Here is a 55,726-nt window from a genome sequence, read left to right as displayed (position 1 = left end):
GCAGTCACAAGCTTGAGCGTTTCGTCGAGCGAAGCCGGGTCGAACACCGATGCACCGACGAGCGTGCCGTCGATCCGCTTCGTGAGACCGTTGAGTACCTTGCCCGGTCCGCACTCGATAACGTGCGTCACGCCATCGCGCGCGATGGCCTGTACGCATTCGACCCAGCGCACCGCGCCGGCCGCCTGACGCACCAGCGCATCCTTGATCGCAGCCGGTTCGTTGACGATCGCGACGTCGACGTTGTTGATGACCGGAATGGACGGCACCTGCATGTCGACGTTCGCGAGATACGCGCGCAACTGATCCGATGCGGGCTTGAGCAGCGACGAGTGGAACGGTGCCGACACCGGCAACGGCAGTGCGCGCTTTGCGCCCTTCGCCTTCGCGATCTCGCAGGCTTTTTCGACCGCGGCCTTGCTGCCCGCGATCACGACCTGCGCGGGCGCATTGAAATTCACCGCCTCGACGACGCCGGCCGACGACGCTTCGCTGCACACCGCACGCACGGTGTCGTCATCGAGACCGAGGATCGCCGCCATACCGCCTTCGCCGACCGGCACTGCGCTTTGCATCGCCTGCGCGCGAAAGCGCACGAGCGGCACAGCATCGCGGAATGCGAGCGCGCCGGACGCGACGAGCGCCGTATATTCGCCGAGGCTATGGCCCGCGACGATCGACGGCGCCGGGCCACCAGCCTTTTGCCACGCGCGATAGATCGCATAGGCGGCGGTCAGCATCACGGGTTGCGTATTGGTGGTGAGGTTGAGATCCTCGGCCGGGCCTTCGGCGATCAGTTTGCCGAGATCCTGCCCGAGCGCATCGGATGCTTCCTGGACGGTCTCACGCACGACAGCGTGATCGGCAAACGCGTTAAGCATGCCGACCGACTGCGAGCCCTGCCCCGGAAAAACGAACGCAAATTTCATATCGTCCCCAGATGGATTTGATCAGATGACGCGGCGCACCTGTGTTGCATGCGCACGGTCATGTACCGGCTGAGCCGGCGCGTGCCGGCAAGCGGCACTTACATGCGGATGACCGACGCACCCCATGTGAACCCGCCGCCGACGCCTTCGATCATCACGTGATGACCGCGCTTGATGCGGCCGTCGCGCACCGCGACGTCCAGCGCGAGCGGAATGGAAGCCGCCGACGTGTTGCCATGCTCGCCGACGGTGACGACCATCCGTTCCTGCGGCAGACCCAGCTTGCGGCAGGTGCTCTGCATGATACGGATGTTGGCCTGATGCGGAATCAGCCAGTCGATCTGGTCGGACGACAGACCCGCTTTTTCGAGCGCCTCGAGCGCGACCTTTTCGAGCACGTTGACCGCGAGCTTGAACACCGCCTGGCCGTCCATGTGCAGGAACGCGCTGCCAGAAACCACACCGCCGTTCACGTTGCCCGGCGTACACAGGATGTTCGAGTAACGGCCGTCCGCATGCAGCGCGCTAGCCAATACACCGGGTTCATCCGATGCAGACAGGATGACTGCGCCTGCGCCGTCGCCGAACAGCACGCACGTCGTGCGGTCGTTGAAATCGAGAATGCGTGAGAACGTCTCCGCGCCGATGACCAGCGCCGTACGATGCTGTCCGCTGCGGATGAAGCTGTCGGCCGTCGCGACCGCGTACGCGAAACCGGAACAGACGGCCTGCACGTCGAACGCCGCGCCGTTGTTGCGGATACCCAGCTTGTTCTGCAGCAGGCACGCGGTACTAGGAAAGACGAAGTCGGGCGTGGACGTCGCGACGATGATCAGATCGATGGACTGCGGATCGATATCGGCCGCTTCGATCGCGCGCTGTGCGGCGATCAACGCGAGGTCGCTGGTCGTGACGTCAGGTTCGGCGAAATGACGCGCATGAATGCCCGTGCGCGCAACGATCCATTCGTCGCTCGTCTCGACACCCTGCTTCGCGAGACGGTCGGCCAGTTCCTGGTTGGTGACGCGTCCGGGCGGCAGATAGCTGCCGGTGCCCAGCACGCGGGAATATAAGGTTTGAGCCATTATGCCTTCGAGGGTAACGCAGCGTAGGGCTCGGCTGACTGGCCGGCAACCGGGCTTGCGGGGCTTATATCACCCGCGCCGCCGCCTGCGTCGCGCGCGGCCCGTTCAAGAGAACTTGCATTCTCTTCCATGGCTCGCGCGAGGCGTTCCAGCACGCCGTTTTTGACGGCATCATACCCGCGTTTGATAGCCCACTCAAACGCGTAGGCATCGGCCGAACCGTGGCTTTTGATGACGAGTCCGCGCAGGCCGAGCAGCGCTGCGCCGTTGTACTGACGATGGTCGACGCGCTTCTTGAAACGCAGCAACACAGGCAACGCGAGCACGGCCATCAGCTTCGTGAGCCACGAACGGCCGAACTCTTCCTTGATGATGTCGGAGAGCATCTGCGCGAGGCCTTCCGATGTTTTCAGCGCGACATTGCCGACGAAGCCGTCGCAGACGATGACATCGGTGGTGCCTTTGTAGATGTCGTTGCCTTCGACGTTGCCGCGGAAATTCAGCGTGCTCGCGCGCAGCAGTTCGCCCGCGCGCTTGATCGTTTCGTTGCCCTTGATGACTTCTTCGCCGATGTTGAGCAGGCCGATCGTGGGACGCTCCTTGCCTTCGAGCGCCGACACGAGCGCGTGCCCCATCTCCGCGAACTGCAATAGATGCTGCGGCTCGCAATCGACGTTGGCGCCGAGGTCGAGCATCATCGTGTAGCCAGTGGGATTGGGCAGAGCAAACGCGATGGCCGGGCGTTCGATGCTAGGCAGCGTCTTGAGCACATAGCGGGAAACCGCCATCAGCGCGCCGGTGTTGCCGGCGGAAATGCAGGCTTGTGCTTCGTCTTCCTTGACCCGGTTCAGCGCAACGCGCATCGACGAGTCTTTCTTCTTGCGCAGCGCGACTTCGACCGGGTCGTCCATCGCGACGACTTCGGACGCGGGGACAACGGTCAGCGCGGGTTCGTCCAGCGCCTTCGCTTTTTTCAGCTGCGCGCGAATCGCGGTCTCGATACCGACGAGCAGCAGGTGCGCATCGGGATGCGAACGGACGAACTTGACGGCAGCGGGAACGGTCACGGACGGCCCGTGGTCGCCTCCCATGCAATCTATCGTGAGCTTTACGGTCATGGAGAGCGACAAATTTCAGACACAAAAAAGCGGCAGGTGAATGCCGCCTTTTTGCCGAACCGGGAAAATGTCAAGCGAGCTGATCGCCACGCGAAACGCCTTGGGGCGAAACGCAGTCAAGCGATTAGTCGTTCTTCGTCTTGACGACTTTCTTGCCGCGATAGTAGCCATTCGGGCTGACATGGTGGCGCAGATGCACTTCACCGGTGCTCGGCTCAACGGCCAGCGGCGCTGCGTTGAGGAAATCGTGCGAACGGTGCATACCGCGCTTCGACGGCGACTTCTTGTTCTGTTGAACTGCCATGATAACTCCTGAAAATTTTCCGAATTCTAACACAGCCCGATCCGGCTATCGTCACTGGCCGGATGGCCAGCGCGTACCGATCGCGCTCCCTGAAACCTTTACCGCATCAATGCTTCTTGCCGCCGGAACCGTCGCGCTTCAACGACTCGAGCGCGGCAAACGGATTCGGCCGTTCGGGCTCGCCGCCCGCAGCCTCATCCACTTCACCGCTATCGCCTTCGCCCTCTCCACCGTCCACGCCCGACAACAAACTCTCGTGCACTTCGGGGCAGACGTCGTGCATCGGCACGAGCGGCATCGACAGCAGCAATTCTTCTTCGATCAAGTCGAAGAGATCGAACTGGTGCGAACCCACGATCACTTCGACTTCATCCTCGTCCAGCGGAAATTCATCCGCCTCGGCGTCCGTATTGACGATCCGGTACGTCGCATCGACGTTGAACGCCTGCTCGTACGGTCCGAGGCACCGCTGGCAACCGAGCCACGCGGAACCGTGGATCGCGAGCCGCAAATACGGTTGCCGTCCTTCGGTGCCGTCGTCCTGCAGTTCCGGCTGGGTCGCGCCTTCCGCCTGCCACGTGAATGCCGTGTCGCGATCTGGTGCGTCCGCGGGAACTTCGTTTAACATGCGCGGCAGTTGCGAGACGCGTACGACGCCCGCCGCCTGACGACCGCTCCGCGCGAATTCGAACAGATCGAGCTCACGCGGATTGGGAAGACCTGCCGGTTTGCCGGAATGTTGGGTCATGCGCGCTCCTGGCTTTGCTTCGGCAATGATGGACTATTGAGGACTATGCCACACGCCCTTAAAGCCATCCGATCCACCTGCTGCACCGGGCTGCCTGTATATCGCGACCCGTACCCGGGAACGGGCAAAAGCGGGCAACGGAGCATGCCGGTGAAAAGCCCAAGACTATATCTGTTTTGTTGTTTCGAGTCAAACACTTAAGACCGCATCCGTGAAACGCGTTGCAGTCCTCTTTTCAGCCGCTCGATCGAGCGCTCATCCACCGTCCAGTCAAGCGTTTATAGCCATCCCATCGTCATGCCGGATTCCTCTGCCCGCCCGCCCCGCCTGATCCTCGCGTCGAGCTCGCGCTATCGCCGCGAACTGCTCGAACGCCTGCGCATCCCGTTCGACGTCGCCGTTCCTGCCATCGATGAAACGCCGCTCGCCGGCGAATCGCCCGCCGCGACCGCGCTGCGGCTCGCGCAGGCCAAGGCCCGCGCTGTCGCGGCCGGCCTCGCGCCGCTCGAAGCCGCGCTGGTCATCGGCTCGGATCAGGTCGCCACGTTCGACGATCGCCAGATCGGCAAGCCCGGCAATCACGCAAACGCGCTCGCCCAGCTTCAGGCGATGCGCGGCCGCGAAGTGCTGTTCCACAGCGCGCTGTGCCTGTTCGACAGCCGCGACGGCGCTGCACAAACACTCGACGTCGTGACCCGCGTCCGGTTTCGCGATCTGCCGGATGCCGCGCTCGACGCGTATCTGCACGCCGAAACGCCATACGACGTCGCGGGTAGCGCGAAGTCGGAAGGTCTCGGCATCGCGCTGCTCGACGCGATCGACTCCGACGATCCGACCGCTCTCGTCGGCCTGCCGCTGATCGCACTCACGCGCATGCTGCTCGCCGTGGGCTATCCGCTTCTGGGGGCGCAATGAAAGGCACGCTCTATCTGATCCCGAACACGCTCGGCGACGGCGATGCCGACGCACTCGCCGAGGTTCTGCCCGCACCGGTCCGCAGTCGCGCCGCCGCGCTCAGCTACTACATCGGCGAAAACGCGAAGACGACGCGCGCGTTCCTCAAGAAAGTCGGCACCGAGCGGCCGATCCAGGAAATCGAAGTTCGCGAACTCAACGTGAATACGCCCGCCGGCGAGATCGACCGGTTGCTCGCACCGTTGCTCGCCGGAACGGATGCGGGTCTCGTGTCTGAAGCGGGATGCCCGGCCGTCGCAGACCCGGGCGCACTGCTCGTGCGACGCGCGCACGAGCGCGGCGTCAAGGTCGTGCCGCTGGTCGGTCCGAGTTCGATTCTGCTGGCGTTGATGGCATCCGGCCTGAACGGCCAGAGCTTCGCGTTTCACGGCTATCTGCCGGTCGACGCAGGCGAGCGCGCGAAGCGGCTGCGCGATCTCGAACAGCAGTCGCGCAAGGCAAAGCAGACGCAGATTTTCATCGAGACGCCGTATCGCAATCGCGCGCTGCTCGACACGCTGCTGGCAACCTGCGCGCCGTCGACGCTCGTCTGCGTGGCCGTCGACCTGACGCTCGCCACTGAAACGATTGCGAGCCGCAGCGTGAGCGACTGGAAGAAAGCGACCGCGCCGGACCTGCACAAGCGTCCGGCGATCTTCCTGCTGCTCGCGAACTGACCCGCCGCGTGCCGCGCCTGCGCGCTCAGCGCAGGTTCAGCTTGCCGCCGAGCACCATCGCGTGCACGGCGGCACTCCCGACCGCCGCGCCGAACTTGCGCGCGACGCGGTCGGTGATGCTGTCCTTTACCGTGTAGTCGACGATATCCGGCGCCTTGATGATTTCGCGAGCGACGTAATCGGTGTTGCCGAAGCCATCGGCGAGCCCCATCTCGACGCTCTTTTCGCCGGTCCAGAACAGGCCCGAGAACATGTCCGGCGTTTCGTGCAGCCGCTTGCCGCGGCCTTGCCGGACTGCATCGATGAACTGCGCGTGAATCTGGTCGAGCATTTCCTGCGCGTGCGCGTCCATTTTCGGCGTATCCGGCGAGAACGGATCGAAGAAGCCTTTGTTCTCACCCGACGTGTGCAACCGGCGCTGGACGCCGAGCTTGTCCATCAGGCCAGTGAAACCGAAGCCGTCCATCAGCACGCCGATTGACCCGACGATGCTCGCCTTGTCGACGTAAATCTTGTCGGCGGCTGCGGCCACGTAGTAGCCGCCCGACGCGCACATGTCGCCGACCGTCACGTACAGCGGAATCGACGGATATTTCGCGCGCAGCCGGCGAATCTCGCTGTTGATGATGCCCGCCTGCACCGGACTGCCGCCCGGGCTGTTGATCGCAAGCACGACGCCGGCCGTGCCTGCGTCGTCGAAGGCGCTGTCGAGCGCGTTATCGATATCTTCTGCGTTCGCATTCGTACTGGACGAGATTTCGCCGTCGAGCGTGACGAGCGCCGTATGACGGCCGGTGGACGACACCTTGTCGCCGGAAAAATCGAAGACCGCCCATGCGAGTAGCAGCACGACACCGAGCGCGACGAAGCGGAAGAAAATTTTCCAGCGCCGCGCGGCACGCTGCTCGCTGATCGCGGCCAGCGCGATGCGTTCGAGCGCCGCACGCTCCCAGCCCGGCTCGGCGGTAGCGGCAGTAGCGGGCCGACGGCTGGCGTCGGACGGTTCGTTCGAATCGGGAGTGTGTTGGTCGGCCATGCGCGTCGCAGTGAGAGTCGAATTTCAGAGGGGCGCCGGACGCAGATCGCCGTCGGGGAGCCAGAACACCGCGCGGCCTTCCGGCGTATCGCGTTCGTCCACCCGGAGCGCGCGCAGCCGGCCGCCACGGCACGGACCGCCGACACATTTACCCGTGTCCGGCTCGTAAATCGCGCCGTGCGTGGCGCACATCAAGTATAAACCGGACGATTCGAAGAACTGGCCTTCGACCCAGTCGAGTTCCATCGGCACATGCGCACAGCGGTTCAGATAGCCGTACGCGTCGCCGCCGTAGCGCACGAAAAACACGACCGCCTCGCCGCCCGCGTTGATCGCGGTGCGCCGGACGCCCGCGCCGCCATCGACGAGTTCGTCGGCGGCGCAGATCCGCACCGGCTCCGGCGCGGCGTCGCTCATGCGTGCTCCCGCAGCCATCCGGACAGCGACACGACGCTCTGCGCGACAAAGCGCGGCGACAGCGCCTCGAGCGATGCGGCCGGATGCGCGCCATAGGTCACGCCGATCCCGGCCACGCCCGCGTTGATCGCCATCTGCAGATCGTGCGTCGTGTCGCCGATCATCACCGTGCGCGCAGGATCCTGGCCCAGCTCGCGCGTGAGTTCGTGCAGCATCGCCGGATGTGGTTTCGAAAACGTTTCGTCAGCACAACGCGTGCCGTCGAACAGACTCGTCAGGCGCGCCTGGTCGAGCGCGCGATTCAACCCGACGCGGCTCTTGCCAGTCGCGACGCCCAGCAGATAACCCTCGTCGCGCAGATCCCGCAGCATGTCGCGCACGCCGTCGAACAGCTCGGTGGTCTGATCCTTCACCAGGTAGTGAAAACGGTAGCGCTCCGCGAGCCGCGGATAGTCGGACGGATCGAGCGTCGGCGCGGCGATCTGCAGCGCGTCGCGCAGGCCGAGGCCGATCACGTAGCTCGCGGACTCGTCGGAGGGCACCGGCAGACCGAGATCGCGACAGGCGGACTGGATGCTGCGCGTGATGTGGACGGTCGAGTCCATCAAGGTGCCGTCCCAGTCAAAGACGATCAGATCAAATTGCTGTCGGGCCATGCGGATTTCGTCTCGCTTTCATTCAGGGTGGAATCGGGGTGGCGGTTTTCGTCGGACCGGAGGCGGTTAGCGGCGCCCTCCCACCTGCGCTGTCTTTACTGATGCCCGTCGTTGCCGTTACCCGCATCGCGCATTGCGCGCAGTTCATCGACGAAACGCCGGCAGTCGGCGGGCAGCGGCGCATCGAACTGCAGCGTTTCGCCGGTCGCCGGATGCGCGAGCTTGAGCCGGTACGCGTGCAGGAACATCCGCTTCAGGCCCGGATGCGCGCTGGCGCGGGCAAGCGCCTTGTTCAGCGCGAAATCGCCGTATTTCGCGTCGCCGATGATCGGCAGCCCGAGGTGCGCCAGATGCACGCGGATCTGATGGGTCCGGCCAGTCTTCAGTTCCGCCTCGAGCAGCACGTAATCCGGCCAGTGATCGACCAGATTGAACACCGTGTGCGACGGCATGCCGTCCGGCTGCACGCGCACGCGCCGTTCGCCGTCCGGCAGCAGATACTTGTGCAGCGGCTCCTTCACGATCCGACGCCGCCCCCAGTCGCTCGACCATTCGCCGTGGGCGCACGCATAGTACCGCTTGTCCATCCGGTTCTCGCGGATCTGCTCGTGCAGCCCGAGAAGTGCGGTCCGCTTTTTCGCGAGCATCAGCACGCCGGACGTCTCGCGATCGAGCCGGTGCACGAGCTCAAGGAATTTTGCCTGCGGACGCGCCTGCCGCAACTGCTCGATCACCCCGAACGCGACACCGCTGCCGCCATGGACGGCGACACCCGACGGCTTGTCGATAACCAGCAGATGATCGTCCTCGAACAGCACCGGAAAGTGCGCGACCGGCACATTCGCACCCGCGATCGGCTCCACGGACTGGGCGATTCGGATCGGCGGAACCCGCACGACGTCGCCGGATACGAGCCGGTATTGCGCATCTATCCGGCCCTTATTGACCCGCACCTCGCCGCTGCGCAGGATCCGATAAATATGGCTTTTCGGCACCCCTTTACAGATGCGTAGCAGGAAATTGTCGATGCGCTGACCGGCCGAATCCTCGTCGATTTCGACCATCGAGACCTGGTCGGCTGCGACCGGTTTCTGGGAAATTTTGCCTAACTCTTTCATTCTGAATATAATTTGCCCAGCAGTCCGCGGTGGCCGACACATTGACCGGTAGCTGGGCGGGTTGCGCAGGTGCAAGCGATAAAGGCTTATTTTACTTGCGCCGGGGCAGGTTGCTCACCCCGAAATCAAGATGCAACAAGTTGCACGCACGGATCCAAGTGCCAGGCAGGGACGGCGCCCACAGGCGCGTTCGGTCAGGACCGGCTCCGACGGTAACGGAATTTTGGTAAAAAAGAATTTAACTGGCGGGCGTCGTCGGCGGGCAGCGAAAGCTGCCGCGGGACAACGCGGCCAGTGGCGAAAATACGGCGTGCGCCTCGTAGCGTTTCGCGACTGAATGCGAAACAAGGCGTCGTCAAAATGAGGCGAGACACCCCGGTGGGAAGTCGGGCGTTTTGAGCAAGCTTCCCGCGCGCGGCATGGCCGCGGTCTTCGCGGTTCCGGTTTTTTGCGCCCAGTGGCGCGCCGGACACGCAAATGAAGACGCAAACGGCAGGCTGCCCGAGCACTTCGGCGTGTCGTGTCGTTATTTGAAGCCGTATTCGCATGTGCCCTGCGGCACCGTGTCCATTTTCAGCCGGACCGGGCCCCCTCAGGCAATTCTCCCCGCCAACGTTCCTGCTCCAGCGTGCCCGTGACTACACAATAAGGTGCGGCGCGCCGCCGCCCTCACCGTTCCTGCGACTGACAACCGCAGGGCGTGGGCCGGCGCAAGCCGCTCTGGAGCCGTTCAATGAAACGCATGCTGTTTAATGCGACGCAGCAGGAAGAACTGCGCGTCGCCATCGTCGATGGGCAAAAACTCATCGACATCGACATCGAAACCGCCGGCCGCGAACAGCGCAAAGGCAATATCTACAAGGGCGTCATCACCCGCATCGAGCCGTCGCTCGAAGCCTGCTTCGTCAACTACGGCGAAGACCGCCACGGCTTCCTGCCGTTCAAGGAAGTTGCCCGCCAGTACTTCCGCGACGGCGTCGACATGCGCTCCGCGCGCATCCAGGACGCCCTCCGCGAAGGCCAGGAACTGATCGTTCAGGTCGAAAAGGAAGAGCGCGGCAACAAGGGCGCTGCCCTCACCACGTTCATCTCGCTCGCCGGCCGCTACCTCGTGCTGATGCCGAACAATCCGCGCGGCGGCGGTGTGTCGCGCCGGATCGAAGGCGACGACCGCCAGGAACTGCGCGAAACGATGGCGCAGCTCGAACTGCCGGAAGGCATGAGCATCATCGCTCGCACCGCAGGCATCGGCCGCAGCGCCGAAGAACTGCAGTGGGACCTGAACTACCTGATGCAGCTGTGGCGCGCGATCGAAGCCGCGTCGCAAAGCGGCTCGTCCGGTCAGCCGATGCTGATCTATCTGGAATCGAGCCTCGTGATCCGCGCGATCCGCGACTACTTCCAGCCGGACATCGGCGAAATTCTCATCGACACCACCGAAATCCACGACCAGGCGCGCGCCTTCATGGATATCGTGATGCCGGACAATGTCAGCAAGGTGAAGCGGTATCACGACGACGTGCCGCTGTTCTCGCGCTTCCAGATCGAGCACCAGATCGAAACCGCGTATTCGCGTACCGTTCCGCTGCCGTCGGGCGGCGCGATCGTGATCGATCACACCGAAGCGCTCGTCGCGATCGACGTCAACTCGGCACGTGCCACGAAGGGCGCGGACATCGAGGAAACGGCCGCGCGCACGAACCTGGAAGCCGCCGACGAAGTCGCCCGCCAGCTGCGTCTGCGCGATCTGGGCGGCCTGATCGTGATCGACTTCATCGACATGGAATCGGCCAAGAGCCAGCGCGACGTCGAGCAGCGCCTGAAAGACGCGCTCAAGCACGACCGTGCGCGCGTCCAGATGGGCAAGATCTCGCGTTTCGGGCTGATGGAGCTGTCGCGTCAGCGACTGCGTCCGGCGCTGTCCGAAGGCAGCCACGTCACGTGCCCGCGCTGTAACGGCACGGGTCACATCCGCGATACCGAATCGTCCGCGCTGCAGGTGCTGCGGATCATTCAGGAAGAAGCGATGAAGGAAAACACCGCGGCGATCCACTGCCAGGTGCCGGTCGAAGTGACCGCCTTCCTGCTGAACGAGAAGCGCTCGGAAATCAACAAGATCGAATCGCGCTTCAAGGTCAACGTCGTGTTGATCCCGAACAAGCATCTCGACACGCCGCACTACAAGCTCGAGCGTCTGCGTCACGACGACGCGCGCCTCGACGAGCCGCGCGCATCGTGGAAGATGGCCGAGGAAGCGGCGCACGAGCTCGAATCGGAAACCGGCTACAGCAAGCGCACCGAAGAAACGAAGCCGAAGCAGGAAGCCGCGGTCAAGGGCATCACGCCTGAGAAACCCGCGCCGAGCGCACCGGTCAAGCCGGCTGCCGCACCGACGCCGGCGCCCGTCGCCGTGACGCCGGCTGCCGGTGGCTTCATCGGCTGGCTGAAGAACCTGTTCGGCATGCAGCCGGCTGCACCGGCTCCGGCCCCCGCGCCGGCCGAGAAGCCTGCTCGCCCGGCCCGCGAACAGCGCGGCGAGCGCAGTGCCGGCGGCAACGACCGGAACCGCAACCGCCGTGGCGGCAACGCCGGCGCACGCAGCGAGAACGCAGTGGGTGGCCGTCAGGGTCAGCCGTCGCAACGCCGTGACGAACCGCGCGAAGGACGTGAAGGCCGCGAGGCGCGCGAACCGCGTGAGGCTCGTGGCAACCGCGAACCGCGCGAAGGGCGTGATAACCGCGAGGGTCGCGACAACCGCGAAAGCCGTGACAACAACCGCGCCGAACGCGGACAGGATCGTGGCGACCGCGTCGAGGCAGTCGAAGGCGCGGCACGTCCGGAACGCGGCGAACGCCGGGACCGTGGCGAGCGACGCAAGCAGCAGCCCGAAGCCGCCGAGGCACTGAACCAGAACGAAGTAGCAGCACTGGCACCGGTCGAATCGGGTCTCGGCGAGAACGAAGCGCCGCTCGATCAGGAAAACGTCGCACGTGACGGTGAAGAACGCCGCCGTCGTCGCCGTGGCCGCCGTGGTGGTCGTCGTGAGCGCGATGAAGAAAACGTCAACGTGAATCACGCCGCCGACGTCGCCGAAGCAGAAGGCGAAACGGCCGGTACGACGGCCGAAGCGCCGGTACGCACGCAGGAGCACACCGGACGTCACGAGACGCCGGCAGCCGCTCCGTCGGTTGCACCGGTCGAAGTGGTCGTCGCTGCTGTCGCGACAGAAACCGCCGTCGTGACGGAACTGCACGCTGCAGCCGACACGCCGACGCTCGCCGCCGAACAGGCCGCGAAGACGGAAACGCTCGAACCGGTCGCTGTGCCGCAGGTCGCGCACACTGCGTCGGAAGCGGTTGTTGCTCCGGCTGCTGTTGCAGAACCGGCAGAACCGGCGCAGCACGAGCCGGCACCCGCTACGTGGTCGGCAGCTCCGGTCGTCGAGCAGCACGCGCCTGTCGTCGAAGCGTCCCCGCTGGCACCGGCGCCCGCTGCTTCGGAAGCCGCGCCTGCGGTCGCCGTCAGCGAACCTGCTCCGGCCGTGGTTGCTGCTGCCGAAGTATCCGAAGCACCGGTTGTCGCGCAGCCTGCTGTCGAACCGCACGTCGAGCCGGCCCCGCAGGCCGAGCCTCAGCCTGTGCAAGCCGCTGCAGTCGCACCCGCCGTCACCGTTGCTCCGGTACAAGCCCCTGCCCCGCAAGCCGCTCAACCGGTTCCGACGCGCACGGACCTGTCCGCGGAAACGCTGCAGCCGATGCTCGAAAACGCCGGTCTGGTGTGGGTCAACACCGACGCCGACAAGCTGCGTGCCGCGCAGGACGCAGCCGCCCAAGCCGTGAAGCCGGCCCGCGTGCCGCGCGAGCGCAAGGTGCTGCCGCAGGCAGACAGCGCGCCGATGCAGCAGGTCGAAACGGGCCGCTCACAGCATTAAGCAGTAAGCACCCGCTGCAGTAGTCGTCAAAAGCCCGCCTCTCCGGCGGGCTTTTTTCTTGCCCGCGATGCCCCCACATCATCGGGAGGGTCGCCACCGACTGCCCCGGCCGGGCCCTTCCGTTAGAATGAAAGCTGTAACCAGAACGAATCGACCCGAATCGGCCATGTCCCGACGCATCATCCCTGTCACCGACGTCAGCGCACTATCCGCACTGCCTGTCGTCGTCGCCGGCACTACCGCGATCCCGCGCGGCGTGCTGCACGACACGCTTGCGCGGCCGCTGCGCGATCTGCGCATCTCGGTGACGGACCGCTGCAACTTCCGCTGCGTCTACTGCATGCCGCGCGCGGTCTTCGACAAGGACTATGCGTTTCTGCCGCATGCGTCGCTGCTGACCTTCGAGGAAATCGAGCGTCTCGCGCACACGTTCGTCGCGCACGGCGTCGAAAAAATCCGGCTGACCGGCGGCGAGCCGCTGCTGCGGAAAAATCTCGAATTCCTGATCGAGCGGCTCGCGCGGTTGAGCACACCGGACGGACGGCCACTCGACCTCACGCTCACCACCAACGGCTCGCTGCTCGCGCGCAAGGCGCGCAGCCTGAAGGACGCGGGCCTCACCCGCGTCACCGTGAGTCTCGACGCGCTCGACGACGCGCTGTTCCGCCGGATGAACGATGCCGACTTCGCGGTCGCCGATGTGCTCGAAGGCATCGCGGCCGCCGATGCGGTAGGCCTCGCGCCGGTCAAGGTCAACATGGTCGTCAAGCGCGGCACGAACGACGCCGAAATCATCCCGATGGCGCGTCGCTTCCGTCACTCGGGCGCGATATTGCGCTTTATCGAATACATGGACGTCGGCACGTCGAACGGCTGGAACATGACCGAAGTATTGCCGTCGGCCGACGTGATCGCGCGCATCGCCGCGCACTTCCCGCTCGTGCCGCTCGAAGCACACAGCGCCGCCGAGACAGCGCAGCGCTGGGGCTATGCGGATGGCGCCGGCGAGATCGGCGTGATCTCGAGCGTCACGCGTGCGTTCTGCGGCACCTGCACGCGCGCGCGTCTGTCGACGGAAGGCAAGCTGTACATGTGCCTGTTCGCCTCGGCGGGACACGATCTGCGCGCGCTCGTGCGCAGCGGTGCAAGCGATGCCGAAATCGCCGGCGCTATCGCGCACATCTGGCAGCAACGCGACGACCGTTACTCGCAACTGCGCGGCAGCGCGGTCGCGCAAACTGCGCCGTCCGCGGATGCACGCCGCGTCGAAATGTCCTACATCGGCGGCTGACGCCGCGCCGCTCGCATGGCGATCCTCTCCACGCAGATCACCGGCCTTCTCCTCGCGGGCGGGCGCGGCACGCGCATGGGCGGCGTCGACAAAGGTCTGCAGACGCTGCACGGCGAACCGCTTGCTGCTCACGTGCTGAAACGGCTCGCACCGCAAACCGGCGCGCTGCTGATCAGCGCGAATCGTCATGCGGAGCGCTACGCCGAACTGGGCGCGGCTTACCAGGCAAACGTCATTGCTGACAGCACCGCGCTACCCGACTTCCCCGGCCCGCTCGCGGGTCTGCTCGCAGGTCTGCAGGCTGCGACAACCCCGTTCGTGCTCAGCGCACCGTGCGACTCACCCGGGCTACCGGTCGATCTCGCCGAGCGCCTTGCCAACGCGCTCGAAACCCGGCACGCGGACATCGCGACAGCCGCGACGAGCGATGCCCACGGCGACGTCTCGCCGCATCCGGTCTTCGCGCTCGTACGCACGTCGCTCGCCGACGATCTCGCCGCCTTTCTGCAAGCCGGCGAGCGCAAGGTACGCGCGTGGTACGCGCGCCACACGACGGTCGAAGTGATCTTTGCCGACGAGCGCGCGTTCTACAATGTCAACTCTTTACAACAACTCGCCGACCTCGAACGCACGTGAGGCCTTTGTAGCCTCCGCCAGCATCGGCGCTGCCACGCCCTTGCCCCTTGCCTGTCAAGCACCCGCCTCCAGCTGCCACGCTCCCGATTCATGACCACGCCTGACGACTTCTCCCGCTGCGTCGCCCAGTACGACCCGCATGCGTTGCCGGTCCACGCTGCGCAGGCGATCGTGCGTCAGTGGGCGACGCCGCTCGAAGCGGTCGAACGCGTGCCGTTGCACGATGCGCTCGATCGCGTGCTGGCTGAAGACCTCGTTTCGCCGATCGACGTCCCCGCGCACGACAACTGCGCGATGGACGGCTATGCGTTCCACAGCGCAGCGCTCGGCGCGGGTAATACCGAAGTCATCCTGAGCGTCGCGGGCAAGGCACTCGCGGGCCATCCGTTCACGGGCAAGATCGCGGCAAACGCATGCGTGCGCGTGATGACCGGCGCATGGTTACCGGACGGCTGCGATACCGTCGTGCCGCAGGAACTCGTGTCACTCGACGGCGACACCATTCGCTTTCCCGCAGATGCATTGCGCGCCGGTGCAAACTGGCGCCGCGCAGGCGAAGACCTCGCGCGCGGCGGTCTCGCGCTGCATGCGGGCCGAATCGTGCGCGCGTCGGATGTCGGGTTGCTCGCGTCGCTCGGCGTTGTTGAAGTGACTGTGCGGCGTCGCCTGCGCGTCGCGCTCTTTTCGACCGGCGACGAATTGCGCTCGCCGGGCGAACCGCTTGCACCAGGTTGCGTGTACGACAGCAACCGCCACACGCTCGCCGCAATGCTGCGTCGGCTGAATGCGGAGACACTCGATCTCGGTATCGTCCGCGACGAACCCGCCGCACTCGAAGCCGCGTTACGCCATGCCGCCACCAGCGCCGACGTCGTGCTGAGTTCGGGCGGCGTATCGGTCGGCGAAGCGGACTTCACGCGCAAGCTGCTGCAAAGTTTCGGCGACGTCGCGTTCTGGAGTCTCGCGATGCGCCCAGGTCGCCCGCTCGCATTCGGCCGCATCTGGTCCGGCGAGCGACCAGGCGCGGGACGGCCTGCGCTATATTTCGGCCTGCCGGGCAATCCGGTCGCGGTGATGGTGACGTTCTATCTGATCGTGCGCGAAGCGCTGCTCGCGATGTCGTGCGCCACCTCGCAGCCGCCGGTACTGATCGCCGCCGCGAGCCGCGAAGCGATCCGCAAGCGGCCCGGCCGTACCGAATTCCAGCGCGGCATCGCAGAGCGCGATGCGCACGGCCAGTGGCACGTCGCGCCCACCGGTTCGCAGAGTTCAGGCGCGCTCAGTTCGATGAGCGAAGCCAACTGCTTTATCGTGCTCGCACACGAGCAGGCAAATATCGACGCAGGAGACACTGTCGATATCATGCTGTTCGACGGACTCATCTAGGCGGTCGGCCGCCGCCTCACTTTCACGCAATCACCAAGACCAACGGGTTTGACTCACATGAAAAAACAGATCTCGTTCATCGCACCGGGACAGACCGCCAAGGCACTGATTCTGGTCTACCTGACCTTCAGCGTGCCGATCGTGCTGCTCGGCGTGCTGGTCGCGTTCGTGCGCTATGGGTCAGTGGAACTCAGCACGATTTTCAGCGCGCTGCTGCTGAACGCGATTCTCGGCTTCGTGCTGCTGTGGATCGCGTGCCATGCGTACAACTGGGTGGCGTCGCGTTTCGGCGGCATCGAAATCCAGTTGAGCGACGCGCCCGAGGAAGCGTAATGGCAGCGGTGCTGCGCGCAGCAACACCGGCCGACGTCGGCGCGATCTTCGCGTTGATGCGCGAACTCGCCGAGTACGAAAAGCTCACGCATCTGTTCGTCGCGACCGAGGAAGGCGTGCACGATGCACTGTTCGGTCCGCGTCCGTCATCGGAAGCGATAGTTGCCGACGACGCCGGCCGCATCGTCGGCTATACACTGTACTTCCACAATTTTTCGACGTTTCTCGGCCGCCGTGGCCTGTACCTCGAAGACATCTACGTGCAGCCGACGCAACGCGGCAGCGGCCTCGGCACAGAGATCCTGCAGCGGCTCGCGGCGCTCGCCGTCGAACGTCAATGCGGCCGCTTCGAGTGGACCGTGCTCGACTGGAATCAGCCGGCGATCGATTTCTATCAGAAGATGGGCGCGACCGTGCTGCCCGACTGGCGCGTGGTGCGGATGACCGGCGCCGCGCTCGAAGCGCTCGCTGCAGGCGGCGCGAAAGACTGACGGCGCGCGACGCGGCCTTTACCGCAGGCGCCCGCTCATCAAGGCTCGTCTGCGTCAGAACCTGCGAGCAGATCGCCCGCATCTCCCAACACTCCACTCGCCTGCTCACCCGGCAATGCCTCGACGTCGCGTAGCTTCCGGTTCATCACGCGCGCGCGTTGCTCGGCCATATCGATCGAGTTGGCGACCGTTTCCAGTTGCTTCTTGGTCTTCGCCAGCACGTCGCCGAATTTGCCGAACTCCGTTTTCACCGCGCCGAGCACCTGCCACACTTCGCTCGAACGCTTCTCGATCGCGAGCGTACGGAAACCCATCTGCAGACTGTTCAGCAACGCGGTCAGCGTGGTCGGCCCCGCGATCGTCACGCGATACTCGCGTTGCAGCAGATCGGTGAGACCGGGCCGCCGTAGCACCTCGGCGTAGAGCCCTTCGGTCGGCAGATAGAGCAGCGCGAAATCGGTCGTGTGCGGCGGCGATACGTATTTCTCCGCGATCGTGCGCGCCTCCGAACGTACCCGCGCTTCGAGCGCACGCGACGCCTCTTCGACCGCGACCGGATCGGCGCGCTCCTGCGCATCGATCAAGCGCTCGTAGTCCTCGCGCGGAAACTTCGCATCGAGTGGCAGCCATACCGGCTCGCCGCCCCCGTCTGCCGATGAACGCCCCGGCAAACGGATCGCGAATTCGACACGCTCGTTACTCTTCGGCACGGTCGCGACATTCTTCGCGTATTGATCCGGCGTCAGCAGTTGTTCGAGCAGCGCTTCGAGCTGCACTTCGCCCCACGTGCCGCGCGTCTTCACGTTGGTCAGCACTTTCTTCAGATCGCCTACACCGGCCGCAAGCGTCTGCATTTCGCCGAGTCCGCGATGCACCTGTTCGAGCCGGTCGGACACCAGCTTGAACGATTCGCCGAGCCGCTGTTCGAGCGTCGCGTGCAGCTTCTCGTCAACGGTGCGGCGCATCTCTTCGAGCTTTGTCGCGTTGTTCGTCTCGATGTCTTTCAGACGCGCTTCGAGCGTCGCGCGCACTTCGGCGAAACGACGATCGTTTGCTTCGGTCAGTTGCAATAGCTGCTGCGTCAGCGTGTCGCCGAAACGTTTCAGCGCCGCGCCCTGCTCGTCGCGCGCCTGTTGCGCCTGGAGCTGCAGACTCTGCCGCACCGCTTCCAGTTGCTGCGCGTTGGTTTCGGTCAGCCTGACGAGCTGTTGCGCAAAGCCTTCGATCTTGCCGTTCTGCACGGTGGCAATGCCGGTCTGCTGCGTGGAGAGGGTCTGCTGGAACTGCGCGAAGCCGCCGCTCAACTCGGTGCGCGACGTGCGCGCGGTATCGACGATCTCGCTGCGCAGTTCGCGTTCGAGCCGTTCGAATGCGCGCGTCTGCGTATCGGTAGCGGCGACGGTGCGCTCGCCGAGATCGACGAGCAGCGCGTCCTGCTTCGAGCGCCCCGCGCTGCGCAGCGCAAACAGCAACCCGACGACGAGCAGCACCGCCAGCACGGCAAGCACCACGACGGCGGTGATAAGCAACGACGTCATACGCGCGCCTTGCCGAGCACACCCGGATTCACCGGATTCGCCGGACGACCCGCCTGCGGTCCTTCGCCGAGCGCAGCGATCAAGTTGTCGGCGGCGAGATTCGCCATCGCGCGGCGCGTCGCTTCGGTCGCGCTCGCGATATGCGGCGTGAGCACGACGTTCGGCACGGTGAGCAGCGCGGGGTTCAGCTTCGGCTCGCCTTCGTACACGTCGAGCCCCGCTGCAGCGATACGCTTCGCGCGCAATGCGTCGACCAGCGCCGCGTCGTCGACGATGCCGCCGCGCGCGATGTTGGTCAGCGTCGCGGTCGGCTTCATCAGCGCGAGTTCGGCCGCGCCGATCGTGTGATGGCTTTCCTTCGTGTACGGCAGCACGAGCACGACGTGATCGGCCTCGCGCAGCAACGCTTCCTTTGACAGATACTGCGCACCCAATTCGGTCTCGATCTCAGACGCGACACGCGAGCGGTTGTGATACACGACGCGCATGCCGAAGCCGCGCGCGCGACGCGCGAGCGCCTGACCGATGCGCCCCATGCCGACGACGCCAAGCGTCGAACCGTAGATATCGCTACCGAGAAAGCCGTCGTAGGCCCACTTCTGCCATTGACCCGCACGCAGCCAGTGTTCCGATTCGGCGATGCGGCGCGCGGCGGCCATCATCAATGCCCAGCCGAAATCGGCGGTCGATTCGTTCAGCACGTCGGGCGTATTCGTCGCGAGCACGTTCGACGCATTGAACGCAGCAATGTCGAAGTTGTTGTAGCCGACCGCCATGTTCGACACGACGCGCAGACGCGGCGCGGCGGCGAGCGCGGCTACGCCGATCGGATCGCCCGCGGTTAGCGCACCGTCTTTATCGGCGAGCCGGCGCTTCAGTTCGTCTTCGGCGAGCACGTCGCCGTTGTTCCAGTCCACTTCGAAATACTGCTTGAGGCGTTCGATCACGTCCGGAAAAATCGGACGTGCAACCAGAATCTTCTGCATCGCTTCGCTCCAGAATCAGCATCGCCGCGCGAGAGACGCGACGCGCTCAGTCGTCTTCAGAAAAACAGCCAGCCGGTCAACAGAAACACCGGAATCAGCACCGCGCCGGACCATCCAAGATAGCCAAAGAAACTCGGCATGCGCACGCCTCGTGATTCGGCGATCGCCTTCACCATGAAGTTCGGCGCATTGCCGATGTAGCTGTTCGCGCCCATGAACACCGCGCCCGCGGAAATCGCCGCGAGCGTCGTCGCGCCCGTGGTCATCAACGTCTGCGCGTCGCCGCCCGCGAGATTGAAGAACACCAGGTAGGTCGGCGCATTGTCGAGGAACGACGACAGGATACCCGTCGCCCAGAAATACATCGCGTCGTGCGGACGGCCAGATGAGCCGTTGACCAGATGCACGAGGCTCGCGAATGCGCCCGATTCGCCCGCGCGCAGGATCGCGATCACCGGCGCAATGGTCACGAAGATCGCCGCGAACAGCTTCGCGACTTCTTCCATCGGTGCCCAGTTGAAGTTGTTGCCCGAGCGAGCGTTGCGTGGCGTCGCGGCAAGCGACACCAGCGTGACGACGATCAGCAGCCCGTCGCGCACCGCGTTCTGCAGTGCGACGTGCGTGCCGGCCACGTTGAATTCGATGCCGGGCTTCCACAGGCCGCTCATCAGCACGAGCGCGATCACCGCGAGCAGCAGCACGAAATTGATCGTGCCTTGAATGACGAGCTTCGGCGAATCGGGCGTCGGATCGCGCGATGCGGGACGCTCCTCTTCGTTCACGCCGCGTTCGCCTTGACGGCTGAAGTAGTACGTGTCGATCGCGTAGAACAGCACGAGCAGCACGACGCAGACGAACAGCATCGGCAGTGCGAGATGCTGCGTCGTCCAGAAGAAACCGACGCCGTTCAGGAAGCCGAGGAACAGCGGCGGATCGCCGAGCGGCGACAGCGAGCCGCCCGCATTCGCGACGAGAAAGATGAAGAACACGACAACGTGCACCACATGCTTTCGATTGTCGTTCGCGCGCAGCAGCGGCCGGATCAGCAGCATCGCGGCGCCGGTCGTGCCCATCACGCTCGCGAGCGCGGTGCCGAGTACGAGGATCGCGGTATTCAGACGCGGCGAGCCGTGCAGATTGCCGCGCACGCAGATGCCGCCCGCGACCGTGTAGAGCGCGGTCAGCAGCACGATGAACGGCACGTACTCTTCGAGCAGCGCATGCACGAGCGTGCCGAACGCAGGCGCGACACCGAACGCGATCGCGAACGGCACCAGAAACACGGCCCCCCAGGCGGCCGCGATCTTGCCGAAATGGTGATGCCAGAACGAGGAGGCAACGAGCGGGAACAGTGCGATCGACAGCAGCACGCCGGCGAACGGGACCGCCCACCATGCGGACAGTGCGGCACCGTCCGGTGTCGCAGCGGCGGCGAGCGGCGACCACATCGCGCATGCGGCGGCCAACGCGACGCATGCCGAAACGGCATGTCGTTTCATCACTTTCTATCCTTGCAAACGGAATCGACGGATCGACGCGCCCGGCTCATGCGCCGCGGACGACGATCGCATGCACACGATACGGCCCGTGCGCGCCGAGGACGATGGTCTGTTCGATATCGCCGGTTCGCGACGGACCCGACACGAAGTTGACCGCGCGCGGCAGCTCGCCGCGTTCGGCGCGAATCAGCGCGAACGCATCCTCGTGACCGGCGACGATCCGCGACGCGGGCACGATCGCCACGTGCGTCTCGGGCAGCAGCCCGGCGGAGGCGTAGGTCTGCGGACCCGACAGCAGCACCAGCGTACCGGTCTCGGCGGTCGCACAGAAGCAGCCGGTGATGCCGACCTTGTCCGCATCGACGGGCTTGCGAAATTCCACTTCGAGTCCCGCGTCGGACCACGCGAGATCCTGCAGCGTTTGCCATGCGATCGCGTGGACCGGCAGGCCCTGGCTCGCGAGGTAACGTTGAGTCGCGGCCGGCACGTCGTGCATCGCGTCGACGAGATCGACGGTGGTCGACATCTTGCCGGCCTGCTCGACGAAACGCGTCACGAGATCGTCCGGCATCGGCGGACGCGGACCTTCGGGATGACGCGCGAGATAGTCGGCTGCCGCTTCGCGTTCGTCATCGGCCGGCGCGCCGTCACGGCCCTGCCCCGCGCGGATGCGCGCGAGGATGTTGCGGCGGGCAGTCGATGTGTCCATGGGCAAGTCCTTGTTCGATGACCACGCGGCGATGACGCACGCGTGCTGGTGCAAATACGCAGATACCGAACGAAATTATATCGGCGGCCTCGCGCGCAACATCACAACTTCGCGGCGGCGAGGCCCTGGCGACAACCGTTACTGCGATGCTTCGTCGGCCGGCTGCGGAATGCCGAACACCTGACGCAGGTACGCGAGATACGCCTTGTCGTCGCACATGTTCTTGCCCGGCGAATCGGACAGCTTCGCGACCGGCTGACCATTGCAGCGAACCATCTTGATCACGATCTGCAGCGGGCTGTAACCGAGATCGTTAGTCAGGTTCGTGCCGACACCGAAAGCGAGCTTGCAGCGATTACGGAACCGCTCGTACAGCTGCAGCACTTTCGGAATGTCGAGCGCATCGGAGAACACGAGCACCTTCGTGCGCGGATCGCAGCGGTTGTCCTCGTAGTGCTTGAGCAGGCGCTCGCCCCAGTCGAACGGATCGCCGGAATCGTGGCGCGCGCCGTCGAAGAGCTTGCAGAAATACATGTCGAAGTCGCGCAGGAACGCCTCCATCCCGTACACGTCCGACAGCGCGATGCCGAGGTCGCCGCGATATTCCTTCGCCCACATCTCGAAGCCGTAGATCTGCGAATCGCGTAGCCGTGGACCGAGCGCCTGACACGCCTGCAGATACTCGTGCGCCATCGTGCCGAGCGGCGTGAGGCCGTGCTTCATCGCATAGAACACGTTGCTGGTGCCGGTGAACTGCTCGCCGAGCCCATCCTTAAGCGTGAGGATCACCTCTTCGTGCCACTGCTTCGAGAAGCGCCGGCGCGTGCCGTAGTCCGCGATCTTGCAGTCGGCGAATTCAGGCCGCGCGCCGAGCAGTTCGATCTTCTCGACGAGCCGCTCGCGCCCTTCGCTGTAATCCGGCTTCTGCTGCGTATTGCGGAAGTACACCTCGTTGACGATCGCGAGCATGGGAATCTCGAAGAGAATCGTATGCAGCCACGGCCCCTTGATGTCGATGTCGATCTCGCCGTTATTCTTCGGCGAAGGCGAGATCGAGATGTACTTCTCGTTCAGATGGAACAGCGCGAGGAATTCGACGAAGTCGCCCTTGATGAAGCGCATCCGCCGCAGGTAATCGAGTTCGCCTTCCGTGAAGCGCAGGTTGCAGAGCTGACGCACCTCGTCGCGGATCTCGTCGATGTACGGCACGAGATCGACGTCTTTCGTGCGGCACCGAAACCGGTATTCGACGTTGGCAGCGGGGAAATGATGCAGGACCACCTGCATCATCGTGAACTTGTACAGATCAGTGTCGAGCAGCGATGTGATGATCATGGTGTGCAAACCGGTCTGCCTGACGCCGGCAGCCCATGAAAAAAGACCTGGTTCGTTTCGGCCCGCCCCTGCGCGCCGATCCGTCCCATGTTACCCGAATGCAGCGCGCGAACGGCACGGCGCTTCCCCCCGCGCAGCCCATAAACTAATCACCAATCGATATAAAACCGTGCAAGCCGTACGTGATAAGGGTTTGGTCGTTACGTTACAATACCGGTCTTTGGCGTTCCGACGGCGCACCGCGCCCGTATTTGCCACGCCCGTGCCACCCCCGATATTGCATGCAGGAGTTGCCTGAATGACCCACGTTGTGACCGAGAGCTGCATCAAGTGCCGCTATACCGACTGCGTCGACGTGTGCCCGGTGGACTGCTTTCGCGAAGGTCCCAACTTCCTCGCGATTGATCCCGACGAGTGCATCGACTGTGCCGTGTGTGTCGCCGAATGTCCGGTGAACGCGATCTACGCTGAAGAAGACGTGCCGGGCGACCAGCAGGACTTCGTCGTGCTGAACGCCGACCTCGCAAAGGGCTGGCCGAGCATCACGAAGACCAAGGCACCGCTGCCCGAAGCCGACGACTTCAAGGACGTGAAGGACAAGCTGGCGCTTCTGCAGCGCTGATGCCCCTTCTCTCCGGGCGGTCCCGCCATCAGCGCGCGGCCGCTCCGGAAAGCGCGTCGAGGCGCGTTAGGTATTGACAGGCCCTGTAGCGCCCCCTACAATTTCGCTTCTTCGCTGTTGTTGTTCCCCGATAGCTCAGTTGGTAGAGCGCCGGACTGTTAATCCGTAGGTCCCTGGTTCGAGCCCAGGTCGGGGAGCCAAGAATTGCAAAGGCCCGTTAGCCATAACGGGCTTTTTTATGTCGTGAACGTTGTATTGCTGTTCCCCGATAGCTCAGTTGGTAGAGCGCCGGACTGTTAATCCGTAGGTCCCTGGTTCGAGCCCAGGTCGGGGAGCCAACTGCTTCAAACGAAAGCCCGCTGATAGTCAGCGGGCTTTTTGTTTTTTGCGTGTGCCGTTCGCGTTTCCAACGTGGCCGGATCGACAGCACTGCCGCTGGTATAGCATGTGCGCTCCTCCACTTCGATTCGCCGCGGCAGTCGCGGTCCATCCTCATGCCATCGATCCTGTTTCGCGCATCGCTCGCCGCCTGTACCGCGCTGCTTCTGCTGCCCTGTGCGCACAGCGAGGAAGTCGCGAGCGTCAACACCAACTTCCGCCTGACGGGCTCCGATCGAGTCGTCGTCGAAGCGTATGACGATCCGCTCGTGAACGGCATCACGTGCTATGTGTCGCGGGCGCGCACCGGCGGCATCAAGGGCACGCTCGGCGTCGCCGAGGATCCGACCGAAGCGTCGATCGCGTGTCGCCAGGTCGGCGCGGTCCATTTCACCGGACCGCTCAAGCAGCAGTCCGACGTGTTCACCGAGCGCATGTCATTCGTGTTCAAGACACTGCACGTCGTGCGTATCGTCGACGCGAAGCGCAACACGCTCGTCTATCTGACGTACAGCGACCGCGTCGCCACCGGTAGCGCGAAGAACAGCGTGACGGCGGTGCCGCTGCCCGCGGGCACCACGATCCCGACGAAGTGAGTTTGATTATCGTGAGGCCGCGCTAAACTGGCACTATCCGCTGGATTGCCATCATGACCGCTACCCGTTTCCGAGATTCCGCGCGCTACTGGCGCACCCCGCTCCTGCCCGGCGCGGAACTCCTCACGGCCGAGTATCGCGATCACGCGTTCACACCGCACTGGCATGAGGCCTACGCGGTGCCGGTGATCGAAGCTGGCGCGGAAACCTACGAGTATCGCGGCTCGCGCTACGTCGCCGAGGCCGGCACCGTGCCCGTCATCAATCCCGGCGAGCTGCACACCGGCTCGCGCGCGGTCGAGGCCGGCTGGCGTTATCGCGTGATGTACGTGCCGATCGATTTCATCCAGGATCTCGCGACCGAAGTCGCCGGACGCGTGCAACCGATGCCGTGGTTCGCGCCCGACGTGATCCGCGACGCGGATCTCTGGGACCGGGTGAGCCGTGCCCATCGGCTGCTCGAGGACGACACCAACGACCCGCTCGCCGCCGAAGCTTCGCTGTACGACGCGCTGTCGACGCTGCTCGTCCGCTATGCGCGCACACGGCCGGCGGCATCGATCCATTTCGACGACCGCCGCGTCGCGACGATGAAAGACCGCCTCACTGCGGATCTCGCCGTCCCGCTGAAACTCGCCGATCTCGCGGCCACCGTCGACCTGTCGCCGTTTCACGCGGCGCGTCTCTTCACGCAGAACACCGGCCTCGCGCCGCACGCGTGGCGCAATCAGGTTCGTTTGCAACGCGCGCTGGCGCCGCTGCGCGCGGGCGTGTCGGTCGCCGACGTCGCGACCGCGCACGGCTTCACCGATCAGAGTCACTTCACGCGGCACTTCCGTCGGATGTTCGGCGTACCGCCTGGGCGTTGGCAAGGCGCCTGAATCTGGCTTGAGTCTGTCGGCTGTGCGGGGGCACGGACCAGAGCCACTTCGTCGCATAGTTCGACGCCCCACCGCAAGAACGTACAAGCCCGCCCACCTCCCATCCCGCTATCCTCGCGTGACAGGAGAACAGATTGACTCACGCTCACCCCACCCACCGCTTTCGCGAATTCACCGCCGGCATGCGCGACACCGTGCCGATGCTCGTCGGCGCCGCGCCGTTCGGCGTCATCTTCGGCACGCTCGTGACGTCGGGCCCGCTGCATCCGTGGCATGGCCAGTTGATGTCGCTCGTCGTGTTCGCCGGCTCCGCGCAGTTCATCGCGATCGGACTGATCGCCGGTCACGCGAGCTTCGCCGTGATCTGGGCGACGACGTTGATCGTCAACCTGCGTCACGTGCTGTACAGCGCGACGCTCGCGCCGCACGTCGCGCATCTGTCGATGCGCTGGCGCTGGGCGCTCGGTGGCCTGCTCACCGACGAAGTCTTCGCCGTCGCGTGGGCGCACTACCGGCTGCATCCGCCCGGCTCCGTCGGCCCGTATTACTTCTTCGGCTCTGGCGTATCGATGTACGTCAACTGGCAGATCTGGACGCTCGCGGGCCTCGTATTCGGCGCCGCGTTTCCGGGCCTGCAATCGCTCGGTCTCGATTTCGCGATGGTCGCGACGTTCATCGCGATCGTCGTGCCGCAGCTCGTCGCGTTGCGCTACGTGGCAGCAGCGGTGACCGCCGGCACGCTCGCGTTTCTGTGGCAGGGCTGGCCGTACAAACTCGGTCTACTGGGTGCGGTGTTCGTCGGCGTCGTGGTCGGCGTACTGCTGTCGCGGCAGGCGCTCGGTCAGCAGCGTACTGCGGGAGCCGGTCAATGAACGACGTGCTCCTGATTCTCGGCATGGCGCTGATCACATGGGTGATCCGTGCGGCCGTCTTCGTGCTCGGCGATCGACTGGTGTTTCCGCCGCTCGTGCGCACTGCGCTCGGCTTCGTGCCGGTCACCGTGCTGACCGCGATCATCGTGCCGATGGCCGTGTCGCCGCACGGCACCCAGGCCGAACTGACATGGCGCAATCCGCAACTGGTCGGCGCGCTCGCGGCGATCGTCATCAGTGCGTGGACGCGTCGTCCGCTGCTGACGATCGCCGTCGGCCTCGCGGTGTTCTTCCTCTGGCAAGGGGTGGTGCTGCGCTGAGCATCACGCCAATCGCACTTCATCTGCCCCCTCAAGTTTTTCCCCGTCCCGCCGATAATCAGTCGTAGTCCGCCAGCCGGACCCGCATTTCCGCCGCGTCATCCAGATGCGGCGGAAAGCGCATTCCATCAGCCGGCATCGCCGACATCCGCTCCGGGGGCTCCGCGCGGACGTCGGCACCGCTGCGGTGCCGCGCACGGAAGATCACACGGGACAAGACATGGGGCAGATCACCCTCACACTGAAGGACGAAACGATCGTTTCGCTGCGCAAGGACTTCGATGCGTTCCTGCGCGTGTCGCTGAAGCTCGATCCGCAATTTGCGACGCCGTCGTTCGAGGACTTCCTGCGCGCGAAGCTGCTCGACAACATGGTGCCGCTGACCGAACACGCGGTGCAGCGGATGCTCGCCGGCGGCCAGTACGCGTGGGCGAAGCGCACGCTCGATAAGGAATTTCCGGACGTCGTCGCGATCCTGATGCGGCAGGCCGTGGAATACGGCTTCGGCTTCGCAGTCCGCTCCGAGTGGACGCCCGAAGAACTCGCGAAGCAGGCACGCGGCTGGGCACAAGCAATCGTCGAGCAGGCAGAGGGCGACCCGCTGCTGATCGATCCGCTCGCGTCGCAGATCAAGTCGGCTGCGCAGGATATTCAGGTGCTTGAGGAAACGATGCAGACGCCCGCGTGGCGGCTCGCCGAATCGCTGCGTCAGCGCGTGTACGAAGCGAAGGTGGCATGCGAGACGAGCGTCGGCAGTGCCGCGCGCGAAAAGCTCGGCGAACTGCGCGGGCTGCTGCGGCTCGGCATCGCGCACGGTTCATTTCAGAAACAGGAAGCGCAGCAGATCATGGAGTACCTGCGTCTGCTGAAGCCGGAGATTTTTGTCGAAGAGCCGTACGACGTGTTCGCACGGCTCGCCAGCTGGCTGCGCAATTTCTTCACGCCACCGCCGACCCGCGCGCAACGGCCGACGCGCTGACCTCTCGTACGGCGCGCGACCGACGAAAGACGCGCGCCGTTACTCGTTAATCCCACATCTTCCTGAGCTTCGCCGCGATCTCGAGCTTCGCCTGCGCGGCGGCTGCGAGACCCGCGGCGGTCGGCATGACCGGCGGTGCAACGCGCGGCCATGCGTACGTATCGAAATGCGGCAGCAGACCCGCCGGAATGAAGCGGGTACGCGACGCCCACACATGACGGTCGCCGAGATGCGTCTGGTTGTGCACGTAAAAACGCTGCGGCACGACGACATGCAGATCTTCCTTCGCGCGCGTCATCGCGACGTACAGAAGCCGCCGCTCTTCTTCCAGTTCCTCGTCGCTGCCGGTGCCGAGATCGGACGGCAGGCAACCGTCCACGCCGTTCAGCACGAACACGTTGCGCCACTCCTGCCCTTTCGCCGAATGGATCGTCGACAGGATCAGATAGTCTTCGTCGCGCGATGGGTCGCCTGATTCGTCGCTGGTTGCATCGGGCGGATCGAGCGTGAGCTCGGTGAGAAAGCGCTCGCGCGATGCGTACGTGCCCGCGATGCTTTCCATCTGCAGCAGATCCGCGTGACGGACCGCCGCGTCTTCATGATTGCGTTCGAGATGCGGCTCGTACCAGCGGCGGATCGTTTCGAATTCGGCGGGCCACGGCGTCGCGCGGCTACCCACCGCCGACATCAGCGCGACGAACGGCGCCCAGTCTTCGAGCGCGCGCGGCGGCGGCGCAAATGCAGCGAGCGCGCCGGCGGCCGGTGCCGTGTGCAGCCCCGTGCCGGCCAGTGCATCCGCGCGCGCGGTCACCTGATCGAGCACGCGCGCGGCGGTCGCCGGACCGACGCCCGGCAGCAGTTGCACGACCCGAAAACCCGCGACGCGATCGCGCGGATTCTCCGCCCAGCGCAACAAGGCGAGCAGATCCTTCACGTGGATCGAATCGAGAAACTTCAGGCCGCCGAATTTCACGAACGGGATGTTGCGCCGGGTCAGCTCGACCTCGAGCGCGGCGCTGTGATCCGACGCGCGAAACAGCACGGCCTGCGACTTCAGCGTCATACCGGCTTCGCGCGCGTCGAGAATCTGCTCGACGACGTAGCGCGCCTGCGCCGCTTCATCCTCGACGGTGACGAGTCTCGGACGTTGCGCCGACGCCTTGTCGGACCACAGGTTCTTCGTGAAGCGCTCGCTCGCGAGTTCGATCACCGCGTTCGACGCGGCGAGGATCGGCTGCGTCGAACGGTAGTTGCGTTCGAGCGTCACCTGCTTCGCGGGCGGATCGAAATGCGTGGGGAAATCGAGAATGTTGCGCACCGTCGCGCCGCGAAACGAATAGATGGACTGCGCGTCGTCGCCGACCACCGTCAGGCCGCGGCCATCCGGTTTCAGCGCGAGCAGGATCGACGCCTGCAGACGGTTGGTGTCCTGGTACTCGTCGACGAGCACGTGATCGAAACGGTCCGACATATCGGCGGCGAGCGACGGTTCCGCCGCGACGTACGACCAGTACAGCAGCAGATCGTCGTAATCGAGCACGCTCTGCTTCTGCTTCGCATCGACATACGTGGCGAACAGCACGCGCAGGTCCGCCTCCCATTCGCAGCACCACGGAAACGCGCGCGCGAGCACGTCCGCGAGCGACGCGCCGGTGTTGACGACCCGCGAGTAGATCGCGAAGCACGTGCCCTTCGACGGAAAGCGACGCTCCTTTGCCGAGAAGCCCAGTTCGTGACGAACCAGGTTCATCAGATCGGCGGAATCTTCGCGGTCGTTGATCGTGAACGCCGGCGACAGCCCGATCCGCTCCGCGTATTCGCGCAGCAGCCGCGCGCCGATACCGTGGAACGTGCCCGACCACGTGAGTCCCAGCGACGTCCCCGAGCGCGCGCCGAGTGCGGTGCTCGCGATGCGCGACGCGCGGCGCGTCATCTCCTGTGCGGCGCGGCGCGAGAACGTGAGCAGCAGGATGCGGCGCGGATCCGCGCCCTTGACGATCAGATGTGCAACGCGATGCGCGAGCGTGTTCGTCTTGCCCGACCCGGCACCCGCAATCACCAGCAGCGCGCCTGCATCGCCGCCGTACTCGACTGCCTCGCGCTGCGCGTCGTTGAGCTTCGCGAGCCACGCATCGGGATCGGGTAGCGAACGTGAGGGACGTGACGGGGAATCGGCGACGGAGAGCACGGTAGGCGTTGTGTGGAACGGTTCAGACGGAAGAATGCGGTACGCGACGCATACTGTATATCCGTACAACCCTTTGCGGCAAGTTTGCTGACGAGGTCCGCCGCGCACATGAAAAAGCGGCCCGGTCGCCTCTACGCGTACCGGGCCGCTGCCTGCTACCTGCAACATCAATGCGCCGTTCCCCCGAGGATCGGCTACTGCTTCTTCGCGTCCTTCACTTTCGCGTCGGCGGCGGCCTTATCGGCGTCGGCTTGTGCTTCCGTCTGCTTCTTGTCCGCCTTCGCCTGTGCGATCGCGGCCTTCTTGTCGGCCTTGGTCTGCGCCTTCGACGCCTTCTGGTCTGCATGCGTCACAGGTTGGGCGGCCGGATCGGAGGCCTGCGCGAACGCGGTCGCCGATCCGATCGATACGCAGCCCGCGATCAGCGCGAGCGAGATTTTGCTGAGTCGTTTATTCATGGGTTCTCCCTGTCTTCAGTTCGTTTAATGCTGCGTGCTATCCGCCGCACCCGCATTCGCCGCCTGACCCGGCGACTGCATGTCGGACTTCATCTCGTTGGTCGCGGCCTGCTTGTCCGACTTGCGGTTGACCTTCGCGTCGTGGACCTGCTGCTTGTATTGCGCCTTCGACGCCTTCTTCGTCGCGCGATAGTTCGCGTTCGCCTGTGCATCCGCATTGCGCTTCTGCACGAGCGGGTCAGTCGAGCCGGACGCGGTCAGACGTTGCTGCGGCGGCGTGACCGGTTGGACGCCCTGAGCAGCGGGAGCAGCCGGCGCCATTTCTCCAGCCTGCGCAGCCGGTGCCTGCATAGGTGCCTGCATCTGCGCCTGGCCGGCGGTACCTGGCATCGTCGGTTGAGCGGTGGTTTGCGCGAACGCCGTGCCGGCCGTGAGAGCCGTCAGGGCGGTACCGATCAGAAGCGAACGAATCTGGGTCATGGCAATCCTCTCTAAAGTTGTCGCGATCCGGATATCGAGTGAGTCGGCCCTCGGTGCCGGCGACATCCGGTCGTCTATGTGGACAGCAGCAAAACGCTGCGGTCATTTCCAAAGACGACCCCTGACGAGTGAAGTTCGCGAAAAACGGTCAGTGTTACGGAACGTTTCATTTCCTGACAACTGCATAACATCCACTTGCAATTACTGAAGTGGCCACCAGGGCCGCCGCGCACCGGGCCAGTCTGGCTTATGATGCGAACCCTCCTGCTTCAACCCGCACGCGCCATGCCCAACCTTCACTTCACGCTGACCGGCGACTACGTCGAACTGCACAATCTCCTGAAGCTGACGGGCCTCGCCGACAGCGGTGGCTCTGCAAAACAGCTCGTCGCATCCGGCGAAGTAACCGTCGACGGCCATGTCGAATCGCGCAAGACGTGCAAGATTCGCGCGGGCCAGGTCGTGCTGCTCGGCGATACGCGGATTGCTGTTCACGAATAGCCGTCTCGCCCCCTTCCTTTACTTTCTCGCTGCATCCCGCCAAACCCGCACCAGTTTTGTGCCTGTTGATCGACAACGGGGCGCGAAGGCAATAAGCTGTCTGCTTCCGCGGAACTGACAGATTCATGACGGCCCCGCTGTCGACCACCCAACAGGGTTGCGATCGAAGCGAGGCCGCTCCGCCGTTTACCAACCGATTCCACCCATGACCCACTCCGGCCAATCCGACACGGGCCGCCCCGCCTTTGTCCGCGCCAACGCCCCGCCGCCGTCGCTGTCGCGCCATGCCGCCGACACCGCGCGCCTCGCGGCCCCGCTTGCGATCGCGCAGCTGTCGCAGATGGCAATGAGCGTCACCGACACCGTCCTGCTCGGCTCGCTCGGCGCGGACGCGCTCGCGGCCGGTGGCCTCGGCGCCAACCTGTTCTTCACGGTGATCACGCTGCTGCAGGGCGTACTCACATCGATCAGCGTGACCGTTTCGCATGCACGCGGCGCGCAGAACGAGGACCGTGTCCCGCACATCTACTGGACCGGCTTCGTGCTGTCTCTGCTGCTGTCGATCCCGGCATTCGCGCTGCTGTCGTTCGCAACGCCGATCCTGCTTGCAGTCGGCGAGCCGCCGCTGCTCGCGCACCATGTCGGCGAATACGCGGCGGTGCTGCGCTGGGCCTCGCCCGGCAGCCTGATCGGGATCGGGTTGATGCGCTCGTTCCTGCCGGCGATCGGCGCGGCGAAGCGGCTGCTGTGGGTCGCGCTCGGCGGCGTCGTGGTCAACGGCTTTCTGAACTACGGGCTGATCCACGGCGCGTGGGGTCTGCCGCGCCTCGGCTTTCTCGGCTCCGCGGTCGCGACGACGTTTACTGTGTGGGCGTCGGCGCTGATCCTGATGGCGCTGCTGCATCTGCGGCCACGCTATCGACACTTCGTCATCGCGAAGCGGCCGAACGTGCCGCTGATGGGCGAGCTGTTCGGCATCGGCTGGCCGGTGGCAATCACGTACGGCGTCGAGACGACGCTGTTCCTTGCGACCGGTCTGATGGTCGGCGTGCTCGGCGAATCGTCGCTGGCCGCGCATCAGATCGCGTTGAACGTTGCGTCGGTTGCGTTCATGGTGCCGCTGTCGATCGGTCAGGCGGCGAACGTGCGCGTCGGTTTCTGGTCCGGCGCGGGGCAACCGCTCGCGGCGCGTCATGCCGGCTTCGTCGCGATCGCGTTGGGCGTGGGCTTCATGATGCTGTCGGGCCTTGTGCTGATCGTCGCGCCGCACGCGATCGTCGGGCTGTATCTGCATCTCGACGACCCAGCCAACGCGAAGACCGTGCAACTCGCAACATCACTGCTCGGCGTCGCGGCGCTGTTCCAGATCGTCGACGGCATGCAGACGGTCGGCTCGGGCTGTCTGCGCGGTCTGAAGGACACACGCATCCCGATGCTCGCAGCTGCGTTCGGCTACTGGGGCATCGGCTTTCCGACCGGCTACACGCTCGCGTTCCATGCGGGCTTCGGCGCACGCGGACTGTGGTGGGGACTCGCCGCCGGACTGGCGAGCGTCGCGCTGCTGATGACGCTGCGTTTTCACCGGCTGAGCCTGCGCGGCCTTGCAAAAGCGCCGCCGCCACAACCCGCGCCGTGAGCTAAGCAAAGCACGCAATGTTGGTTGGTCGACGCAGACGGTCACGCTACGATGAAGCCGTCTTAATTGACACTCCTCTGACAGGGTTTTAGCCCGCGCACTGCGCGGGTTTCTTTTTGCGCGAAGCGTTCTGCGGTCGTTTGCGGTGCGCACTGATTCGTCCTCCTCCGCATCCTCTCGATAGATTGCCTCCACGCTCATGCACCTCGTCGCGCGTGTGCGATATCGCGCGGACGGTAAAATGCGCGTCGCATGTCGTGCGCCTCATGAGGGCGTGCGTTGTCTGCCGCTCGTCGATCGACGCTGCACTTACTCGCTGGAACACCTTCCGGTCACCTTCGAACAGAAAACAAAACCAAGGACCACCTGTCATGCTTGCCCGCGTTACCCGTCTCTTTCCGTTGTGGGCCGTGCTCGCGTCGCTCGCCGCGTACTTCTCGCCTGCTTCGGTTGCCCCGATTGCGCCGCACGTGACGACCCTACTCACGATCATCATGCTGTCGATGGGCGTCACGCTGTCCGTTGCCGATTTTCAGCGCGTGTTCACACGACCCGCGCCGGTCGTCGCCGGCATCGTGCTGCACTACCTCGTGATGCCGCTCGCCGCGTGGGCGATCGCCAAGGCACTGCGGATGCCGCCGGATCTCACCGCCGGCATGGTGCTCGTCGGCAGCGTCGCGAGCGGCACGGCGTCCAACGTGATGATCTATCTCGCGCGCGGCGACGTCGCGTTGTCGGTGACGATCAGCGCGCTGTCGACGCTCGTCGGCGTGTTCGCGACGCCGTTGCTCACGCGTCTGTACGTCGATGCATCGATCGTCGTCGACGTGCGCGGCATGCTGCTCAGCATCCTGCAGATCGTCGCGGTACCGATCGCGGTCGGCCTCGCGATCAATCATCTGTTCAACCGCGTCGTGCGCGCGATCGAACCGGCGCTGCCGCTCGTGTCGATGGTCGCGATCCTGCTGATCATCGCGGCTGTTGTCGGCGGCACGCAGAAGAGCATCGCGTCGGTCGGGCTCGTCGTGATGCTGGGCGTCGTCCTGCACAACGGCATCGGGCTGCTCGGCGGCTACTGGGGCGGTCGCCTGCTCGGCTTCGACGAAGCCGTGTGCCGCACGCTCGCGATCGAGGTCGGCATGCAGAACTCGGGACTCGCCGCGACGCTCGGCAAGCTGTACTTCACGCCGATCGCCGCGCTGCCCGGCGCGTTGTTCTCGGTGTGGCACAACCTGTCGGGCTCGGTGCTCGCGGGTTACTGGGCCGGTCGACCTGCGAAGGGTTCGACGCATTCGGCGCAGGCTGGTGCGCAGTCGCTGGACGCTGGGCGCGGTTGATCGGGGTGCGGCGTAGCCCGCGCCTCATCCCGGTCTCGCGTTGCACGATCGATCGCTTCGACGATGCGATCGATCGGGTACGCGTCGGCGATTCTTGCGGCTCACAATCAGCATCGCATGTGCCCGGCCTCACGACGCGTGGTACATGGCGTGGCATGACCAACGATGTGATCGGGCACTGTGGGCCTACAGGTACACGTCACACATGCCCGGCATGAAGGCGCGCAGCACGTCGCATGCCGATAATGCAACCGCACAGAACGCGATCGTCGACACGCCCGGCGCTGCGCGCTATCCGTTGCGCTGGGCTCCAGCGAATACGGCCGCTGTGCCACCAACATGATCGCCGGCACCACCCCACCCGCGTGCCCCCCAAAGCCGCCTTCGCCGCCCCTCCCCCGCATTCCCCATTAGAATCTCTGATGCACCGTATGGCTAACGCCGCACGCTGCCAATACACCCAAAGTCGATCCAAGCGGAGGACGCAGCGTGCCGGCGTATTCGACCTGTCTTCAGACGCAGCCCACCACGCGCAAGCCGCGCCGCTTCGCCGCGACGGTTCGCGTCGCGCTGCTGTGCGCGGCAACGCTATGGCTCGGCGCGTGCGCGACGCGCCCGCCCGCCACTGACCTCCACCGCACCGAAACCCACGCGCTATCGCCCACCACACCGACACCGCTCGCCAACGCGCTCGCCGGACCCGAGCGCGCGCATCCGGGGCAATCGGGTTTCCGCGTGCTGTCGAACGGCACCGAAGCGCTGCAGATGCGCATCGCGCTCGCCCGCTCGGCGACGAAGACGCTCGACATGCAGTACTACATCGCGAACGAGGACACGACCGGCAAGCTGCTGCTCGCCGCCGCGCTCTATGCAGCCGATCACGGCGTGCGCGTGCGGATGCTGGTCGACGATCTGAACTTCAAGGACATCGATCGCGTGATGGCCGGGCTGAACTCGCACGACAACATCGAGATCCGCGTCTTCAATCCGTTCGGCACAACCCATCGCAGCGTGTTCGAACGTACGACGAACCTGCTCACAAAAATCGATGGCTTCACGCGCCGGATGCACAACAAGGCGATGATCGCGGACAACCAGGTGTCGATCGTCGGTGGCCGCAATCTCGGCGATGAATATTTCAGCGCGAGCCCAACGTTGCAGTTCCGCGATCTCGACGTGCTCGCGGCAGGCCCGATTACGCAGGACATCTCCGCGAGCTTCGACCAGTTCTGGTCGAGCAGCAGTTCGTACCCGCTGCGCGCATTGAACAAACAGAAGTTCGATCCGCAGGACCTCGACGCGATGCGCAACGAGCTGCGCGAGCACTGGCGCAAGAACGCCGACCCGTACAACGCGAAGCCGTTGAACGCGACGCCGCTTGCGTCGCAGATCGCGAACAACACGTTGGGACTCATCTGGGCGCCGGCTGAATTCAAGGCCGATACGCCGGACAAGATCATCAAGCCCACCGACGATTACGTCAGTCCGCCGATGCAGCGTCTGATCGAACTGACGCACGACGCACAGAAGGAATTCCTCGTGTTTTCGCCGTATTTCGTGCCGCACGATGCGGGCGTCGCTGCGCTCGGCGTGCTGACGAAGCGCGGCGTGCGCGTCGCGATCCTGACGAATTCGCTCGCCGCCACCGACGCGGTCGCGGTGCAGGCCGGCTACAGTCCGTATCGTGTGCCGCTGCTGCGCGAAGGCGTCGAGCTGTACGAATTCAGGCCGGCCAGCGAACGCGAAAGCATGGGGCTGACCGGCTCGAAGTCGAAGGCGAGCCTGCACGCGAAAGCGTACGTGATCGACCGCAAAATTCTGGTAATCGGCTCGATGAATCTCGATCCGCGTTCCGCGCATCTGAACACCGAACTCGCACTCGTGATCCACAGCGAAGCGCTCGCGCAGCAGGTCGTCGACGTGTTCGATCGCGCGACGCAGCCCGACATCAGCTACCACGTCACGCTCGCGACGCCCGACGAACTCGCCAGGCTGAAAGCCGTCGGCGCGACGACGTCGCCGCTCATCTGGACCGATCAGGAAGACGGCAAGACGCGCACCTATAACCTCGATCCGCAAGCGGGTTTCTACAGAAATCTGATGACCGGGATATTCTTGCTGCTACCTGTCGACGACGAACTTTGACGACGTGCGCCTGTGCGCGCACGCCGCGATTCCACCCATCAAACGGAGTAAGACCATGACCGAAGACGTACGAATGGAGCGCGACACGTTCGGCGAGATCGCCGTGCCGAACGCTCGCCTGTGGGGCGCGCAGACGCAGCGCTCGCTGCAGAATTTCCGCATCTCGTCGGAGAAGCAGTCGCCGGAACTGATCACCGCGCTCGCGGTGATCAAGCGCGCGGCCGCCGAGGTGAATCTCGGGCTCGGCGTGCTCGACGAACAGAAAGCGAAAGCGATCGTCCAGGCCGCCGACGAGATCATCGCGGGCAAACATCCGGACGAATTCCCGCTCGCCGTGTGGCAGACGGGCTCCGGCACGCAGACCAACATGAACCTCAACGAGGTGATCGCAAACCGCGCGAGCGAACTGCTCGGCGGCGAGCGCGGCGAAGCGCGCAAGGTGCATCCGAACGACGATGTGAATCGCGGCCAGTCGTCGAACGATGTGTTCCCGACCGCGATGCACGTCGCCGCCGCGACGGGCATCGTCAAGCATCTGCTGCCCGCGTTGAAGACGTTGCGCGGCACGCTCGACGGCAAGGCGAAAGCGTTCGCCGACATCGTGAAGATCGGCCGCACGCACTTGCAGGACGCCACGCCGCTCACGCTCGGTCAGGAGTTTTCCGGCTACGTCGCACAGCTGGATCAGGGCATCCGTCACGTCGAATCGACGCTGCCGCATCTGTATGAACTCGCGCAGGGCGGCACGGCGGTCGGCACCGGGCTGAATGCGCATCCGAAGTTCGCGGCGGAAGTCGCGGGCGCAATCGCCAGGCTCACCGGCGTGCCGTTCGTCACTGCACCGAACAAGTTCGAAGTGATGGCCGCCGCCGACGCACTGGTGTTCGCGCACGGTGCGCTGAAAACCGTCGCGGCAAGTCTGAACAAGATCGCGAACGACATCCGCTGGCTCGCGAGCGGTCCGCGTTGCGGTCTCGGCGAACTGTCGATTCCCGAAAACGAGCCGGGTAGCTCGATCATGCCGGGCAAGGTCAACCCGACGCAGTCAGAAGCCGTGACGATGCTGTGCGCGCAGGTGTTCGGCAACGACGTCGCGGTGAATATCGGCGGCGCGAGCGGCAACTTCGAACTGAACGTGTTTCGTCCGATGATCGCGCACAACGTGCTGCAGTCGATTCGCCTGCTCGCCGACGGCGCGCACAGCTTCAACGACAACTGCGCAGTGGGCATCGAGCCGAATCACGATCGCATCGATACGCTGCTCAACGAATCGCTGATGCTCGTCACCGCGTTGAATCCGCACATCGGCTACGACAAGGCCGCGGCGATCGCGAAGAAGGCGCACAAGGAAGGCACGACGCTGAAGGCCGCCGCGCTCGCGCTCGGCCACGTGACGGAACAGCAGTTCGACGAATGGGTGAAGCCGGCCGACATGGTCGGCAACGTCAAGGTCTGACGAAAGCTACGCCGCCGCATCTGTTTTCGACAGGTGCGGCGGCATTTCTACCTCTACACCTTTCCCTGAGCGACTTCCTCGGGCTTCAGTTCGACGATCGCGTCGAGCGCATCCTTCACGTCCATCGCGTACTTCGCGAGCCGATGCTGTTCATCGGTTTCCGGCACGTACGACGGCACCGGCACCGGATGACCGTTCTCGTTCACCGCCACCATCACGACGAGACAGTCGGTGGTCTGCATCAGTTCGCCGCCCTTCGGATCGCCGGCCTGTACGGATACGTGGATGTGCATGCTGGTACGCCCCGTCGACACGACGCGCGCACGCAGCTCCACCAGATTGCCGACGAGAATCGGCCGCCGAAAACGGATGTTGCCGACGCTCACCGTCACGCAATAACGGCCGGACCAGACGGCCGCGCACGCATACGCGGTTTCGTCGATCCACTTCATCAGCGCACCGCCGTGCACTTTGCCGCCGAAGTTGACCGAGGTCGGCTCGGCCAGAAAACGGAACGTGGTCTCGGATCGGTCGAGCGGCGCTGCGGGGGTACTCATGGGAACTCCGGTCGGGCAGACGTAGAAAGGAGCCGATTATACGAGGCCCATTAAACGGTGGGGGTCCGAACGGTATCGCGTTGAGGAAACACCTGTATCACACGCGCTGCGTCGATTCGAAACGCGCGCGGTAATCGAGTGGCAGCACGCCGAAGCCACGCACGAACGCGCGACGCAGATTCTGTTCGCTGCCGAATCCGCATTCGAGTGCGATCCGCTTCAACGGTCGACGCGATTCGGCAAGTGCGCGCGATGCCGCTTCGAGCCGCAACGCGGACACGGTCCGCGCAGGCGTGCGACCCACCGCTTCGACGTAGCGTCGGGCAAACGTGCGCGGGCTCATCCGTGCGCGTTCGGCAAGCCGCTCGACCGACAGGTCGTGACGCAGATTGCCCGCCATCCAGCCATGCAACCCATCGAACGCACCGCCCGCCGAGGACTGCGCAGTCAATGCCGCGCTGAACTGCGCCTGGCCACCCGGCCGCTTCATGAACACGACCAGCCGGCGCGCGGCGTGCATCGCGATCGCGTGGCCGAGATCTTCTTCGATCAACGCAAGCGCGAGATCGATGCCCGCCGTCACGCCTGCCGATGTCCACACGCTGCGGCCCGCGTCGGCATCGATGGTCTCGCGCACGAAGATCGGCGCGGCATCGACGTTCACGCGCGGATAGCGCTGCGCGAGCAGCGCGGCGGAACGCCAATGCGTCGTCGCGCGCAGGCCGTCGAGCAGCCCTGCGTCGGCGAGATAGAACGCGCCGGTGCAGACCGAGCACACGCGCCGCACGTGCGGTGCATGTCGCGCGATCCACGCCGTGAGTGCGGGCTGCAGCTCGCAGCCTGCGCTGATCGGCACGCCGGGGACGATCAACGTATCGATGGGCTCGTTGTCGAGCGAGTCGAGCCGCTGCGTGACGATCGGCAGTCCTGGAAACGTCTGCAGCACGCCGCCTTCGAGCGATGCGACGGTCAGACGATACGCAGTCGGCGCAGTGTCGCCTGCGAGGCGTTCGCCTGCGACCGCGAGTTCGGCGCGCCAGAATGCCTCGAGCGGACCGCATGCGTCGAGCAGCACGAGATCGGGGGCGACCGCGAAGACGATGTGGCGCACGACGGGCGTCACGGGTTCGTCGGGAATCTTGCGGGTGCGTTTTCGGGTTTGCGCAGTTTGCGCGGCAGCAGTGGAAGCGGGCGTGTTGCGCATCTATCGGCTCCGCAGCGGCGCGGTCCGCGAATGGCGCGGCAACGAACAAAGATAAGACATCGGCAGACCTCGAAGCGGATGGGCATCTGCCATCGTCGCGCGAACGACGCTGGCAGAGAGGTCAATGATGCATCAATTTCCGCCAGCGGGAGGTCATGGCGAACGAACGGCTATTTACGGACCGAGATGCCTTCGTCGATCGTGCCGTACATCGTGAGGCTGCCGCCGCCCGCTCCCGACGATGCGCCCCCACCCTGCGCGCACGCAGCGCACAGCAACAGGACAGCGGCAAGGGCAACGAGCAGTTTCATGGCGGGGGTTCGGTGGAAAGTTTTCAGCGGGATCGAAAACGATTCTAGCCTGGTGCCACCGGGCAACGCAGAACGGTGCGCAACCGATACTTCAGACGACGCTGAAACATCGCGTGCCGCACGCGGTTAAAGTGAAGGCATCGGCAGCGCGACCTGCGCTGCTCATGTTCAAGCTCAGGTTCATGTTCAAGGAGACCTCCATGTCGACCGCCGTCAACGACAGTCACAGCCATTTTCCGGGCCTCAGCCGGCTCGGCGCACTGCTGGCCGACCCGGGCCGAGCGGCGATGCTGTGGGCGCTGATGGACGGCAGCGCGCGCCCCGCCGGTGAACTCACGCTGATCGCTGGGCTTTCGCCGTCGGCGGCAAGCGCGCATCTCGCGCGCCTCACCGACGGCGGCCTGCTCGCGCTCGAAGTGCGGGGACGCCATCGCTATTTCCGGATCGCGTCGCCGGAGATCGCCGCATCGATCGAAGCGCTCGCGAGCGTCGCTGAGGCGACCGCGCCGCAGCGCACAGTGCCGCGTCCCGCACGCACCGTGCCCGTCGCGATGCGCTATGCGCGCACCTGCTACGACCACATGGCGGGCGAGCTCGCCGTCTGCGTGTACGAACGGATGGTCGAACACGGCCTGCTCGAGCGGCACGGCGATTCACTCGAAGCGACACGCGACGGCGCCGCGCATTTCGCCGGCTGGGGCATCGACGTCGACGGTCAGCGCAGCCGCCGACGCCGCTTCGCATGCACGTGTCCCGACTGGAGCGAACGACGTCCGCATCTGGGCGGCGCACTCGGCGCGGCGCTGCTCGATACGTGGTCGACACGCGGCTGGGTCGAACGCACGGAGCAGCCGCGCATCCTGCGCATCACACCAGCCGGCCGACGACAGTTCGACGCGTTTCTCGCGCGTTGATCCCAGCGCGATTACGGCGATGCTGCATTCGCACTGCGTTTGACTTACAACCCGTTCCGCAGACAATTTTTGTTACAGCCCCATCACGAGGGCTTACAAATCTGCGCGTTTGGAAACAAGGGCCGAAGGTAGAGTGATTTCACACGGCGCCGCATCGCGCGGCGTCGGATGGAGAGCCACCATGCCCAACCACACACCTGATCGCACCCACGCGCCGCTGTCGAATTTTCGCCGCGTCATACGCCCTACGCTGTTCGCCATCGCGGTTCTCGCGCTCGCCGGTCAATCGATCGTGCAGCCGGTTCTTGCACAGGAGGCACCGCCGCCCGATGCGGCACCCGCCGGCGCGCAGCAGAACGTCGATCCGCCGGGCCGCGTCGCGCGGCTCAACTACACGAGCGGCGCGGTCACGACCGAGCCGGCCGGTGCGACCGACTGGTCGTATGCGCAGATCAACCGTCCGCTCACCACCGGCGATCAGTTGTGGAACGATCGCGGCGCGCGCTCCGAATTGCACATCGGTTCGACGGCCGTGCGCGTCGGCGAATCGACGAGCCTCGACGTTCTCAATCTCGACGATTCATCCGCGCAATTGAAGGTCACGCAAGGCACGCTGTCGACACACGTGCGCGAACTGCCGCCGGGCTCGAGCTACGAGATCGATACGCCGAACGTCGCGCTCGGCATCAACGGCGCGGGCGACTATCGCGTCGACGTCGCGCCCGACGGCAGCAGCACGACCGTGACCGTACGTGCGGGCAACGCGACGGTCTATGGCGACGGCGGCCAGGTACCGATCGCGGCGGGCCAGCAGATCCGTTTTGCCGGCACCAACCTGCAACAGCTCGCCGACAACCGCGTGCCCGCACCCGATGCGTTCGATCAATGGGCCGGATCACGCGACGTCGCGGAAGATCGGTCGGTGTCCGCACGCTACGTGTCGCGCGACATCCCCGGCTACGAAGATCTCGATGCGAACGGCGCGTGGCGCAGCAGCCCGCAGTACGGCGAAGTCTGGGTGCCGAATGCGGTGCCGACGGGCTGGGCGCCGTATCACGACGGCCACTGGGTGTGGCAGGCGCCGTGGGGCTGGACATGGGTCGACGATGCGCCGTGGGGTTTCGCGCCGTATCACTACGGCCGCTGGGCTTACGTCGACGATTCGTGGGCGTGGGTGCCGGGGCCGGTCGTCGTGAGCGCGCCGCCGGTGTATGCGCCGGCACTCGTTGCGTTCGTCGGTGGCGACAGTCACTTCAACTGGGGCGTGAGTCTCGCGATCGGCGGGATTGCGGCAGCGGGCGTCGCGTGGTTCCCGCTCGGTCCCGGCGAAGCGTGGCATCCGCGTTGGGGCGGCTGGAGTCCGCATTACTACGATCGCGTGAACCGGACGGTGGTCGTCAACAACATCAACCGCTCGGTGAACGTGACGAACATCACGAACATCCACAACACGTACATCAACTATCGCGCGCCAGGTGCATTGACCGCGGTGCCCGCGACTGCGTTCGTGCATGGGCAACCGGTGGGACGTTTCGCGCAGAAGGTGAATCCGAATCAGTGGCATAACGCGCAGATCAATCCAGGGGGGCCCGGCATCGCGCCGGTGCGCGGCAGCTTCGGTTCGGGCCTGCGCAATGCGAACTATCGACCGCCTGCGGCTGTGGCGCAGCGGGCCGTCGTCGCGACGCGCAATCCGGGTGTCCCGCCTGCTTATCACGATCAATTGGCGCAGCGTTTCGCGCAGGGCAACGGCGGTCGGGTGCCGGGTGCGGGTCAGCCGGTCGTGCGTACGTCGGTGCCGGCGCATTTCGTCGGGTCGACAGCACAGCAGCAGCATGGGATCGCAGGGGTGCCGACGCAGAACGTGCGGATCGTGCAGTCACATATGCCGGGACGGATGCCTGGTGCAGCGCCTGGGGCAGCTGTACCGGGTGGGCCGCAGGTCGCCGGTCAGCGGCCGGGGGTGAACGAGACGCGTCCGGGTGCTGTGCCGGGTCATGCGCCTGCCGTTGCCGAAGTACAGGCTCGCGGCGAACGTCCGCAGCCGCAATCGCAACCGAACAACGGCGTGCCACGTCCTCCGCAATTCGCTGGGCACGGTCCGGAAGGTAATGCGGGTGAGCACCCTGCTGCGCAGGGACAACTGCGACAACCGGAAGCATCGCGCGAACCTGCGTGGACGCAGCAGCATGCTCCGATGGCACAGCAGGCTCAGGCTCAACAACAACAGCACGCACCGCAACCCGGCAATCCGGTACACGCAGAGCAGCCGCCCGCGCCGAATCGCAACCTGCCGGCCGAGCAGCAGCACATGCCACCGCGCGAACAGCCGCAGCAACAGGCAGCACGTGCGCCCGAGATGCGGCCGGCTGAACCGCAACCGCGTCCGCAACCTCAACCGATGCAGCAGCCGCGTCAGGAGCCTCGTCCGCAGCCGGTGCAACAGCAACCGCGTCCGGAGTTCCACCCGCAACCGGCGCAGCAACCGAGACCGGAATTTCATCCGCAGCCGCAACCTCAGCCGCGCCAGGAGTTTCATCCTCCGCAGCAGGTGCAACAGCCGCGTCCTGAACCACGGCCGCAACCGCGTCCTTCACAACCCGCGCAGCATCAGGAACAACATTCAGGTGGTGGTCACGAGGAGCAGCACAAAGGCTAGTGCTGCGGTTGAGCACATGAAAAAAGCCCGCATCCGTGCGGGCTTTTTTGTGTACAGCGTGTGCCGGATCAGACGGCCATCGGCGCAGTCAGCGGTTCATGATGCCGGTAACCGACGAGCGAGAAATCGGACGGCTCGATCTTCTCCAGCCATTCGGGTTCGTACACGCCGGTCTGCGCATAGTCGGGCACGCGGTCAGCGATCGCGAGACGCGGGCTTTCGTACGGCTCGCGTGTGAGTTGCTGCTGCAGCATGTCGAGCTGATTCTCGTAGATGTGCGCGTCGCCGATGAAGTAGCTGAACCAGCGCGGCGTATAACCGGTCAGGCGGCCGACCAGATGCAGCAGCGCCGCGCCTTCGGTCAGATTGAACGGCGTGCCGAGGCCGACGTCGTTGCTGCGGATATACAGGCACAGCGAAATCTCGCGACGCGCCGCGTTCGGCAGGAACTGATAAAGCAGGTGACTTTGTGACTTCGACCAATTCGACTCGAAAAATTACGGGCCTCTGCCCGCGATGACGCTGCTTGTGACTTCCGTTGTTCTTTTTTACATTTGGGCAAGCCGGCAAAGCCGGCGCGTCAGGCGTCGAGTGTGTGCAACTCTGGTACCGCCCGACGGGCGGCTGTCCACGCCCTTGTGGTGTGGGCAGCAGAGTTGTGCACACGGGGAAATGCGATAGCTAGATGGGGACCGTCGGTTTCGCGTCTCTGAATCTTGAGCTTTAGCGTTGCCGCCTTTCTTCATCTTTCAAGCTTTCTCATGCCCGTCGCCCGGTGTCTTTTGAGCTTGGCTGACTTCCGTTGAAACCTGCCTTCTTGGACCTGTACGCAGCGGTTCGGGCCTTTCGGTCGGCACTGCAAGGAGGTCGACCTCCTCGACTCCGAGGGCGGCCGCTATAACGATGAGCGTATCCAATCCCAAATTCAAAGTCCCACGTTCTAACTGACTTATGTGCGTCCGATGGAGGCCAGCACGGTCAGCCAGAACTTCCTGGGACATGCCAAGCTTGCCACGAAAGATTTTTATGTTGGTTGAGATTCGCGTACGAAGTTCGTCGCGACGCTCGCTGATGTTCTCTGCCATATGAAGCAGGAGCATCAGGCAGTGAAGAGTAAATATCTACAGCATATAATTCTACATAGTTTATTATTCATAACTCATCGTCTACACTTCATGGCTGCATTGCACTTGAGCCTCTCTAAGCCGTCTTGCCGGGAAGCAGCAGGTGTCGTGACCGCGCGGGAAGGGTTGTGCCGCGTATAGCGTGAAAAAGGTGAGCAAGCAGGTGGCCGTGGGACGGCAGAAGCACGTTCGCCCTTGAAGTCTTATCGAGTCAGGCTCTTACTGTTTGGAGGCGTCAGTGTCCATTTGGAATGTTTCCGTTGTCAGCCCGGAGCCCGACGTGTTTCTGTCGCGCTGGAGAATCTTCGAGACCGATGACGGTCTGAAGCGTCTTGTAGGCTACGACTCCGTTGACCACGGGCGCGTGAGTTCTTCTCTTGTAACGTTCCACCCTAAAACGATGCACGTCCAGTCGAGCGATGGCCTTACCTACCGACTCCTCGGGGAGCCTGGAAACTTTTGGGATGTTATCGACACCTGGGACACCTGGTTTCACACCATCACTCGCGGACAGGGTGGCGCCGTTAAAGACGTCACAGATTTGATGCTAGCGAAATCTGTTGGTGCTTACGATGCTTAGTGTTCGTATGTGGGTCGCATGTGCGGCGCAGCTCATAAGAAGCGCCGGAGCAGACACGCCACAGCGATTCAACTCTGCGCCGACACGACGTGGCCTTGCTTAAGTAAAGGAATGACCATGCCACCGCAGGCTACGCGTGTGACAAAGAAAGACACATCGATTGACGATGAGTGGATACAACATATCCTACGTCGCGCCGTCGTCGCAGCCATTCTATGCGACCCCAAAGCCACTGAAACGCTGCTGCAAATCCCTGATGCAGCGCTTGGCCGCATGTTCAAGAATCATCTCTGTGAAGCGATGGGCATAGCCGAGGTATACGGAATTGACCTACCTGCGCTCCGAGAGGAAGAAGAGAATCTTCGAAAGCGCGTCAAACGTGCTTCGAAGGGGACACTCGAACATGAGCCTTTACCCGGGACTAATAAAGCGAACGCGGAGCGCTACCCGCTTGTGCTTCAAGGCAAAGTGCTTCGAACCCACGATTTTTGCAACGCCGCCGGCATCACAGAAAAGAAGCTCGATAAACTTGTCGATTCCGGGCGGATTTTCCGCCTTTACTTTGGACCGGAAGCTTACTATCCAGCGTTCTTCCTAACGCCCATGATTTTCCGTGATGACTTCAGAAAAGTCATACGTCGTCTGGGAAAAATTGACTCATGGACCAAGTTCGACTTCTTCACGGCCCCGGCTGAGGCGCTGGAAGGTGCTACGCCACTCCAATGGTTATCAACCGAAGATGTCGAGCCAGTGCTGAAGGAAGCCGCGACCCTTGCGGAACAATATGCGCGACTGTTCCCGTAAACACGAGACCCCAGGTTCTTACGTCTGCCTGTCATGAAAGAACTGCTGACCTTCGCCTTCAATGGTCCTGCACTTTAGGTCGTGCCGGCATTCGGGTTCGTACTCAGCGTGGTCATGCTGCGCATCAAAAAGAGATACGTGAACGAGAGGATTTTGTTCGGGTAGCAAGGCTACCGCGAAACGACCGCCGCGCATCAAAAGAGGGAAATGACATGAACTCGGGTACCGATATTGACCTTGAGCTTGCACTTCGCAAGTTCCACGAATTGGGCTTGGCGGACGGGGACCTGGGATATGCCTATTGGTATGCAGTTGGGCAGCTACTCAAACGAGCGGCTGGCATGCAAGCGCAAATGGACGCGCTCAGCGATGAGCTGGCACAGTTGCGCGCCACGCGACAGAAAAGGAATTAAAGCCAACGCAACGCTAAGCGGTTGAGAGCTTGCATCGTTGAAACAAGGCGCGGTAGGGATGGTTATTTTGCGAGGAGGTGAGCCACAATGTCGAAGAACGTAAAGATTTCCCCACCATCCGAAGCTGGCGATTTCATGTCTATCGCCGACGCGGCGAAACTGTTATTCGTTTCCCGTCCACACGTTCTGAAGCTGCTCGAGCAAGGAAAACTCAAGCTTCACCACATAGCGGGCAACCACCGATTCGTGGAAAAGGCGTCAGTACTGGCCTATCAGGCCGACCAGCGTGCTGCGGTAAGAGCCTACCAAGCTTCAACAGCGGGCGATGAATGAGCGAAATGCGCCCCGTTGTGCGCGGACACATATCTAAGTGGACATGAAAGCCGATAAGCATCTCCCCACTGACTTGGTCGCGGTTAGCAGACTTCTTTCGAAGATTTTGCGACATGAACCCGAGATGGTTGGCATCCGGCTCGACAGTCAGGGCTGGGTATCTGTCGACGAACTGATGCGGGCAATCGAACGCGCTGCGCGTACTGCGGGTGCGTCAAAGCGGTTGAGAACGATGCCAGCAGTTACGAGAGACGTCATTCTGGCGGTCGTCGCGACGAGCGACAAACAGCGCTTCTCACAATCTGCAGACGGCGAGCGAATACGCGCGGCGCAAGGTCACTCGATAGAGGTGAACCTAGGCTATGCCGCGATAGAGCCCCCGGCCATTCTGTATCACGGCACCGCGTGGAGCAACTGGGCGAGTATCACCGTTGAAGGATTGACACCTCGAACCAGGCACGCCGTCCATCTGAGCACGGACATCGACACAGCAACACGAGTAGGTGCTCGCCACGGGTCACCATTGGTTCTCGTCGTGGACGCTTCGCAGATGTACGTCGATGGGCACACTTTCTCTCGCTCGGACAACGGCGTTTGGCTTACCGCGGTAGTCCCGCCTATATATCTGTCTCAATTAAAACACGATGAGCGCGGGCAGAAGTGATGACAGCGTGTGCTCAGCGAGACCCAAGACATTCTTCGCAACCGACTTGAAATGAACGAACAATCGCGTCTTGAAGAGCTGCTATTGAGTAGGTCCGAGCGCCCCTCGGAAGACTTCAGTCGGAGCTGGCAGATGAGGAAATCCCCTAGCTGCGGCATCATCCGCTCGGGACCTACAACAGGCAAGTGGTGCATTTTCGCGCCTTCATCCGATGTCGACCAGGCATGGGCGAAAGTCAAATGCACCGTTGAGGGCGACAACCTATTGTTTGCGAAGGTATCGACGGCTCTGCGCAGCATGGGTCGTGATGGTCACGTCATTTGCGTGTACACGCAAGATTGGACAGACAAACAAGACCTCTTGCACGTACGTGAAGTGTTACGGTCGCTGGGCTTTGTCGACGAGCTCGGGTACAAGCGTGACATCGACACCTTGAAGAGAATTTACGGCCTAGGCGAGTGGTATCTACGTGCATAGCCCGTAGAGAACCGGCGACAGCGTCATTGAGATGATGTTAGCGAGGCAGCACGCTTCGCGTTTGCGACGACCTATCAACAGAAGCTCACGCGCGCACACCACTGTTCGACCTGACGTTGCGCGTTTTAGGACGGCCCGCAACATCAAACCACGTCGAACCTGCCCGCTAGCCGGCGGGGACGTTTCGCTTCGGGCACGGTGGTATGCCAGCCACTTTCATTAGGTGCTAGCTCCGTTGAACTCATGCGGGTGGGCATGGTTGTTTTGAAAGAGGGTGAGCCACAATGTCGACGAACGTGAAAATTTCACCGCAATCCGAAACTGACGATTTCATGTCTACCGCTGACGTGGCAAAGCTGCTATTCGTTTCTCGCCCACATGTGGTAAAGCTGCTCGAGCAAGGAAAACTCAAGCTTCATCACAAAACGGGGAACAACCAATTCGTGATGAAGGCGTCAGTGTTGGACTATCAGGCCGACCAGCACGCTGCGGTAAAAGCGTACCAAGCTTCAACACCTGACGACGAATGAGTCGCATCTAATGGAGAGCAGCGGTGTCCGATTCACAAGTTGAGACGCTGGAGAAAGCTGCTAGTTGGCTGCGCGAAGCAGATGGTCTGCTCATCACCGCCGGCGCCGGCATGGGGGTCGATTCGGGCCTTCCTGACTTTCGTGGCGGGGAAGGCTTCTGGCGCGCCTATCCCGCGCTTCGGCACCACGGCCTATCGTTCGAAGACATGGCAAACCCTGCGCGGTTTGCGGAGCATCCCGAGCTTGCGTGGGGCTTCTACGGACACCGGTTGAGGCTCTACCGTGAGACAGTCCCGCACCAAGGCTTCGCGATTTTGCGCCGGTGGTCAGACCGCATGAGTCATGGCGCCTTCGTGTTCACGAGCAACGTCGACGGACAATTTCAAAAAGCCGGGTTCTCGGAAGACCTAGTCCACGAATGCCATGGGTCGATTCATACACTTCAATGCCTAGATGTTTGCACAAGCGATACATGGCCGGCCACCGAATTTCTTCCGTCGGTAAATGAGACGACATCTGAGCTGGAAAGCCCTATGCCTCGTTGTCCCCGGTGCGGTGCGCTTGCGCGGCCAAATATTTTGATGTTCGGAGACTACGGGTGGGTTGACGTGCCCTATGAAAAGCAACGGGGGCGGCTGGCAGCCTGGATGTCATCGGTATCGAAGCCGGTCGTCGTGGAACTGGGTGCAGGGAAATCATTGCCCACGGTGCGACGCTTCAGTGAGAGAAACGCGCGCCAACGGCTCATCCGGATAAATCTTAGGGAGTCGAATACGAACCCGTTGCATGGTGTCGGATTGGCGAGCAGGGCCGCCGCGACACTCAAGCTACTCGACCTGGCGGTTGGGTGACATCGAGCCACTTCAGTGAGGGTTCGGATTGTTCACGTGGTCGACATAATCTCCATATGTCCGGTATTATCGAAATATAATCGGGTGCACTCTATGTCTGAAAGCGAGGCGTCAACAGCCAACCAGGTCGATGTCACAATCGTCGGCGGGGGCCAATCCGCTCTGGCGGTTTCATATTTCCTGCGCCGCGCGGGCATCAGCTATGTGGTGCTGGACAATCAGTCGGACGCGGGAGGCGCATGGCTGCACGCGTGGGATTCGCTCCATCTCTTCTCGCCGGCACAGTGGAGTTCGTTGCCAGGATGGTTGATGCCGCCGACCACGGGTCAATACCCCTCTCGCGAGCACGTCATTCGTTACCTCGCTGATTACGAGAAACGCTACGAGATTCCGGTCCGCCGGCCGGTGGACGTGAAGTTAGTGTCTCGTCGCGGGGACCGCTTGTTGGTATCGACGAATCACGGCGACTGGCTCGCGAAAGCAGTGGTGAGTGCAACTGGCACGTGGTGCCACCCGTACATCCCTGAGTATCCGGGACAGGCGGACTTTCGCGGTGAGCAGGTGCACTCAGCGTGTTACCGAAATCCGGAAGTGTTCCTTGGCAAGCGCATACTCGTCGTCGGAGGCGGCAACTCAGGCGCACAGATACTCGCCGAACTATCGCAGGTTTGTCATGTGACCTGGGTTACGTTGGAAGAGCCGACGTTTCTGCCGGACGATGTCGACGGACGCGTGCTGTTTGAGCGAGCAACCGAGCGTTGGAAGGCGCGGGTAGAGGGTCGCCCGGACCCCGCACCCACCGGCGGTCTGGGCGACGTCGTCATGGTGCCTCCCGTTCGTGCGGCACGTGAACGTGGCGTGCTTAAGTCGGTTCGTCCTTTCGTACGCTTCGTCAATGACGGCGTCGTCTGGGGAGAAGGGACGCACTTACAGGTCGATGCAGTCATATGGTGCACCGGGTTCCGGCCGGCGCTCGAGCATTTAGGGTCCCTGAACGTCGTCAACTCCGCAGGCAGGGTCGACGTCGTGGACGGTCGCTCGGTTGCGGAGCCCGGTTTGTGGCTTGTTGGCTACGGTGAATGGTGCGGCTTTGCGTCAGCCACGCTCATCGGCGTGATGCGAAGCGCCCGGTCTGCGGCGGCACAGATTAAAGAATATCTGTCTTCACTTGAGGAGAAAACGGCATGACTGTCACGATTTACCACAACCCTGACTGCGGAACCTCGCGCAACACTCTTGCAATGATTCGCAACGCGGGCATTGAGCCGACGGTTATCGAGTATCTGAAAACGCCGCCGTCTCGCGAAACGCTTTTGGACCTTATTGAACGGTCGGGACTTAGCGTGCGTGATGTAGTGCGCCAGAAGGGCACCCCATATGTGGACTTGGGGCTGGATGACCCACTGGTCAGCGACGACCAGCTCATTGACGCCATGCTGAAGCATCCGATTCTCATCAACCGACCGCTTGTGGTGACCGACCATGGCGTGCGGCTATGTCGTCAGTCGGAGGTTATCCTCGACATTCTGCCCGCAGCGAGCACCGTACCATTCGTGAAAGAGGACGGTGAGATTGTCGTTGACGAGACTGGGAAACGCGTGCGATAGACGACATCCGACCGGGCGAGGAGCGGAGCGCACATGGCTGATACACCTGACGGCTGGGGCAAAGATGAGCTGACAACCTTTCTGGACTTGGTGCGAAAGAATCATTTTTCGTTCGCCGAACGCAAGGATGGCTTCGCGCGGTTTCAGGACATCGACGTCTGTTTTCGCAAGGTCATTAACGACGCTCTGCATCATTCAACCGAGTGGTTCGCGGGCTTCTTCATCCTCCGCGCGCACTCAGCCTTTCTTGCCGCGTGCTCCTGCGCGTCGTCCGGGCAGGTGGTCGAGGCATACGCATTGGACCGCGTAGTCCTCGAGCAGGCGCTCTACGGGGTATTCCTGTCACGCCACCCGGACTACCGCGTCACTTGGCTAAATCGCCACGAAGACGAGGCCTCCATGAAAGAGGTCAAAAAAGTCTTCAAGATTTCCGACATGGTTGAAGAGCTCCGGGCGCTGGAAGCGAAGGACGCAGAGGCAGCCGAAATGCTCTATCAACGCACGATAGATTTCGGCGCACACCCCAACGAACGCGCACTGATGCAAGGGCTGAAAGAGGAGGACGTCGGCAAGGGCATCCGATTTGAAGTCAGTTACCTGTTCCCGGACGGTGACGCACTCGAGGCTTGCCGAAAGACGACCGTTCAGGCTGGCGTCTGCGCACTGTCGATGTATCGGCCGTTGCTACGCGAACGCTACGACATCCTGGACATCACAGGGTTACTCGACCACCTGAAAAAAGATATATAAGGCGGCGTTCAGCCTCCGAGTACCGACATTTCGGCATGGCGCTCCGTCCGCATCGCTCCAGATTCGCCGCGCGTCTCAGAATAGCGGTCGGACCTCTCGCGCCAGACGCCACGCAATATCCCGGCAAGATTACCCTCACCGCTGCGAAGTACCGTGCGCACGTCGAGGCTTTCCGCGCCAAAAAGGCATGTGAAGAGCCTCCCATCCGCGGTCAGCCTCAGCCGGCTGCAATCCGCGCAAAACGGTTCCGTGACACTCGATATGAACCCAACACGGCCAGAGCCGTCGCGAAAATCGAATGTGCGCGAGGTCGCACGTCCGGGGCGCGCACCAGATGGCGCCAAAGGAAACACCGCACCAATCCGCCGAACGAGTTCTGCAGAGGGAACGACTTCACGCAGTTCCCAATGATTGGTGCTTCCCACATCCATAAACTCGATGAAGCGCGGCGTTACTCCCGTGCCTTTGAATCGTTGGACAATCGGGATAATCTGGTCCTCGTTGACGCCGCGCCTGACAACCGTGTTCACCTTGACCGGCGAGAAGCCGAGTTGTCGCGCCGTTTCGATTCCATCAAGTACCGCCTCTACCTTGCTATCACTGCCGCTCATTGCGCTGAACGTGTGCTGGTCGAGAGCGTCAAGGCTCACGGTGATTCGGGTCATCCCGGCTTCGCGCAGGGCAACTGCTTTTCTGGCGAGCAACGAGCCGTTGGTCGTCATCGTCACATCCACGGGGCCGCCATCCGGGGTTCGAAGCTGGGACAGTTGGGCGACCAGCACCTCAATACCCTTCCGCAGCAGCGGCTCGCCACCCGTAAGACGTATCTTTTCAACACCGAGTGATACAGCAGCGCGTGCCAGCCGCTCGATTTCCTCGAACGACAGAGTCTGCGCTCGGGCAAGGTACTGATAATCTTTGTTGAACACGTCCTTCGGCATGCAGTATGTGCAGCGGAAGTTGCACCGGTCGGTTAGTGAAATGCGCAGGTCGCGTAGAGGGCGGCCAAGCATGTCGAGCGTTTCCCCTTCAGCCAATGCACTTCGTACCGCGACAGGCAGACGCGTTGTCACGTGAATGGGAATGACCCGCCGTGCTGTCAACGACATAATCGTTCTTCCCGCATTATTGTTTCGGGGCGCCGGCTAGCACCCAAGTCAGCACCACCTTCAGGTCAGCGTCGCTGATGCCTGGATTTGGTGGCATCGGAACCGCGCCCCACACGCCCGACCCACCGCCCTTGACCTTCTTCATGAGGATGGCCATGGCCGCAGCATCTCCTTTGTATTTTTCCCCGACATCGTGATAAGCGGGACCGACGACCTTGTGGTCGACGGCGTGACAGCTGAAGCACATATTCTTGCTGGCAATTCCCTGCGCCTCTGCGGCATCGACATCGGCAAAAGCGTGGGTGGCGGCAAACATCGTCAGGCTGGCGATGAGCAGTCGATTCATCATCCCGTCCTATGCGTATAAAAGAGACCGCGAGTCGCAGTCTCGCGGTCGATGGAAATTAGGCGAAGCGACGGCTCTTGAAGCTCACGGTTCGCTTATAGTCATCCATGCCGCCAACGCGGCGGAGGTTCGCCCAGGTGCCCTTGTAGTAAGGAATGATGTTGCGGTCGGTCCAGTCAGTGGTTACATCGCCCTGAATGCCATTGACGTAGCCAAACATCATGAAGGTCTGGTTCGGTCTGATTTCCTTGGTCGGGTAGGCCATCGCGTAGGTCGAGCCAAAATCGTTGAACACCTCTACGATGTCCCCGGCCGCGAGATTCAATTCTTTCGCGTCCTCCGGATTTACCTCGATGTATGCCATCGGGTAGCGTGCACGTATGAACTCGTTGTACTGGTCGTGATAAGCCGTTTGCCAGACCTCATTGTTCCGCCCGTTGTTAATCCAGAAACGGTACTTGTCCTTCTGCTGGGCGACAGTTTTCGGCAAGCCGTTCCACGGCGCCGGCTTGAACTGGGCCTTGCCGTCCGGCGTGTCGAACTTTGAATCGGTGTAAAGCATCTCGGTGCCGACCAGCTTCCCACCTGTATATGACTGCACAGGAAGTTGCACACCGTTGTTGCCAGCGGCCCGTAGCCGCTCATATGTGACGAGATTGCCCGTAGGACCACCCTGGCTATCAATCTTCGCGACGCCGGGCTGACCAACCTGCCGGAAGCCATCATTGAAAGCGTCTTCCTCTGTCTTCCAGTCGAAGCCATTGAAGCGCGCGGCCATGGTCGCGTTACCGTCGGCCTGATACATCGCCTTCATCGAGGTTGCGATGCGAGCAGCAATGAGTGAATCCGGCATCGCACTCCCGGGCGCATCCATGAACTTCTGGGACAGCCGCATGCGGCGCTCACCATTCATTGAGGTCAGGTTTGACTCGCCCGGATGGGCAGCCGGCAACATGAGGTGTGCCGCCTCTGCGAGCTTCGTCGGATAAAGATTCACGGATGTAACGAACAGGCCGCCTTTACTGGTCGCGTCAAAAATGACATCGACCAACTGGGCGTCGGTCGCGCCCTTTGCCTTCTGCATGGCTTCCTTGACGATTTGCGACCGACGCAACACGGCTTCGCGGAGGGCCTCGGCGTTGTTGCTCGTCTGGAAGTTATTGCTGCCCCACCAGGTCATCATCCGCCCCTTTCCCTGGATGAGCTGCTGGTCGATATAGATTTTTGAGTCGCCCGGATAAGGTGGGCGCGTATAGCCCTCCTGGTGACCGCCCATGCGCACGACGCCCGTACCTCTGCGCCCTACGTTATGGGTCGCCAGTACGAGGTCGACCAGCGACGACTGAATCAGATAGTTGTCGTTGCCCCAGATGATTCCTTTCTCGTACGCATGCATCGTGCGGGGCATTTGACCGGACGCCTTCGGCTTGTATGCCCATTCGGCCGCGGTGCGCAGCTTTTCGACAGGAATGCCCGTGGCCTTGCTGGCATCTTCAAGCGACATCCTGTTGGTCTTCACCGCGTCGTCGAAACCGTTCGTATGCTGATTGATGAAGTCACGGTCAATCCATCCCTGTTCGACAACATGGGTGAAGAGACCGTTGAACAGAGCGACGTCCGTGCCCGGCAGGATGTCGAGGTGTAGAACGTTGCTGGCGCCGGCAACCTGCTCGGCGATGGCTATCGTGGGAGTGCGTCGTGGGTCTACGAAGATAATCCGTGTCGCTGGCGTGGCTTCGCCGGAAAACCTTTTTTTCTTCTTGTCGGCGGTCCCGCCCTGCAAATTGGGCACCCAGTGATTCAGGAAATAATTGGTCTGAGTTTCGTAGGCGTTGTTGCCGATAGCCATGATGACGTCGGCCAGTTCAGCGTCCTCGTAGGAGTTGTTCAACTCGCCGATACCCATCTCGCGCGTGGCGTGGCACTCAGAGTTGTACGCAGGACGGTTGTGAATGCGGACCATCGGCGTCTGCAGCGCGGTAAACATCAGCTTGCCGGTGGCCCACGTGTTTTCGAATCCGCCGCCGGCTCCGCCATGGTCAAAGGCCGAGAAGACAATACCGCTCGGACCATCTTTATCCAGTGTGCGTTTGAGCAGGCCGGCGTAGATGGCCATCGCATGGTCCCAGTCGGTATCGACCCACTGGTCGCCGGCATAGAGACGCGGATTTTTCAGCCGTTCACGCGTGAGGCCATCGGCGTTGTACATGTAAGTCGCCATCTTGCCGCCGCGCGTCGAACTGAGGCCGCTGTTCACGACGCACTGACGGTCGGGAACAATCATGATGCGGTGTCGGCTTCCGTCGCGGTCTGTCACGACGTTTGTCATTGCCGGCGTTAACGTCACCGCCAATGGCGGGAGCTGTTTGTTGTAGTCGAGCCCGAGCGCGTTCTGGGAAGGTGCACGCCCGCCTTCAACGTTCTCTGGCCACTTGAACACGTTGTATCCGCAACCGACGATGCAGAA

56 protein-coding genes, 2 tRNA genes and 1 pseudogene (2 of these 59 only partly in view) are annotated in these 55,726 nt (G+C 63.3%); 34 read left to right on the top strand and 25 right to left on the bottom strand.

Annotation, left to right across the window (positions count from 1 at the left end; translation table 11 throughout):
• The 5 genes from fabD to E1748_RS15005 form a co-directional block, all read right to left on the bottom strand.
• Positions 1–929, bottom strand: the 5' portion of a protein-coding gene (gene fabD / locus E1748_RS15030) for an ACP S-malonyltransferase (RefSeq protein WP_133648005.1). Its footprint begins 4 nt before the window's first position; the window shows 929 of its 933 coding nt (coding positions 1–929); it begins with the start codon at positions 927–929; its stop codon lies beyond the left edge, outside the window.
• A gap of 98 nt (positions 930–1,027) precedes the next feature.
• Complete coding sequence (locus tag E1748_RS15025) at positions 1,028–2,014, bottom strand: beta-ketoacyl-ACP synthase III (protein WP_133648004.1); 987 nt, start codon at positions 2,012–2,014, stop codon at positions 1,028–1,030.
• On the bottom strand, positions 2,014–3,132 hold the full coding sequence (plsX, locus tag E1748_RS15020; RefSeq protein ID WP_133648003.1) for a phosphate acyltransferase PlsX: 1,119 nt from the start codon (positions 3,130–3,132) through the stop codon (positions 2,014–2,016). Before plsX ends, E1748_RS15025 begins: the two co-directional genes overlap by 1 nt.
• A 124-nt stretch (positions 3,133–3,256) precedes the next feature.
• Positions 3,257–3,436: a 50S ribosomal protein L32 gene (rpmF, locus tag E1748_RS15010; protein WP_007741736.1), complete on the bottom strand. Its 180-nt coding sequence runs from the start codon at positions 3,434–3,436 to the stop codon at positions 3,257–3,259.
• Between the two features lie 106 nt (positions 3,437–3,542).
• Positions 3,543–4,184: a YceD family protein gene (locus E1748_RS15005; protein ID WP_133648001.1), complete on the bottom strand. Its 642-nt coding sequence runs from the start codon at positions 4,182–4,184 to the stop codon at positions 3,543–3,545.
• Between the two features lie 297 nt (positions 4,185–4,481).
• On the opposite strand from E1748_RS15005, the gene E1748_RS15000 reads away from it, so the two are divergent.
• The gene (locus E1748_RS15000) at positions 4,482–5,099 is read left to right on the top strand and encodes a Maf-like protein (protein WP_133648000.1); all 618 of its coding nucleotides are present in this window, start codon (positions 4,482–4,484) and stop codon (positions 5,097–5,099) included.
• Complete coding sequence (locus E1748_RS14995; protein WP_133647999.1) at positions 5,096–5,815, top strand: SAM-dependent methyltransferase; 720 nt, start codon at positions 5,096–5,098, stop codon at positions 5,813–5,815. Before E1748_RS15000 ends, E1748_RS14995 begins: the two co-directional genes overlap by 4 nt.
• Before the next feature lie 25 nt (positions 5,816–5,840).
• On the opposite strand, the gene E1748_RS14990 is transcribed toward E1748_RS14995, so the two are convergent.
• The 4 genes from E1748_RS14990 to E1748_RS14975 form a co-directional block, all read right to left on the bottom strand.
• Positions 5,841–6,851, bottom strand: a complete 1,011-nt coding sequence (locus E1748_RS14990; protein WP_133647998.1) for a S49 family peptidase — start codon at positions 6,849–6,851, stop codon at positions 5,841–5,843.
• Positions 6,852–6,875: 24 nt separating this feature from the next.
• Positions 6,876–7,268 carry a Rieske (2Fe-2S) protein gene (locus E1748_RS14985; protein ID WP_133647997.1) on the bottom strand — a complete coding sequence of 131 codons (393 nt, stop codon included), beginning with the start codon at positions 7,266–7,268 and terminating at the stop codon, positions 6,876–6,878.
• Complete coding sequence (locus E1748_RS14980; RefSeq protein WP_133647996.1) at positions 7,265–7,924, bottom strand: HAD-IA family hydrolase; 660 nt, start codon at positions 7,922–7,924, stop codon at positions 7,265–7,267. Before E1748_RS14980 ends, E1748_RS14985 begins: the two co-directional genes overlap by 4 nt.
• Before the next feature lie 95 nt (positions 7,925–8,019).
• The gene (locus E1748_RS14975; RefSeq protein ID WP_133647995.1) at positions 8,020–9,042 is read right to left on the bottom strand and encodes an RluA family pseudouridine synthase; all 1,023 of its coding nucleotides are present in this window, start codon (positions 9,040–9,042) and stop codon (positions 8,020–8,022) included.
• Between the two features lie 733 nt (positions 9,043–9,775).
• On the opposite strand from E1748_RS14975, the gene E1748_RS14970 reads away from it, so the two are divergent.
• The 6 genes from E1748_RS14970 to E1748_RS14945 all read left to right on the top strand — a co-directional run bounded on the left by E1748_RS14970 (position 9,776) and on the right by E1748_RS14945 (position 17,110).
• On the top strand, positions 9,776–12,973 hold the full coding sequence (locus E1748_RS14970) for an Rne/Rng family ribonuclease (protein WP_133647994.1): 3,198 nt from the start codon (positions 9,776–9,778) through the stop codon (positions 12,971–12,973).
• A 166-nt stretch (positions 12,974–13,139) separates the two neighbouring features.
• Positions 13,140–14,264, top strand: coding sequence for a GTP 3',8-cyclase MoaA (moaA, locus tag E1748_RS14965; RefSeq protein ID WP_133647993.1), 1,125 nt, complete (start codon positions 13,140–13,142; stop codon positions 14,262–14,264).
• A gap of 15 nt (positions 14,265–14,279) precedes the next feature.
• Positions 14,280–14,900: a molybdenum cofactor guanylyltransferase MobA gene (mobA, locus tag E1748_RS14960; RefSeq protein ID WP_133647992.1), complete on the top strand. Its 621-nt coding sequence runs from the start codon at positions 14,280–14,282 to the stop codon at positions 14,898–14,900.
• 90 nt (positions 14,901–14,990) lie between these two features.
• Positions 14,991–16,286: a molybdopterin molybdotransferase MoeA gene (gene moeA / locus E1748_RS14955; RefSeq protein WP_133647991.1), complete on the top strand. Its 1,296-nt coding sequence runs from the start codon at positions 14,991–14,993 to the stop codon at positions 16,284–16,286.
• Between the two features lie 57 nt (positions 16,287–16,343).
• Positions 16,344–16,619, top strand: a complete 276-nt coding sequence (locus tag E1748_RS14950; RefSeq protein WP_133647990.1) for a hypothetical protein — start codon at positions 16,344–16,346, stop codon at positions 16,617–16,619.
• Positions 16,619–17,110 (top strand): GNAT family N-acetyltransferase, encoded by a 492-nt coding sequence (locus E1748_RS14945; RefSeq protein WP_133647989.1) that lies wholly within the window; start codon positions 16,619–16,621, stop codon positions 17,108–17,110. Before E1748_RS14950 ends, E1748_RS14945 begins: the two co-directional genes overlap by 1 nt.
• A 38-nt stretch (positions 17,111–17,148) precedes the next feature.
• Here E1748_RS14945 and E1748_RS14940 read toward each other — a convergent pair whose 3' ends face one another.
• The 5 genes from E1748_RS14940 to pncB all read right to left on the bottom strand — a co-directional run bounded on the left by E1748_RS14940 (position 17,149) and on the right by pncB (position 23,177).
• Positions 17,149–18,648, bottom strand: a complete 1,500-nt coding sequence (locus E1748_RS14940) for a DNA recombination protein RmuC (RefSeq protein ID WP_133647988.1) — start codon at positions 18,646–18,648, stop codon at positions 17,149–17,151.
• Complete coding sequence (locus E1748_RS14935) at positions 18,645–19,634, bottom strand: 2-hydroxyacid dehydrogenase (protein WP_133647987.1); 990 nt, start codon at positions 19,632–19,634, stop codon at positions 18,645–18,647. Before E1748_RS14935 ends, E1748_RS14940 begins: the two co-directional genes overlap by 4 nt.
• A 56-nt stretch (positions 19,635–19,690) precedes the next feature.
• Positions 19,691–21,133, bottom strand: a complete 1,443-nt coding sequence (locus tag E1748_RS14930; protein WP_133647986.1) for a sodium:proton antiporter — start codon at positions 21,131–21,133, stop codon at positions 19,691–19,693.
• Positions 21,134–21,179: 46 nt separating this feature from the next.
• Positions 21,180–21,842: a LutC/YkgG family protein gene (locus E1748_RS14925; protein ID WP_133647985.1), complete on the bottom strand. Its 663-nt coding sequence runs from the start codon at positions 21,840–21,842 to the stop codon at positions 21,180–21,182.
• 138 nt (positions 21,843–21,980) lie between these two features.
• On the bottom strand, positions 21,981–23,177 hold the full coding sequence (pncB, locus tag E1748_RS14920; protein WP_133647984.1) for a nicotinate phosphoribosyltransferase: 1,197 nt from the start codon (positions 23,175–23,177) through the stop codon (positions 21,981–21,983).
• A 298-nt stretch (positions 23,178–23,475) separates the two neighbouring features.
• Between pncB and fdxA the strand changes: the two genes are divergently transcribed.
• The 8 genes from fdxA to E1748_RS14880 all read left to right on the top strand — a co-directional run bounded on the left by fdxA (position 23,476) and on the right by E1748_RS14880 (position 27,825).
• Complete coding sequence (gene fdxA, locus E1748_RS14915) at positions 23,476–23,799, top strand: ferredoxin FdxA (RefSeq protein ID WP_133647983.1); 324 nt, start codon at positions 23,476–23,478, stop codon at positions 23,797–23,799.
• Between the two features lie 124 nt (positions 23,800–23,923).
• Positions 23,924–23,999: transfer RNA gene (locus tag E1748_RS14910), tRNA-Asn, on the top strand.
• A gap of 62 nt (positions 24,000–24,061) precedes the next feature.
• Positions 24,062–24,137 (top strand) — tRNA-Asn (locus E1748_RS14905).
• A gap of 156 nt (positions 24,138–24,293) precedes the next feature.
• Positions 24,294–24,773 (top strand): CreA family protein, encoded by a 480-nt coding sequence (locus E1748_RS14900; protein ID WP_133647982.1) that lies wholly within the window; start codon positions 24,294–24,296, stop codon positions 24,771–24,773.
• A 53-nt stretch (positions 24,774–24,826) separates the two neighbouring features.
• The gene (locus E1748_RS14895) at positions 24,827–25,654 is read left to right on the top strand and encodes an AraC family transcriptional regulator (RefSeq protein WP_133647981.1); all 828 of its coding nucleotides are present in this window, start codon (positions 24,827–24,829) and stop codon (positions 25,652–25,654) included.
• 182 nt (positions 25,655–25,836) lie between these two features.
• The gene (locus E1748_RS14890) at positions 25,837–26,526 is read left to right on the top strand and encodes an AzlC family ABC transporter permease (RefSeq protein ID WP_133649371.1); all 690 of its coding nucleotides are present in this window, start codon (positions 25,837–25,839) and stop codon (positions 26,524–26,526) included.
• Positions 26,523–26,846, top strand: coding sequence for an AzlD domain-containing protein (locus tag E1748_RS14885; RefSeq protein WP_133647980.1), 324 nt, complete (start codon positions 26,523–26,525; stop codon positions 26,844–26,846). The genes E1748_RS14890 and E1748_RS14885 overlap by 4 nt, the downstream gene beginning before the upstream one ends.
• A gap of 220 nt (positions 26,847–27,066) precedes the next feature.
• Entirely contained in the window at positions 27,067–27,825 is a 759-nt protein-coding gene (locus E1748_RS14880; protein ID WP_133647979.1) for a DUF4088 family protein, read from the top strand.
• A 46-nt stretch (positions 27,826–27,871) separates the two neighbouring features.
• On the opposite strand, the gene E1748_RS14875 is transcribed toward E1748_RS14880, so the two are convergent.
• The 3 genes from E1748_RS14875 to E1748_RS14865 form a co-directional block, all read right to left on the bottom strand.
• The gene (locus tag E1748_RS14875) at positions 27,872–30,013 is read right to left on the bottom strand and encodes an ATP-dependent helicase (protein ID WP_133647978.1); all 2,142 of its coding nucleotides are present in this window, start codon (positions 30,011–30,013) and stop codon (positions 27,872–27,874) included.
• Positions 30,014–30,207: 194 nt separating this feature from the next.
• On the bottom strand, positions 30,208–30,471 hold the full coding sequence (locus E1748_RS14870; protein ID WP_133647977.1) for a hypothetical protein: 264 nt from the start codon (positions 30,469–30,471) through the stop codon (positions 30,208–30,210).
• Between the two features lie 24 nt (positions 30,472–30,495).
• The gene (locus E1748_RS14865; protein ID WP_133647976.1) at positions 30,496–30,951 is read right to left on the bottom strand and encodes a hypothetical protein; all 456 of its coding nucleotides are present in this window, start codon (positions 30,949–30,951) and stop codon (positions 30,496–30,498) included.
• 285 nt (positions 30,952–31,236) lie between these two features.
• On the opposite strand from E1748_RS14865, the gene E1748_RS14860 reads away from it, so the two are divergent.
• From E1748_RS14860 to fumC, 5 genes are all read left to right on the top strand, one after another.
• On the top strand, positions 31,237–31,452 hold the full coding sequence (locus E1748_RS14860) for an RNA-binding S4 domain-containing protein (RefSeq protein WP_133647975.1): 216 nt from the start codon (positions 31,237–31,239) through the stop codon (positions 31,450–31,452).
• Positions 31,453–31,657: 205 nt separating this feature from the next.
• Positions 31,658–33,088, top strand: a complete 1,431-nt coding sequence (locus E1748_RS14855; RefSeq protein WP_133647974.1) for an MATE family efflux transporter — start codon at positions 31,658–31,660, stop codon at positions 33,086–33,088.
• A 371-nt stretch (positions 33,089–33,459) separates the two neighbouring features.
• A complete protein-coding gene (gene panS / locus E1748_RS14850) occupies positions 33,460–34,425 on the top strand; it encodes a ketopantoate/pantoate/pantothenate transporter PanS (RefSeq protein WP_133647973.1) in 966 nt (321 codons plus the stop codon).
• 570 nt (positions 34,426–34,995) lie between these two features.
• Positions 34,996–36,570 (top strand): phospholipase D family protein, encoded by a 1,575-nt coding sequence (locus E1748_RS14845; RefSeq protein ID WP_240766735.1) that lies wholly within the window; start codon positions 34,996–34,998, stop codon positions 36,568–36,570.
• A gap of 55 nt (positions 36,571–36,625) precedes the next feature.
• Positions 36,626–38,026, top strand: coding sequence for a class II fumarate hydratase (gene fumC, locus E1748_RS14840; protein ID WP_133647971.1), 1,401 nt, complete (start codon positions 36,626–36,628; stop codon positions 38,024–38,026).
• 53 nt (positions 38,027–38,079) lie between these two features.
• Here the strand turns inward: fumC and E1748_RS14835 are convergent, their stop codons facing one another.
• The 3 genes from E1748_RS14835 to E1748_RS31480 form a co-directional block, all read right to left on the bottom strand.
• Positions 38,080–38,583, bottom strand: coding sequence for an acyl-CoA thioesterase (locus E1748_RS14835; RefSeq protein WP_133647970.1), 504 nt, complete (start codon positions 38,581–38,583; stop codon positions 38,080–38,082).
• A gap of 97 nt (positions 38,584–38,680) precedes the next feature.
• A complete protein-coding gene (locus E1748_RS14830) occupies positions 38,681–39,787 on the bottom strand; it encodes a GlxA family transcriptional regulator (protein ID WP_133647969.1) in 1,107 nt (368 codons plus the stop codon).
• A gap of 170 nt (positions 39,788–39,957) precedes the next feature.
• Positions 39,958–40,098 carry a hypothetical protein gene (locus E1748_RS31480; protein ID WP_166653569.1) on the bottom strand — a complete coding sequence of 47 codons (141 nt, stop codon included), beginning with the start codon at positions 40,096–40,098 and terminating at the stop codon, positions 39,958–39,960.
• A 200-nt stretch (positions 40,099–40,298) separates the two neighbouring features.
• Between E1748_RS31480 and E1748_RS14825 the strand changes: the two genes are divergently transcribed.
• Entirely contained in the window at positions 40,299–41,012 is a 714-nt protein-coding gene (locus E1748_RS14825) for an ArsR/SmtB family transcription factor (RefSeq protein ID WP_133647968.1), read from the top strand.
• Positions 41,013–41,193: 181 nt separating this feature from the next.
• Positions 41,194–43,671, top strand: coding sequence for a DUF6600 domain-containing protein (locus E1748_RS14820; RefSeq protein ID WP_133647967.1), 2,478 nt, complete (start codon positions 41,194–41,196; stop codon positions 43,669–43,671).
• Between the two features lie 68 nt (positions 43,672–43,739).
• Here E1748_RS14820 and E1748_RS14815 read toward each other — a convergent pair.
• Together E1748_RS14815 and E1748_RS14810 are read right to left on the bottom strand one after the other, a co-directional pair.
• Positions 43,740–44,135: pseudogene (locus E1748_RS14815) on the bottom strand (thymidylate synthase); the annotation flags it as partial.
• Between the two features lie 285 nt (positions 44,136–44,420).
• A complete protein-coding gene (locus E1748_RS14810; protein WP_276324111.1) occupies positions 44,421–44,756 on the bottom strand; it encodes a helix-turn-helix domain-containing protein in 336 nt (111 codons plus the stop codon).
• A gap of 277 nt (positions 44,757–45,033) precedes the next feature.
• Between E1748_RS14810 and E1748_RS14805 the strand changes: the two genes are divergently transcribed.
• From E1748_RS14805 to E1748_RS14755, 11 genes are all read left to right on the top strand, one after another.
• Complete coding sequence (locus tag E1748_RS14805; RefSeq protein ID WP_133647965.1) at positions 45,034–45,375, top strand: hypothetical protein; 342 nt, start codon at positions 45,034–45,036, stop codon at positions 45,373–45,375.
• A 138-nt stretch (positions 45,376–45,513) separates the two neighbouring features.
• On the top strand, positions 45,514–46,179 hold the full coding sequence (locus E1748_RS14800) for a hypothetical protein (protein ID WP_166653568.1): 666 nt from the start codon (positions 45,514–45,516) through the stop codon (positions 46,177–46,179).
• A 212-nt stretch (positions 46,180–46,391) separates the two neighbouring features.
• On the top strand, positions 46,392–46,592 hold the full coding sequence (locus E1748_RS14795) for a hypothetical protein (RefSeq protein WP_133647963.1): 201 nt from the start codon (positions 46,392–46,394) through the stop codon (positions 46,590–46,592).
• An 87-nt stretch (positions 46,593–46,679) separates the two neighbouring features.
• Entirely contained in the window at positions 46,680–46,925 is a 246-nt protein-coding gene (locus E1748_RS14790; RefSeq protein WP_133647962.1) for a helix-turn-helix domain-containing protein, read from the top strand.
• Positions 46,926–46,968: 43 nt separating this feature from the next.
• Positions 46,969–47,589 carry an RNA 2'-phosphotransferase gene (locus E1748_RS14785; RefSeq protein WP_133647961.1) on the top strand — a complete coding sequence of 207 codons (621 nt, stop codon included), beginning with the start codon at positions 46,969–46,971 and terminating at the stop codon, positions 47,587–47,589.
• A 51-nt stretch (positions 47,590–47,640) separates the two neighbouring features.
• A complete protein-coding gene (locus E1748_RS32090) occupies positions 47,641–48,066 on the top strand; it encodes a putative phosphothreonine lyase domain-containing protein (RefSeq protein ID WP_133647960.1) in 426 nt (141 codons plus the stop codon).
• A 284-nt stretch (positions 48,067–48,350) separates the two neighbouring features.
• Positions 48,351–48,596 carry a MerR family transcriptional regulator gene (locus E1748_RS14775; protein WP_133647959.1) on the top strand — a complete coding sequence of 82 codons (246 nt, stop codon included), beginning with the start codon at positions 48,351–48,353 and terminating at the stop codon, positions 48,594–48,596.
• 110 nt (positions 48,597–48,706) lie between these two features.
• Complete coding sequence (locus E1748_RS14770) at positions 48,707–49,447, top strand: SIR2 family NAD-dependent protein deacylase (protein WP_133649370.1); 741 nt, start codon at positions 48,707–48,709, stop codon at positions 49,445–49,447.
• A gap of 93 nt (positions 49,448–49,540) precedes the next feature.
• Positions 49,541–50,635 carry an ArsO family NAD(P)H-dependent flavin-containing monooxygenase gene (locus E1748_RS14765; RefSeq protein ID WP_133647958.1) on the top strand — a complete coding sequence of 365 codons (1,095 nt, stop codon included), beginning with the start codon at positions 49,541–49,543 and terminating at the stop codon, positions 50,633–50,635.
• Positions 50,632–51,054 carry an arsenate reductase (glutaredoxin) gene (arsC, locus tag E1748_RS14760; protein ID WP_133647957.1) on the top strand — a complete coding sequence of 141 codons (423 nt, stop codon included), beginning with the start codon at positions 50,632–50,634 and terminating at the stop codon, positions 51,052–51,054. The genes E1748_RS14765 and arsC overlap by 4 nt, the downstream gene beginning before the upstream one ends.
• 33 nt (positions 51,055–51,087) lie before the next feature.
• Entirely contained in the window at positions 51,088–51,804 is a 717-nt protein-coding gene (locus tag E1748_RS14755) for a hypothetical protein (protein WP_133647956.1), read from the top strand.
• Between the two features lie 8 nt (positions 51,805–51,812).
• Here E1748_RS14755 and moaA (E1748_RS14750) read toward each other — a convergent pair whose 3' ends face one another.
• The 3 genes in view from moaA (E1748_RS14750) to E1748_RS14740 are tightly spaced (at most 58 nt apart) and all read right to left on the bottom strand, a layout consistent with a single transcriptional unit that may run on beyond the window.
• A complete protein-coding gene (moaA, locus tag E1748_RS14750; RefSeq protein ID WP_133647955.1) occupies positions 51,813–52,913 on the bottom strand; it encodes a GTP 3',8-cyclase MoaA in 1,101 nt (366 codons plus the stop codon).
• Between the two features lie 16 nt (positions 52,914–52,929).
• Entirely contained in the window at positions 52,930–53,259 is a 330-nt protein-coding gene (locus E1748_RS14745; RefSeq protein ID WP_133647954.1) for a c-type cytochrome, read from the bottom strand.
• A gap of 58 nt (positions 53,260–53,317) precedes the next feature.
• On the bottom strand, positions 53,318–55,726 hold the 3' portion of the coding sequence (locus tag E1748_RS14740) for an arsenate reductase (azurin) large subunit (protein WP_133647953.1). 69 nt of this gene lie beyond the right edge of the window; the window shows 2,409 of its 2,478 coding nt (coding positions 70–2,478); the start codon falls outside the window, past its right edge — the gene reads right to left on this strand; it ends in the stop codon at positions 53,318–53,320.

Origin of the sequence: Paraburkholderia flava, assembly GCF_004359985.1 — a bacterium.
GTDB lineage: Bacteria > Pseudomonadota > Gammaproteobacteria > Burkholderiales > Burkholderiaceae > Paraburkholderia > Paraburkholderia flava.
Note: the sequence above shows the minus strand (reverse complement) of the source record. Positions and strands in the feature narration are given on the sequence as shown.

Excerpts from the sequence above, each read along its gene's own strand:
- E1748_RS14885 (WP_133647980.1), top strand. The coding sequence starts at position 26,523 with ATGAACGACGTGCTCCTGATTCTCGGCATGGCGCTGATCACATGGGTG.
- E1748_RS14930 (WP_133647986.1), bottom strand. The coding sequence starts at position 21,133 with ATGAAACGACATGCCGTTTCGGCATGCGTCGCGTTGGCCGCCGCATGC.
- E1748_RS14770 (WP_133649370.1), top strand. The coding sequence starts at position 48,707 with ATGGGGGTCGATTCGGGCCTTCCTGACTTTCGTGGCGGGGAAGGCTTC.
- E1748_RS32090 (WP_133647960.1), top strand. The coding sequence starts at position 47,641 with ATGAACGAACAATCGCGTCTTGAAGAGCTGCTATTGAGTAGGTCCGAG.
- E1748_RS14755 (WP_133647956.1), top strand. The coding sequence starts at position 51,088 with ATGGCTGATACACCTGACGGCTGGGGCAAAGATGAGCTGACAACCTTT.
- E1748_RS14785 (WP_133647961.1), top strand. The coding sequence starts at position 46,969 with ATGAAAGCCGATAAGCATCTCCCCACTGACTTGGTCGCGGTTAGCAGA.
- E1748_RS14970 (WP_133647994.1), top strand. The coding sequence starts at position 9,776 with ATGAAACGCATGCTGTTTAATGCGACGCAGCAGGAAGAACTGCGCGTC.
- E1748_RS14790 (WP_133647962.1), top strand. The coding sequence starts at position 46,680 with ATGTCGAAGAACGTAAAGATTTCCCCACCATCCGAAGCTGGCGATTTC.
- E1748_RS14940 (WP_133647988.1), bottom strand. The coding sequence starts at position 18,648 with ATGACGTCGTTGCTTATCACCGCCGTCGTGGTGCTTGCCGTGCTGGCG.
- E1748_RS15025 (WP_133648004.1), bottom strand. The coding sequence starts at position 2,014 with ATGGCTCAAACCTTATATTCCCGCGTGCTGGGCACCGGCAGCTATCTG.
- E1748_RS14900 (WP_133647982.1), top strand. The coding sequence starts at position 24,294 with ATGCCATCGATCCTGTTTCGCGCATCGCTCGCCGCCTGTACCGCGCTG.
- E1748_RS14870 (WP_133647977.1), bottom strand. The coding sequence starts at position 30,471 with ATGAATAAACGACTCAGCAAAATCTCGCTCGCGCTGATCGCGGGCTGC.
- E1748_RS14775 (WP_133647959.1), top strand. The coding sequence starts at position 48,351 with ATGTCGACGAACGTGAAAATTTCACCGCAATCCGAAACTGACGATTTC.
- E1748_RS14895 (WP_133647981.1), top strand. The coding sequence starts at position 24,827 with ATGACCGCTACCCGTTTCCGAGATTCCGCGCGCTACTGGCGCACCCCG.
- E1748_RS15005 (WP_133648001.1), bottom strand. The coding sequence starts at position 4,184 with ATGACCCAACATTCCGGCAAACCGGCAGGTCTTCCCAATCCGCGTGAG.
- E1748_RS14980 (WP_133647996.1), bottom strand. The coding sequence starts at position 7,924 with ATGGCCCGACAGCAATTTGATCTGATCGTCTTTGACTGGGACGGCACC.
- E1748_RS14880 (WP_133647979.1), top strand. The coding sequence starts at position 27,067 with ATGGGGCAGATCACCCTCACACTGAAGGACGAAACGATCGTTTCGCTG.
- E1748_RS14825 (WP_133647968.1), top strand. The coding sequence starts at position 40,299 with ATGTCGACCGCCGTCAACGACAGTCACAGCCATTTTCCGGGCCTCAGC.
- E1748_RS14985 (WP_133647997.1), bottom strand. The coding sequence starts at position 7,268 with ATGAGCGACGCCGCGCCGGAGCCGGTGCGGATCTGCGCCGCCGACGAA.
- arsC (WP_133647957.1), top strand. The coding sequence starts at position 50,632 with ATGACTGTCACGATTTACCACAACCCTGACTGCGGAACCTCGCGCAAC.
- rpmF (WP_007741736.1), bottom strand. The coding sequence starts at position 3,436 with ATGGCAGTTCAACAGAACAAGAAGTCGCCGTCGAAGCGCGGTATGCAC.
- E1748_RS14945 (WP_133647989.1), top strand. The coding sequence starts at position 16,619 with ATGGCAGCGGTGCTGCGCGCAGCAACACCGGCCGACGTCGGCGCGATC.
- moaA (WP_133647955.1), bottom strand. The coding sequence starts at position 52,913 with ATGTCGTTGACAGCACGGCGGGTCATTCCCATTCACGTGACAACGCGT.
- E1748_RS14860 (WP_133647975.1), top strand. The coding sequence starts at position 31,237 with ATGCCCAACCTTCACTTCACGCTGACCGGCGACTACGTCGAACTGCAC.
- E1748_RS14820 (WP_133647967.1), top strand. The coding sequence starts at position 41,194 with ATGCCCAACCACACACCTGATCGCACCCACGCGCCGCTGTCGAATTTT.
- E1748_RS14745 (WP_133647954.1), bottom strand. The coding sequence starts at position 53,259 with ATGAATCGACTGCTCATCGCCAGCCTGACGATGTTTGCCGCCACCCAC.
- E1748_RS14990 (WP_133647998.1), bottom strand. The coding sequence starts at position 6,851 with ATGGCCGACCAACACACTCCCGATTCGAACGAACCGTCCGACGCCAGC.
- fdxA (WP_133647983.1), top strand. The coding sequence starts at position 23,476 with ATGACCCACGTTGTGACCGAGAGCTGCATCAAGTGCCGCTATACCGAC.
- E1748_RS31480 (WP_166653569.1), bottom strand. The coding sequence starts at position 40,098 with ATGAAACTGCTCGTTGCCCTTGCCGCTGTCCTGTTGCTGTGCGCTGCG.
- E1748_RS14810 (WP_276324111.1), bottom strand. The coding sequence starts at position 44,756 with ATGGCAGAGAACATCAGCGAGCGTCGCGACGAACTTCGTACGCGAATC.
- E1748_RS14950 (WP_133647990.1), top strand. The coding sequence starts at position 16,344 with ATGAAAAAACAGATCTCGTTCATCGCACCGGGACAGACCGCCAAGGCA.
- E1748_RS14935 (WP_133647987.1), bottom strand. The coding sequence starts at position 19,634 with ATGCAGAAGATTCTGGTTGCACGTCCGATTTTTCCGGACGTGATCGAA.
- E1748_RS14995 (WP_133647999.1), top strand. The coding sequence starts at position 5,096 with ATGAAAGGCACGCTCTATCTGATCCCGAACACGCTCGGCGACGGCGAT.
- pncB (WP_133647984.1), bottom strand. The coding sequence starts at position 23,177 with ATGATCATCACATCGCTGCTCGACACTGATCTGTACAAGTTCACGATG.
- E1748_RS14835 (WP_133647970.1), bottom strand. The coding sequence starts at position 38,583 with ATGAGTACCCCCGCAGCGCCGCTCGACCGATCCGAGACCACGTTCCGT.
- moeA (WP_133647991.1), top strand. The coding sequence starts at position 14,991 with ATGACCACGCCTGACGACTTCTCCCGCTGCGTCGCCCAGTACGACCCG.
- E1748_RS14855 (WP_133647974.1), top strand. The coding sequence starts at position 31,658 with ATGACCCACTCCGGCCAATCCGACACGGGCCGCCCCGCCTTTGTCCGC.
- E1748_RS14925 (WP_133647985.1), bottom strand. The coding sequence starts at position 21,842 with ATGGACACATCGACTGCCCGCCGCAACATCCTCGCGCGCATCCGCGCG.
- fumC (WP_133647971.1), top strand. The coding sequence starts at position 36,626 with ATGACCGAAGACGTACGAATGGAGCGCGACACGTTCGGCGAGATCGCC.
- mobA (WP_133647992.1), top strand. The coding sequence starts at position 14,280 with ATGGCGATCCTCTCCACGCAGATCACCGGCCTTCTCCTCGCGGGCGGG.
- panS (WP_133647973.1), top strand. The coding sequence starts at position 33,460 with ATGCTTGCCCGCGTTACCCGTCTCTTTCCGTTGTGGGCCGTGCTCGCG.
- E1748_RS14890 (WP_133649371.1), top strand. The coding sequence starts at position 25,837 with ATGCGCGACACCGTGCCGATGCTCGTCGGCGCCGCGCCGTTCGGCGTC.
- E1748_RS14765 (WP_133647958.1), top strand. The coding sequence starts at position 49,541 with ATGTCTGAAAGCGAGGCGTCAACAGCCAACCAGGTCGATGTCACAATC.
- E1748_RS14975 (WP_133647995.1), bottom strand. The coding sequence starts at position 9,042 with ATGAAAGAGTTAGGCAAAATTTCCCAGAAACCGGTCGCAGCCGACCAG.
- E1748_RS14830 (WP_133647969.1), bottom strand. The coding sequence starts at position 39,787 with ATGCGCAACACGCCCGCTTCCACTGCTGCCGCGCAAACTGCGCAAACC.
- E1748_RS14795 (WP_133647963.1), top strand. The coding sequence starts at position 46,392 with ATGAACTCGGGTACCGATATTGACCTTGAGCTTGCACTTCGCAAGTTC.
- E1748_RS14865 (WP_133647976.1), bottom strand. The coding sequence starts at position 30,951 with ATGACCCAGATTCGTTCGCTTCTGATCGGTACCGCCCTGACGGCTCTC.
- plsX (WP_133648003.1), bottom strand. The coding sequence starts at position 3,132 with ATGACCGTAAAGCTCACGATAGATTGCATGGGAGGCGACCACGGGCCG.
- E1748_RS15000 (WP_133648000.1), top strand. The coding sequence starts at position 4,482 with ATGCCGGATTCCTCTGCCCGCCCGCCCCGCCTGATCCTCGCGTCGAGC.
- moaA (WP_133647993.1), top strand. The coding sequence starts at position 13,140 with ATGTCCCGACGCATCATCCCTGTCACCGACGTCAGCGCACTATCCGCA.